Here is a 57671-nt window from a genome sequence, read left to right on the forward strand (position 1 = left end):
ACAGAAATTTTAATATTTGAACTCACAATAATTTCCTTTGCATTGAATTAGATCTAGGATTTAATATGCAAAGAATAGTGTACATGATCATATGAGGATCAATAGCGCCAAAGACGACGCTGCTGGCCTTCAGATCGCCGATCGTCTGACCAGCCAGATTAATGGCCTTAACCAAGGCAACCGCAACGCATCAGACGGTATCGCTTTAGCTCAGACAGCTGAGGCAGGCATGGACGAAATCACTGGCATGCTTCAGAAGATCCGTACGCTCGCTGTTCAGGCTAACAACGGTACTAACACTTTAGACGACCGTAAGGCTCTTGCTAAGGAAGCATCTTCTTTAGCAACTGAGATCAGCCGTATTGCAATGCAGACTACATTTGCAGGCAAAACCATCTTAAACGGTAAGCAAGCTAATTCTATTGATCCAGCAGCTGGTGGTGGTGGTGCTAATCCTGGTCAGGGCGTAGGTGATCCACAAAGCATTACTTTACAAGTTGGTTCCAACAAGGGTGATACTATTGCCTTCAATCTAGTGAACCTGCAGTTCTCAGCTGCGGCAAAAGGTGCTGGTATTGCGGAAGCTGAATTTGTTGCAAATGCAAGTGATAAGTCTTTCGTGAAAGGAACAGGCGGTGCTATCACTGTAAACTTTAGCACTGCTGCATCCGTCAATAATATTATTGGATTCATGGATCAGATGATTGGTTACGTTGATGGTCAGCGTGCCGATTTGGGCGCGATCCAGAACCGTCTTGAGAGCTCTATCCGCAACCAGTCTAATGTTGCTGCTAATGAGGCTGATGCTCGCTCACGTATTCGTGATGCTGACTTTGCTGAAGAGTCTGCTAACTTATCTCAGCAGTCCATTATTCAGCAAGCAGCTGCTTCCATGCTGATGCAAGCCAATACCCGTCCACAGCTGGGCTTAAGCCTGCTTGGCTAAAACAGTTTTGTTGTTTTATCATTAAAAAAGGCTCTGGTGCTGTTTAGCGCCAGGGCCTTTTTTATGTCGTTTTGCTAACTTTGTTTTGGCATTAGCGGCAATAGCCGATGGGGTATCGGCTATGTGCAGTTAATTTGTTTTTTTTGGTTATGCGTTGTCGACAGAGGTTGGGATTGGGGTGTCGGCAGCGTTAGCTGCAGCAAGTACAGCTTGTGTTGCGGCCTCGTCGGTGGTGTCCATGGCCTCACGACGCTTCTTGAGCTCTTGCATCTCGGCTCGCTGCTCTTTGGAGTAGTATTCTAAGCGGCGGCCATCACGCATGGATACAGGACGTCCTTTACGCATCTCAAGGTAAACTTTGAGCTTGGAGTAGTTTTCCTTACGCATGGCGTCTTTGTAAGCCTGCATACGTACGTCAGCACGCTCAATACAGGCGTGAAGGGTATCATTTTCTACTTCACCCATGGTTGAGCAACCGTAGCCTACGAAGGTAGGCATCATGCCGAAGTTCTTGTTATGTTCATCCATAAATTGCTTGAGCTTCTCGCATAGCTCTTCACACTCGCTAGCCTCGCAATTTGGCAGGATAGCTAAGAACTCATCGCCTGCAAGACGCATGATGTCACTTGGACGGGTAATGATAGTGTTTAAAGCCTCAGCTACGGTCAGAAGTAAAATATCGCCATCGGCATGACCAAGCACGTCGTTGATGATCTTAAGACCAGTTACGTCACCGTAAATAACAGAGATTGGATGCTGTGATTCATCTTGCCAACGAGATAAGTTATGCTGGAAGAATGAGCGATTCTTAAGACCAGTTAAGGTATCGGTATAGAGCATCTGTTTGATATTCTCAAAGTTATCCTGCACAAGGTTAACATCTGAGAAAGTACCAATCATAGAAGTGGCTCTACCATTAGCATCACGATGTACTACTAAACCACGTCCAATAGTCCAAACGTAACTACCTGATTTGTGCTTAAGGCGTAAACAGAACTCAAAGCTATCGCCATAAGATGCTGAGTTGATGATATGGTGCTCAATATCCATGATGTCGCGATCATCTGGATGCACGATATCATTCCACTCTACCCAGTTTTGAGGGAACTCGCTCTCTTTGTAGCCTAGTAAGCGGCAGTATGATGATGAGAAACGCAGAATGCCAGTTTTACCATCCCAGCTAAAGAAGTCATCACCAGCGATCTCTCGGGCAATAAAGTCAGAAAATGAGCTACGGGCACAAGCGATATAGCCAGTGGCACGGCACACCTTGCCATCATGGAATCGTGAGAGCACAGAGCCGTTGATTACATACTTTTTGTGGGCATTAGCGCCTCGAGTAATCATGACATCTTCAAAGACAATACCGCCTGTGTCAGTGCTTTCTATGACACGGAAGTAGCGCTCAATGTTCTCCACAGTTAAGCAAGAAAGTACGCGGTTTTCAGGCACCCACTGATTCACTTCAGTAATGCTAAAGATCTCAGCACAGTTGCGATCTAACATGAAACGTCGCTCTTGGCCATCATAGATCCAAAAGCCAATAGCCTCACCGCCATTATGTAAGTTCGACATATCGCTCATAATAGTGCCCTCAACCTTATTTGTAACGAAACATATAACTGTCGTTACAAAAGTATCTGTGCTCTGCCTCAGGCTTGCCATCTTAAGTCACTAGTAGTTTTATCTAGTGCGGCGCTAGTTTTGGCTAGTGCTGCGCTAGTGTATTTTGGCTAGTGCTGCGCTAGCTTTTTGGCTAGTGCGGCGCTAGGCTTGGCTAGCGTAAATGGCTTTATGTGTGCACTGAGGTATGATGCTAGTTGCAGCTAACTATGCTAAACATCGTTGCTATAGTGTTAATGCTCGACAGTTTGCCCCGTAGGATACTGTCTATTTGTGTTGCTAAATATAGATTCACACTACGCTGTAGTAGAACAACGTAGTCCTTGCTTAAGCGAGGATAATTAACGAAAGAGTTAGCTGCTCGCTCTCGTTAAGTTGCATTAATGGCATTGAGGATGTAGAGATTTAAGGTTAGACCTCGTGACTCTTCATTCCTCTAAATGCACACTTGTTTGCATGTGTGAAGTTCAGCTTTCGGTGCAGTTACTGCACTGAATTATTTATTTTTGTCTTTGTAAGCCTCTACTAGCTTACTGGCATTATCAGAAAGTTCTTGTTGCTCATTAAACTCTGATAAAGCACGGCGATACTCAGCTACATCGTCGGTTTCTTCAACCTGTTTCTCTATAGTAGTCAGACTATCTTTTTGAGTGCCGTTATCTTCGGCACGATTTGGATTTGCAAAGGATCGTCTTGAGAAAATTGCACCTTGAGCAGATCGTGCACTAGCCTTAAGGGCGGAGTTGAGCTCACGTATGGTGTCTTGCGATGACTGCACTGCAACTTCGTGAGCATCAGAAATACCAATGGTTAAGCTAAACTCTTCCTTTTGATCATCTGTAGAGTTGGACTCTTCGTTTTTGCCAAATAAGTCATCTGCTAAAGAATGTCTCTTTGTATCTTCTTTTAATACGGTCCCTTGCGACGTACAACTGGGAAGCTCCTTATGCAGATCATCAATTCTTGCACCGTTTGGAGTTTCAATAGTTGATGAATCGTCTCTATCATCTAAGTATTCAAGACGACGGTTGTCAGTAAGATCAATTGGATGACCTAAAGCATTTTCGATGTATACACGCAGATTAGCGTAAATACGTTCACGATGAATGGTCTTATACTCTTGCAATCTTGCATCAGCTCTAGCCTCGCAACGCATGAAGGTATCGCCATCATCAATCTCGCCTAAAGTTGCCACACCAAAGCCAAAGTAGATTGGCAGTGGGAACTCTAAGTTACGATTACGCTCATCAAGATTGCATGCAAACTTGTTCATACACAGCTTGCACTCAATGTCAGAGCAGTTAGTGAAAATCAACAAGAACTCATCGCCAGATAGACGAATGACTTCATGATCTAAATGCACGTCATCTTTGAGTAAAGTTGCAGAAATCTTTACTAAATCGTCACCTTTGGCGTGACCTAAGTAGTCATTAATTACCTTAAGACCAGAGATGTCGACATAGCATAGAGTCAGAGGCTGACTCTCTTCCATGGTGAAGTATTTATAACGTGTATTCAGGTACAGACGGTTATGTAAACCGGTAAGCGGATCTTGGTAGATAGAACGCTTTAAACGTTCAAAGTTAGAACGCACCACGTCAATATTAGTGGTAGTGCCAATAATACGAGATGCCTTGCCAGAGCGCTTACGCTCTACTACTAAGCCACGGTCAATTACCCACAGATAAAAACCACCTGAGTGCTTAACACGGTAGATGCTCTCGTAGTAATCGCCATTGTTAACAGTATTGATAACCTCGTTTTGCTTTTTGTAGACCACCAAATCTTCTGGGTGTACGTACTGCTTTATGTACTCTTGTACTGTAGATGGCAAAGGCTCATCCACGCCAAGACCCAAGAGCTCTTGATAGCCGTAACCAAAGCTTATAGTGCCTGCATAAGTATCGATGTCATAAGAGGCACAATGGTTAACAATGCGGTACAGATACTCCATGAAATTGCTTTGAATTTGGCAGAAGTATCCTGAGAGCATGGTAGCAATACCTGTCTCATCTCGTTGTACGACAGATGCAGTAATATAAAGACGCTCGCCCTGATGCTGACCTTGATTAATGCGCACATGAGCAGTAATGCTATTGCCCTCAATATCATTAAAGAGGGTAGAAAACACCTTCTCACTATCGAGCAAGGTGAGCTGATTGCGCACCACATCAGCAGGAATCCATTCACCAGTATAGGTAAGCCCCATTAAACGACAGCTACCGGCGTCAGCCAAGAACTTATCTGCCACATGGTCAAATAAGAAGAAACAAGGCATGTACAGATTGCGAGAATGGAATGGATTTTTGGTATTAACGCGATTGTATGAAAGACCACCAAGCGTATCTAGGCTTGCATGAGTCATCTGAGGCACAGCGTCATGATCAGCATCAAACTGGGTGCTCTCAAGAGCATTACGCTCTAAACGTGACTGCTTTTCATCCTCAGATTCGCCTTCAGTAATACCGCTCTTACCAGGCTGAATTGGGCCGTCGAAGACATAAACCTCAGCAGGCAGAGAAGATGACTTAGCCGCATCAACACCACCTTGTGCCCAGTATGCAGGATCCTCGTGATGAACATCGCTTTCGTTTTTATCTTCTTCAAACTTAGAGCGCTGTACATCTTGAGACTTGTCGCCGCTCACAGATGCATTGTCCGGTGTATTTGGGCAAGAACCGTTGTCACGACCTGGATTTAAGGCTTGAATATTATCAATGCACTCTTTAGCACGGCCATCATGGTCACCACCAAAGGCATCGTCATATGCAGACTTTGGAACGCCAACTTCACTATTTGGCTTGCTTCTCGGCTCCTTGCCTACTACTACAGAGCAAGTTGGGGACTGACTTTGGTCACAAGAGGCAAAATAAGCAATTGGCTCATTATCTTCACGATCATTGTCTTGTGATACTGAGCTTTTCACACTAGCATCAGAAATCCCCATAGAGCCATGAGCACCAAAGGCACTTGAGCTAGTATCAATGGCAGCTAAGAGCTTGGAGTTTAAGCCAGACTTCAATGCTGCAGCTGCTAACTCTTTAGCGCGGCTTAAGATATCAGCATTACGACGTTCATCATTGGCCTGATCCTCACCATCTTGCTCCGAGCGTTCTACTTGCTCGTGTCTTAAGATGGCTAATTTTCTTGCTTTGGCAATGATCTCGTTATACTCATCGTCGGTATGATAGGCAAAGGAGTCAAAAGCTTTGAGATCGCTTTGAAGTTGTTCAATACGATCGGCATCACTACTTGCCTGCTCGTGAGGATGCAGACGTGACAAGCCGGCAACATTGCGTCGCACATTAAAAACCTGTACCGGCTGAGCCATGTGAGCTGCATGCGCTGCACTACCTAAAGCAGCATCATGAGCTTCTTGCTCAGAGGTCTTGGCTCTATCTGTAGCTTGAACAGGCTCACTTGTCTTGCTCTTCCATGCAGTAGCATACTGCAAGGCACCTTGAGCCGCAGGTCTTATTCCTACAGGTGGACGCTGAGATTGAGGCATAGCAGACCCCCTGACACCGACTGGTGGCATATGGTTGTGAGTAGCACTAGGGTTTTGTGAACTTGTTGCTGCACTATCTACTTGATTCGATAACGAAGCGTCGTTGACGTGTTGATGATTTTCTTTAGATGATTTATCTAAAGAACTTAAAGATTGGCTTGTCTCTTGTGGCTGCGCACCTGCTGCATGTGAGGCTGTGGTTTGTTTAGATGCAACAAGCCCACTACCAGATGCTAACGCGCTCTGGCACGACTGTTCTTGAGTGTTCAAGTCGTTATGAGCAGTCATGTCAAATCACCAAATCTGAGCAATCCTTATGTACGTTAATCCCTTGTTTGTGAGGATAGAAACGAGGAGAGCAGCACAAACAAACAAACAAAAGATGCCACTTTTGAGCATCTTAAACATCATTACACGCCTGAATGCATAAATTCTTGCTGTGACCTAAAAGCCTTCTACGCAAGTAGCAAAACATCATGAGCACATTCACACTATGCTCATTGCGGCAATGCTTACTAATAAGCTTTACGCGTCTTTTGTAAAAACGCTAGATACCACATCGATATCTTTACAACCTAAATTATAACAAGTGTTAGAAACACAAAACGGTAGCAACCTCATATTTTCAAACTGAAATTACACATTTTGTCAAAAAAGCTCAGGCCATAATTAACACTTTTGGTAGATGTAGCTATCATGTCGCATTTGCATCACCTTCTAAGCCTTCGCTTTTAGACATCCTTATGCTAGTTGTAGGGCATTTTTATCTTACGTACACAACGCATCAAACATATTGAATATTTAACACCCACAGCGCGCTAAACGTATTGCCAATTTGCTTGAGCTTTGTACGATCTTTTAACTCAACTTTTGCTAGCGCATAATGCTTCATTAGTCTGCTCGAGTACTTAATTTTTTTGCTATCCTTTTTGCTACTGTGCTTTTATTGCACACTTGCCGCACCAATATGGCATTGGGGCTTATAATACGCACGATTTGAACTGCACGAGATTAGAGGTGTTTTAGGCGGAGACTTACTATGTGTAAGTTGCTTGGCTAAGGCTTCAATCAGGCACTTGCATTCATTATGGGACGGAACCATGGATTATTTAGATCCAGCAACTCATCGCTTTGAGCAGGTATACCTGCTAGTAGACTGCAATAACTTCTTTTGCAGTTGCGAGAGATTGTTTCGTCCAGATCTTGATGGCAGACCGCTATTAGTTCTCTCTAACAATGACGGCTGCGTGATTGCGCGATCTTATGAGTCAAAAGCCTTGGGCATTCCTATGGGTATTGCCGTGTTTAAGATTCGTCGACTCATCGAGCGCCACAAGATCGTCTGCTTCTCCTCAAACTTTTCCTTGTATTTGGACATCTCTAAACGGGTAATGAGTGTCTTAGAGCATTTGTGCGATCACACTGAGGTGTACTCAGTGGATGAGGCTTTTTTATGCTTTCACAATATCACCGAAAAGGAAGCCATTGAGCAGGCGGTAAAAGTACGTAATGCTGTTTCTTCCATGGTCGGCATTCAAGTGGGTGTTGGTATTGCGCGTACCAAAACTTTAGCCAAACTTGCCAACCACCATGCCAAAAGTAATCGTAACGAAACCTATGGTGTTTACTCGGTGCTGCAAGACTTTGATCGTATGGAGCTTTTACGTAACAACACCATTGATGAGATCTGGGGTGTTGGCCATCGGCTCAATGACAAATTGCAAGCTGAAGGAATTAAGACTGCATGGCAATTGTCCATGCAAAACCCGGCAGATATCAAAAAGCGCTATAACATAGTGCTGATGCGTACAGTCAACGAGCTCAACAACATTGCTTGCGTACCTGATGAGGCCAATACCAATGACAGTCTGCAGATCATGTGGTCACGATCCTTTACTAACCGCTTAACTACACTTGAAGAGCTTGAGCAGGCCTTAACCAATTTTGTGGCTGCAGCAAGTCATAAGCTTCGTGCCCAAAACAAATACGCCCGTCGTATCACTGTCTTTATCCGCACCTCATACTTTGGCAATGATCCTAAGTATGGAGCTGACCGCAGTGCTGAGCTAAAGATCCCCACCTCTGATACCCGTGACATCAACTCAGTTGCACAGTACTTGTTAAAGCTTATTTTTGTACCAGGCTACAAGTACAACAAGGCTGGCGTGCTCTTATCTGATCTACGCACTAATCGCAATTTCCAAACCGATCTACTCTCTGAAACTCCTGATATGGACGAAAGACAGAGATCAGATAATCTGATGGAAGCCATTGACCGCATCAATCATGGCGGCCACTCGCGTAACATTTTCTTTGCCTCACAAGGCATTGAGAAAGACAAAACTTTCTCGAATAAAAACTCCCTCTCCCCTTGCTATACCACCGATTGGGACGATGTTCCGGTAATTGAGTAGCACAGACAATCATCAACTGCTCATAACAACACTACTAACGCCTATTGGCTTTAATTAATTGCACAAAGATGGATGGCGCTAAGCTAAGGCTATTTTTTGAGGCGTAGACTTGCAACTTTAGTGATAAGCGCATAGCTGCTTTGCTTGTAACTGTTAGTCATAACTTACTGACCAAGTAATGTGCGCTAGCTAAAAAGACTGAGAACATTATGTGTTACAGGCCGCTTTTTTGCGGCATAATAAAAAACTGACTGCTCAAAAAGTGCATACTTGCGGGCATTATTTTGCACTTGCACACTATGCAAGACTCATCATGCTAGATGGCCGATAAGATCGACTCATGATCTTTTTATACTTTGGCCCATCACAAGCTTTATTAAGAATATAACTTGGAACTAATATGCTAGCTAAGATCCTGGATTTCATTCCTGCTCTGGCCTTCTTCATAACTTACCGCGTAACTGGCGATCTCATTTTGGCCACTGGTGTAATCATCGCTGGCTGTACTATGTCATTTGTGCTGCAGTATATTCTGTGGAAGAGAAAGTCCCGCATCGGTATATTCATGCTAGCTGCCGTACTGATTTTTGGACTTCCAACTATCTTCTTGCAAGATCCAGCCTACATTAAGCTTAAAGTAACCGTAGTTAACTGGGTATTAGCCTGCACTCTATTTGTCTTCCAATATGTGCTGCACAAAAATCCACTGTCATACCTTTTTGGCCAAGAGATGCCAATTCCTGAGCATATCTTCTCTAAACTGGCCACAGCATTCATGTTCTATTTTATGTTCATGGGTGCATTAAACCTCACTATCGCTTTCTTCTTACCAACTCTCTTTGGTATTGAGGAAAAGGTTGCAGAGTCATATTGGGTTAGCTACAAGACCTTTGGTAGCATCTTAATCAACTGTACCTTCACAGGCATTCTGTTCTTTGTCATGATGCGTCGTTATCCTGAAATGCTCGATGCATTCAAGGAGACCGCTAAGGCCAAGATGTCTTCTGGCCGCACTGAACCAAAGAACGACGCTACCGATTCTGAGTTTGAGTCTGAGCGTAACAGCTAAAGTATTCGCCCCCACTCATCCATTCTTCCTTAAGCCGAGCAGCTATGCTGCTCGCGCTTATCTTACAAGCCACAAGCTCTGTTAATTGCTCCTAATCCTACCTCTTCCTTGCTCAAAGCTCTTGCTCTTACATTCGCTATCTAGCCTCGCACTTACATTGCATATTGATCTGCGAACCACTTTTTCACATCAATCATCATAGATGACATATCTCTGTGGATGCTTTCTATAACTCATCATCAAGTGCGTTGTGACTAAACAAACCCTGTCTTTATAGGCCATAGCATGATCTTGTTTAATGCGCTTGGCTATTGCTCTTAATGATGTGAGCTTAACTTAGTTATGCGTTTGGCTCTTGCAATTGGTTGGTCTGAGCTTGTTTATCCGCTGGGTTTCTGAGTGCGAGATGATGAGATTTTAGGTAGTTATAAATAGGCTTTGTCGCTTTATCTTACACAGAATGTCTCTTAGTCGTTTTAGTATGGCATAATGAATCAATCATAATTTTACAAGGATGCTCCTATGCCAGACATGAACTACGGCAACATCAAGTATGCCATCATCCCCGTCGCTGGATTAGGTACTCGCCTGCTTCCTGCTACTAAGGCTATTCCAAAGGAAATGCTGCCATTAGTAGATCGCCCATTGATTCAATTTGTGGTCAATGAGGCTGTAGCTGCCGGTATCAAGAACATTGTTCTGGTAACACACTCCTCTAAGAATGCTATTGAAAACCACTTCGATACCTCATTTGAGCTCGAGGCTACCTTAGAAAAGCGTGTTAAGCGTCAGCTCTTATCTGAAGTGCAGAACATCATTCCAAAAGATGTCACCATCATGCACGTGCGCCAAGGTGAGGCAAAAGGCTTAGCCCATGCCATCATGTGCGCTCATCCAATTGTGGGCAAAAACCCATTTGCGGTGCTGCTGCCTGATGTGATCTTAGATAGCCACTTAAGTGACTTAAGCTCTGAAAACTTAGCAGCTATGGTTAAGCGCTTTGAAGAGAGCGGTATTGCACAAATCATGGTGGAGAAAGTGCCCCACGAGGAAGTATCTTCCTACGGTATTATTGATATCGGCGGTGCTGAGCTCAAGCCAGGTCAAGACGTGCCGATTAAGAGCATGATTGAAAAGCCTGCCATTGATGAGGCTCCATCTGACTATGCCTCTGTTGGCCGTTATGTGCTACCAGCTGAGATCTGGCCTTTATTTAGACGTACTCCATTGGGCGCTGGTGGTGAATTCCAGCTTACCGACACTATCGATCTGTTAATGAATATCGAGACAGTCAATGCCTATGCTGCAGTTGGCAGAAGCCATGATTGCGGTAATAAGACTGGCTATGTTGAAACTTTCATTGAAGTAGCTTTGCGCCATCCAGATATTGGTCCAGCTATTAAGAGCTACATTAAGAAAATTGCAGCTGATCTCTAAGAGACAATGCTCTGGCACTTAAACACAGTGTCTCAAGCGGCTCAAAATTAAGTGAGCCTTGAATAATAGGCTCACTATGAATACCTGGAACTTGAAAAAATTACGCCCACACACGCTTAAAAGTTTCTTAGTTCACATCAAAACAAAGCACAGCAGGCTTTTGAATCATTGTAGTTGTTTGCTTATGCATCTTGTTTAGTAGTACAAAGTGCACATATGTCCTGTGCTATTGATGTATATTTTTACGCCCATACAGTGTGTTAGAACAAGAGGTGCTCTTGCGTCCTTGTTGTTATGGTAAATCACCAATTAGCTTGGGTTTGCATAATTTGGATTGTAGTTTTTTATGACAGCATCCACGAATAAGACAAACTTTGCGCAAAATTTAGATGCGTCTAAAGTATCAGCCTCATCAAAAACTACTGATAAGCCTCGAGTCTTTAGTAACATCACCCGTTTGATTGCACATAAGATTGGATGTGAAAGAACAAGTGATGATAATAGCTCTTGCCTTGATCATTTGGGCTTAGTCATCAATGATACTGCCTCAAGTTATGGCATGTTCATTAACAACGGCTACAACCAAAATCTGCACGGTACACGAGGCTACGCAAACCAAGGCGATGAAATCTCTTCAGCATCTAAGCTTAAGGGCTATGTTGCTATTTGCATTAATGCTCTGCCACAAGAGTTCCACGAGAGCGCTTATGAAAAAACTGTTTTAGATGGCGCTATTACCCTTAAAGACAAGTGCATTGCTCCACTTTTGCACACCTTGCTGCTACCTTTTGATGAGCTTGATGGCATCACCATTTCACCCGAGGCACGTAAGCTCATTAATGATCGCAATATCGATGTGCCATTAAAGATTCAGCTCATCGACAAAAAGACACAGCGCCCGCTCAATAATGTCCTGCACAACCTAGCACTTAGCAAGCTTGATAATGAGCATGATGATGGCCATGCCCACTCCAACTGCAATACATCGTCTCATGGCAACACCACTGCAAAAGAAAATGCCATTGCCATTGATGAAGGCCGTAGCGACGCATCTAATGAGCACTGTCGTACTGTCGATGATCTTGCTATTAGTAGCATTGATGTATTGGATCTATCTAAAAGTGGGCATCTAGCAATATATTTTGACTACTCAATCTTTGGTCAAGAGCAACGCATTGGCTATCGACATGCTCGTCGTGGTTCATCTTTAGTTCCTGAGATCGCTACTTTAGATGAGCATGACACTACCCATCTTTCTTATTTTGATGAGCATGTGCATGACCATCAATCCATCTTTGATGAGCTTTTGCACGTTGAGCATCATGATTTTGCATCTGATGAGATTTACAGCCGCTATATCGACATAGTGCGCTCGCTCATGGCTGATGAAAAGATGCATTTTGCTAATGAGGCACGTCGTAATCAATCTCAGCGTGAACAAGATAAAAACAGCGGCTATACAAGCAAACTACTAAAGCTTTCTCTTGGCAATCATAATCCTAGCAGCATTGATAGCACTTTTAAGTACTTTAGCGAGCTCGGCTACTTCTTAACTGCCATCCCTGAAAAGCTGCGTATTTATGCAGGCAACAGCCTCACAGAGCAACACTTGCATGTGACGGATTTTGGTATTGATTGCAATGATAGATATACCGATCATTTAGTACTTGATAGCTATATTAGAACACCACTGTATCACTACACAGAGCTGTTTTATCGCAAGGCTATTGTCGAGCAAACTGAGTCACAGCGTATGTGTGACTTTTACTTCCGCCTACACTCGGATATTGGAAATATTTTCAGCCCACAAGAGCATGCGTCAGCATTAGCAGTTAAGCGCCTCTTAAAGCTTCATAGAGATACTGACTATGTTGCTCTAAAATCCGGCGCAATAAAATCACAAAACTTTGCTTTAGATGCATACATCTCTGTCTACACTCAAGTAGCTACTCAGATGATGTATGAGTACATCTTCAAGCACATGCACAAGAACACCGCTACACATAGCGAAGATGAGACTATCGATTGCTCACTACAAGCAAAGATCGCCATTAGCTCCTCCTCTGCTAATCATGGTAAGAGCTACATTACTCCTTTGTGCGCACCAAGCTTACTTGATGATGAGCAATGCTGCTTAGTACTTGGCAAGAGTACTGTACTCGTGCTTGAAAAGATGCAGACTGAGTATGCAAGCTCCTTATGTTTTGATGCGCAAAAACGCCGCGCAGGACTAGAGCTTTTATGTAATCTTCTTTTTACTGGCTGCAGCTGCGGTCATCTAATCTTTATGCTCTCTGTCTTTTCTGTATCTCATGTGCACTCTACTTTAGATACAGGTATTTATAGAGGTGCCTTTGAAGGCAGTCTGTTCTTTAAAAAAGAGTACGCCTCATTGTGTCTCTTGCAAGTCCTATTGCAAAGCGGCTTTAACTTGATGAGAGCCCATCCTTTCCTGGTTAACTTCTTACTTAAGGACGCATATAAGGATCCTCATACTCCTGTAAATCCATTCCATGCAACTACCAAGCTTAGATGCATGGAAGCATTGGTTAAACGTAGCCATGCTCATGATGATGAGGTCATTAAACAATATGCCTATGAACTCAATGCTCAAGGACAGGCGTATAAAGACTACTTTTGTGCCGACAGAGAAGTGGCCATTGCATGTGAGTACCAGCTTGAGGGTTTAAATGAGGCAGAACTTTTAGAGTTAAAGACTCTTGATGAGAGCGATGATCTGTATGCCATGACTTTTGGCATTGCTGCCACCAAGTTTTTCTCATACCGTAATAAGCCTATCTACGATCTTACTGAGCTTACTGAGAAGAACGAGCTTAAAAGCTATATTCAAACAGAGGTAGTACGTCGTTCTCTTATCGACAAGAGTAACTATGCACGCTACTACATGTCTAAAGAGCTGCATCGTCATCAAGCCCTGTATGCGCTGCAAAGACAAGGCTATGAGTGTGATATTGAAGACGGTGCATTTTTGGACATCAACTCAACTGAATTTGACAGACTTGAGAAACTAAAGTGCCAAGCTCTCACCTGCTCGATTGATCTCATTACACGACTCTTGTCTTTCACTGGCGATATGCGCTTTTTAAGCGGACTTAAAGATCGTCACCGCCTCGTTGTAATTAGAAATTATCTAGCTTTAAAACAAAACACTTATATACACTACGATGTTAACCATGTAAGTGTTTTAAGCTGCTTTGCCGAAGAATTAGAAAGTCGTAAGTTTACGGACTCTCTATATAAGTCCTTAGACAAGTACGCCTCAAGCAAAACAAATTCTGACTTTGATATGCATCCGCTACTTCATCCAGCTATTGAAAGGCTTGATGAGTTTATGATGCTTGCTCTCAAACGAGAAAAGATTCTTGCCAAAGGCAATCTAGGAGAGATAATTAAGCAGTCGCTCAAGCTGTACGAGAAAAACCACGCGACCTATCGTAACGTATTAGCGCTCATAGCTAAATTTGTGGTGCTTGATAAACGCTTGATGCGTTACCGCATTATCAAAGAAGGCACCTTAGCGCTATTAATGCCACATAGCTTCTCAGATTTAAGAGAGCTTTTAGATAGCTCTGTAGGCTATTTCAATCGACCAAAAAGCGACGCAGAACAAAATGATGGCGACACTCAGTATGGTTGCTATCGTGGCGATCTACCGCTCTATCCATATAACGCTAAGGCCCGTGCGTCTTCATTTGCCTACTATGCAGATGAGTTTGAGTATATCTACAAACCTCCGATGCATTGCAAGCTGAGCTTGTCGTATATTAAATCCGTAGACCGTCTACTCTATGTGATTGGCTGCGACTTTATCTACAGACACGGTGTTTTCTCAGAGTCTTTGATCCACTCTGACTTAGCCTTTAAGACCGCCATGCTGTTGTGCAATATCAGCTGGGCAACCCCTCTTGCCTGTATGGCTGGTGAGCTTAACGAACGTCAAAAATCATTGCGCCTGGCGCAAAGACGTATCCTCACTGATGTCTTTGATATTTACAAAGATCGTTTACGCGGCTTAGATATTGCCAACATTATGCTCGCTTGTGACGATCGTGATACCGTCAAGTTACTCAAAGAAGATAATATCCACGAGTACCTTGACTCTCTTTGCTATTACTATGGTGCAAGCAGCCGCAATCAAGGTTCATCAGCTCAAAGCGACTTTGCTAACAAGCAATCTCATAAAGAAGAGCTGCACATTGCCTACAAAAAGCCGCCAGAGCTCGTCACTAGCTCAAGTAACGAGCAAGACAACAGTAGCTCAAGCAAAACCACCAGCGCAAAACCTCAAGCTCAAGACACAGCTTCAGGCACAAACACAGCCCAGAGCGCCAAAGCTGCTGCCACAAAATCACAGAGTGAGTTTAGCTATACCACTAAGAACATTGACTCATACTTTAACTATGAAGATCCACTCTCAGGTTCATTTGATTCAAGTTCAAATAGCTTTAGCTCTACTCTATCTTTAGGACCAACGCTGACCTTAGGCACCCACGAGCAGCACAATAGCCAAGAGCAAGAGACAAAAGCTAAGGACAAAGAACCATCAAGCTTACTTAGCTCTGATGAAGGCTCCACACTGAACCTAACTCCTGTTAGCAGCCTCACTCTTGAGCCAGTCTCCACTGAGATCAATAAGTCAGTTAAGCCACTAACAGAGCGTTTTAAAGATCACAATCCGTTTAAGTATCTACCTGACGACGATGAGGAAGATAACAGCGAGCTTGTTGACGCCACAGAACAAAGCACCACTGAGCCATCATCTATCAAAGAAAGTGATGCCGCTAAGTCAGATTCATTAGATGCACAGACAGCTATCGAAACTAAAGTAGCAGCTGATACTGATTACACAGTCGAAGTAGAACAAGACACAGCCACCGACGAGATCGCTACTGATGCTGATACTGCTAATGACGCTGCTGATGTAGATGCAACTGAAGTTGATACCTCGAATGATGTCTCTTATGAGACTGAACTCGATACTGCAGTTGAAGCAGAAGCAGATGCCTCTGATGAGACTGAACTTGATGCGGCAGTTGAGACTGAAGAAGATGACTCTGAAGAGACTGAACTCGATTCTACAGTTGAAGCTGAAGTAGATGACTCTGAAGAGACTGAACTTGATGCGGCAGTTGAAGCTGAAGTAGATGACTCTAAAGAGACTGAACTCGATTCTACAGTTGAAGCTGAAGTAGATGACTCTGAAGAGACTGAACTTGATTCTACAGTTGAAACTGAAGCAGATGACTCTGAAGAGACTGAACTTGATGCGGCAGTTGAAGCTGAAGTAGATGACTCTGAAGAGACTGAACTTGATGCGGCAGTTGAAGCTGAAGTAGATGCCTCTGATGAGACTGAACTTGATGCTGCAGTTGAAGATCTAGCTAATGACGATGACGCTGTCGAAGCTGAGTTGGATATTGCTGTTGAAGTTAATTGTGCAGATGACAATGCCTCCATTGAGGATGAGTTCACTGTAGCTGAAGCTGATGTTGAGGCTGACGATACTGCTGATGACGTCTCTAGTGTTGAGACTAGATTAGATGAAGCTGAGGACGATGCAAAGTTTGAAGCTGAGGCTCCTTTCATAGAGGACTTAGATGACTCTCAAAGCTTTGCTGATGAGGATCATGAGCTCTTTAATGATGCGGATGAGGAAGCTGATGAGAGCTTAGATCTCAGCGCTAGCGATGAGACGTTTGATGATTCTGAGGATGAACTTGATGATGTAGATGCTGAAGATGAGCTTGAGGATGAGGAAGACTTTGCTACTTTAGCTGAGCAATACTTAATCAAGTTTAGTAAGCAGCGCTATAAGAAGGCCATTATCTTAACAGTCTTAGGCTTTGATGCCTTCTTTAAGTTCTATAAGTACAGAAGACGTTTTGCAACTGAAGAAGACTCTATTAAGCTTTGCGCTACAGCATGCTCGCATTTGATCAATAACGAGCTTGAGTACTTGCATGAGCTGTTAACCGTGCAGCTTAACGAAACTCCTGATCTTGGCTTGGACATCACTTTCTTCAAATCAAATGATGATGAGTCATATGAAGAGAGTAATGATGCAGCTGCTGATGCTGATGCTGATTTAGCTAAACTTTCAGCTAAGCTTGATGAGGAGCCTAAAAAAGCTTCAAAGAATAAGAAAGCTAAAAATCCTGCTGAAAGAGGTCATAGAGACATCATGTTCTATGACTACGACAACAATGACTTTGCTCTGCTACAAAGAGACTTTAGGTTCTTCTTTGATGTCTTAGTTGAACAGACCTCTAAGTATCTGAGCAAAAAAGACCTCATTAGCTACTACTCGCTTACTGAGCAAGAAAATAAGCTCAAGCAATACCTTACGGATCAATCTGACTTACAAGAGATTTTTAATAGCTTAATGCCTAGTCAGATTACTTATATCCTAAAGACAGTAGCTAACAGCTAATTGCGCGTTGCTAGCTTGTGTCGCTAGAGTTTCAAGCTCTGACTTATACTTGCTAGCTTATCGATCACAAGCTTGGTATTGCGCTGATAATTGATCACAAGATCGAGGCTTGTGATCAAGTGTCACAATGCATAAGGTTGGCTGTTAATAGGCTTTACAGCCTTGCGCAGCTGACCTTCTTCGCTTTGGCTTACCATGCTTAGCTGATCTTCTTTGCTTTGTTCTTGCTCTGCTTAGCTGTTTTCTTCGCTTTGTGCTTGCTCTGCTTTCTGATGGCACTCTTTTTAGGTCATGGACGCTGATCTAAATGGCTTAGATATCATCAGAACTGTTAATTTTCCCCAAAGCCATGCATACACCTTATGTTCGGGTTATGATCTAAGGATAATCATCGTAATCTAAGGAAAGCTATGGCATCAGAGTCATCTCTCATTCTTGCAACCTTAGCGGTTAAAGATAATGAGGTAGTTAAGCAAGTATTGATCTCTTGTGATCCAAAGTCACAGGAACTCATTGCTGCTAACTTTGACTCTATGGTCGCAAGCGTCATTAACGCTAATCCTCAGACTACCTGCCCTGATCAGCTAAAAAACATCTCCGCTGAGCGACTATTATTCTTATTTACCTGTGCAAGCAAACTCTTTTTTAAAGGATGTAGAGAGCAAAAGTTTACAGCTACCCGCTTTAAACATTATGGCCGCTTTGTAAGATCCATTACAACCTTTTGCCTTGCTAAGAGTGAGCTTTTAGATGAGGTACTAGACCTCATTACCGATAAAACCATTAGCTCCCAAGATGCAATTAACTTCTTAAGCTGCTTACAGCATGCTTCACTAACCTCACAGAGCTCTGACTATACTGAGGAAAATGCTGAGGCAACTAAGCTGCATGCAAAGTTGCTTGCCAAACTTAGCCCACAGCAACATGATAAGCTCAAGCACATACAGCATGATCTGCTTTTAGATAAAGAGCTAGATATTGAGCACTTGAGTGCAGATAAACTCGAGTCCTTACTATCAGGCCTAAGCACTACAGAGCAAATTGAGTACTCACTTAAGCTTAACTCTAGCGATCTCTATCTTAAGTACGTACCTGAACATATCATGCAGGTACTTAAGGTTCATAATCTTGTCCATCTGAGCATCAGCGCCCAAGATAAGTCTCTTAAGCTACCTCAGGATGATGACGTTTTAAACTTAGTCATCAGCTTTAACGCCCTTGAGAACCGAGAGCAAGCAACCTCATACGCAAGCACTGACACAGTAAGCTCAAATACACCCGCACAGCGTTCACTTTGGGCAACGCAGCAGAGCGTACTAGCAAAAGATCTCAGCTCGCTGCCTAAACTGCAGTCACAGTGCCTAGTCTATGGACGCAATCTAGCTACCTTTGATAGCCGCATTAATCGTGACATTTGCTATCTTGATTTAGACGAGCTTGAGACTGTTCTCTTTGAGCAGCATAAAACTCTCTTTAGTGCAGTCACAACCCTCTCAAATAAGCTTGCTGAGCACTTTCCTCGAGAGATGCCACATGCTGCGCGACTCGATACTGCACGACTATTCGTAATCTCCAGCTTGCTTAGCTCTAATGACCTTTCACAACTGCAACTAGAGCTCAGCGAGGGTATTAGTCGTAAGCTAAACGAGCATCAGCTGCTTAAGGCATGCACCGATGCTAATAGCTCCATCTTTTCAAGCCGCATCATAGCCGATTTAAAAGAACTTTTAAGCTCAATCTTACCAGCATCTCAAGACGCATATAAAATGCGTGACATCGCTGCAGTTAAGGGTGCTGCCTGTGCTGCCAAAGCCCATGCAGATGCCGATGACGACGCAAGCACTAAAAGCGATGCATTAGTTGAGGATGATAAAGCCAATGATGAAGCCAATACTGATGATGCTTCTGATGGCGCAGTTGCTGATAAGGGCAAGGCTGCTGATGGCAAGGCTGCTGATTCGCTGGCTGATAATGCAGCGGCGGCTGATGTGGTGGCTGCAGGCACATGCGCGTTTGATGATGGTGGGGACTTTGCCTCACAGCTGATGCGCTCGTTTATGCGCACGCTTAAGGTTGAAAGCTTTGCTAAGCTCTTAGGCAAGATCGAAAACTCACTCATCTTGGCACCACAATGCTTATTTGAAGCGCTCAATACTTATCTAAAAGTAGACTTTGCTTTTGCAGATGAGAGCCATCAGCTTATAAGCCCTGAAAAGTTAAGATCTCAGCCGCTTGCTAATGCCTGCCTTAATGACTACCTCATAAGAGTAAGTAGCCAAGGCAACTTACGCGCCGCATTCTTGCCTGACTGCGTGAAGGTGGGTGTAAGTGCACCACGCTCCTTGTTCTATTGTTCTCGATCAAGCTTAAGTCAGTTTATGCACTCTAAAGAGAATGTCGCTGAGCGCTGCTATGAGTTATTAAGCTCTTATGTACAGAGCTTTGATATCGATAATGACAAGAGCATTATTTGTTGCGACATTGATACTTTGGCTAAGCAAAGCTCTGTTACTGCAGATTTGCTCGTAAAAGATCGTATCTATCTTTTAGGCTATGAGCGCGACTTACTCAACCACAGCTTCTATTTAAAGGCATTAAACGAATGCTATAGCCTTAAGTCTATTGCTATCGTGGAGCCTACTTTAGCGCTTAAACTCAACTCTCTAGAGAGTAAGTACACTCTTATCTCGGGTGCTATGAGTGAAGAGCTCTTAAAGTTCACAACTAATGAGAGCTCTGAGAATAATAGCGAAGATAAAAATGCCTCTACTGACAGCGCCCGCGCTAATAATCTTAAGCAAAAGCCAAAGGCAGAAAATCATCAAGCTCGCGCTACTAAAGGCGCTGCAAATGATGAAAGTGAGCTTGGTTCTTCTATCGCATCTGATGATGGCCATATTGCAGCGCATGAGAGTGATAACAGCGCTGCAAGCATGGCTGATGGTGGTGGTGCTAGCCTCGATGAGATGGCATCAAACGACATCGAGGGTTCTGTAGATCATGCTAATAGCTACTCTGATAGCGATGAAGAGTTAGTCTCTGAGCGTATTGAGCAAGACATCGAGGTGCTTGATAGCGAGAGCGTAAGCAGCACTGCCTCAGGTGATGATGAGCAGTCGCTACTTGCCTCAGATTTTATTGATGAAAAGAACACTCTGATCATCAAAAAGCTCGCTACCCCAAAAGATCGTGAGGCCATTGCAATCTATCGTGCTGAGCGTAATCAAGTCTTAGAGCAATTACTCTATGTCTATGATGAACTCATATGCCATATTCCGCTGCCTAACTGCCAAGGACGGGGCTTACCAACTTCATCTCACGATGCGGCCTCTGCATCTAAGGCTAAAGGTACAGCAGCTAGTTTAAAGGCTGATGCAGCCAATAATATTGCTGCGACTAACGCTCAAGATAAAGAGACTAGCAAGGAGGAGATCAATCTCGCTCCATCTTGCCTAAACCTTCAGCTGCACTTTGTAAAAAGCAGCTCAACTAGCTATGCTGATGATGGCACTGAGCTTATCGATAACAAAGACAAAATAAGCGCCATCTTAAAACAGCCGCAGTTAAACACACGTGATCGCTACAGCGAGCGTATGCTTGCCTACTATCTAAGTGAGCAGCTGCAGCTTATTACAAAGCTTTTAGATAAACTTGCTACAAGCGACACTAATAAGAGCGGTCGTAGTGAGGGTGCAGATAGCTGTGTACAGGCACTCTATGTTATTGCCTATACCAAGGATATTAAGCCTACAGCCCTCATTAGCAAGGCTTTAAAGCTCAATCTAGAAATCATCAGTCTTGAGGATATGCTTAATGGCAGAGTAAATCTGCAAAGCGTCTATGAGAGCTTGTGTTTACAAGCTCAAGTTAGCTCAATTCCTATCATTATCGATAATGTCTGCCTAGAAGAGTTTAGTGCTTTAGAGCCACTGTGCGAGGTGCTTGGTGGTGTAAGTACTGATAATGACTCACAAGCTGCCATTACTAAGAGTGCATCTCTCTATCCGCATTTAAGCGCCTTAGGCTTACATATCTTAAAGAGCAAGCAGCGCCTTAAATCTTTAGCTCAGAACGATGAGAAGAGCTTAGATCCATATTACTCAGGTGAGCAGTCTTTAAGCGCGATGATTGAGGGCGTGATAGCACTCATTAAATCCTCTATCACTAACTTAGTAGGCACACTTGATCTTTACTGTATCGATGCCAATCTAACCTTACTCTCTGCGCTTGAAGATCATGCCCGCTTAAGCCATAAGCAGGCATATAAAGATGCCTTTATCGAGCTGCCATTATTTAGCTCCACACAAGAGCGTAATCATTTACTCTCGCTCGTAAAGTCCTTTATCAGCAACGAAGTATCCTTTGATACTAAGCAGGCTTTAGGCAAATTAGACCTACTCTTACATCAGACTGGCTTTAACGATCCTAATGGCGCTACTCACGCTATAGCAGGAGTCTCCCCGGCCGTGGATGGTCCTAACGCTGCCGGAGCTACTGGCGGTGATGGTGCTGAGCCATATAGTGGGCCGTACGAAGATCAATATGGCCGCGATCCATATGGCGGTGATCCATATAACGATGCGCCATTTGATGATGGCTATAGCGCTGCACCTCGCTTTGATACAGGTCGTGATGACGACTTTAATGCTGGGGCTCATTGGCATGGCGATGCACATGGAGAGAGTAGCTTTGGTAATGAGCATCACTATGGCATGGATGGCCAGGGTAAAGGCGATTTTGATGCTCTCAGTCAGCGCCGTGCTGATCGGGTTGCGCTTACTGCCTTTGAGAGTGATAGCCGAAAGAGACATGAGCTTGATGACTTAGTCGATGAAGGTCAAAAGGGGCAGCAAGCTATCAAGCGAGCTATGGGCGTTATCTCCAAACTTTTTATTGGAGGACATGAGTGGCGCTCGTATCAAGCTCAGGCCTTGCCGCATATTCTAAGCAAGCGTAATGACTATTTAATTAGCATTCCAACAGGCGGTGGTAAGTCAGTACTGTTCCAAGGACCAGCACTGTATCGCTCTAACTTTTCTAAGCGACTTTCCATCGTTGTATGCCCGCTTAAAGCTTTGATTCTTGACCAAGTAATTGAGCTGAGAAACAAAGGCTTTACTAACGCCGATTATTTATCCTCTGACCGTGGCTATCGCGATATTCAGGAGAGTTATGCCAATATTATCTCTGGCAAAACCAATCTTCTGTACGTAACTCCTGAGCGCTTTAGATCCCGTCACTTCTTTGAGACTATTTGTGCTCGCTTTGAGCGCGATGGTGGCGGTGAATATTTGGTCTTTGATGAGGCCCACTGTATCTCACAATGGGGCAAGGAATTTAGACCTGACTATCTTAATGCGGCCAAGATTTGTCGTGTTTTGCGTCAGTGTTTTGATCTGGCCATTATCATGTGCTCTGCCACTATGACCACACAGGTCTCTACTGAGCTCATGAGCTACCTCAACAATCCACTGCGTTTAGGCGAGAGTAGTGACAATTACAATCCTATTCGTGAGCACATCAAAATTCAGATGCGACAAGTATCTGAAGACTTTGAAAGCCGCATTAGCGCGATATTAAATTTCATCAATGAAGAGAACATCGACTTTGATCAAAGCCGCATGATCATCTTCTGTCAAACACGCAAGCTCTGTGAGAAGGTCTCACAAGCTTTAGAATCGGCAGCATACACCTTTATTGCAGAGAAAAGTATTGACCGCACTGTAGAGCACGGTAGGCTTAATCTTGCCCACTTAGGTCCAATTGCCAAGATCGCTGGCCATGTGGATTTCTTTCACGCTGGCCTTTCTGCTACAGCGCGTAAGAATCTCTTTGAGCGCTATAAAGACGATGATGCTCAAACACAAGACAGCACCTCACAAGATACTGTCGATGATGTTTTGTCATCAGAGCAGCATAAAAATTTAGATAAGCCTATCTATGTCCTATGCGCCACAAAAGCCTTTGGTATGGGCATGGATATTCCAAATATCCACTATGTAGTGCACTTTAGCCCACCTGCGGTCTTTGAAGATTACTTACAAGAAGTCGGTCGTGCTGGCCGTGATATGCAAGCCTACTTTAAGGCTTTTCCAAACGGTACCAAGATCCCAGCTTTATGTCTGTACTGCCAGAGTGATTTTGAAAAGGCTAATGAAAAGATCAACAGCCAGCTTATAAGCTGGAATCAGCTCATTGATGCAGATAAGTCGCTGCGCTCATATATTAAGCACTTTAGATCACTTGAAGAGGCCAAGAAAACTCCGGTACTAACGCCTATTGATGTCGTTAGCCGTAGTCGCAATAAGATCTTAGTCCCAAGCTCTAATGAGACTAATACCCATAACCGTATCATCTTAAGCTACCTTGAGGAGCTAGGACGCATTTGCACGCAGTTTAATGGCCTGTGTCCGCTGCCAGTTCGTATCGACTACGACAAGCTCAAGAGGCACTTAAGCACGATTAAGATTGCCCAAAACTATCTTATCTCTGAAGATGCAGCTAAATCTGATCTCTTTAGCTCCACAGATGATGATACTCCGCGTATCACCATCTCAAGCAAGATGAGCTCAGATCCTATCTCCAAACTTGCAGCTGCTGCTTTAGGCCTAACTAGCAATGAAAGCGAGGACAACAGTGCTAGTGACCATAGCTATCAGGATAAGACACATCAAGATAGTGACGCCTTTATTGTGCGTGATCGCGATATCCTCGATCATGAATCGCGATCACTGAGCGAGTTTTTAATTGGTTCAGCCCTGCTCAAGCTCGTTGATCAAGCTAAAAGCGCCAGACTAGAACGTAAGGCCAAAGCTCAGCAAGCTAAAGATGCAGAAAAAGCAGCTGCGCTTGTAGATGCTAAGAAAGCTACTGCGGCTGAAGATGATGAGCAAGCAGCTGAGCTTGTAGATGCTAAGGATGATGCAGCTAAAGATGCTAATGACTCAGCACTAGAGGCTGCTGCTGATCTCATTGCAGCTGATGTACAGGCAAATGCTCAAAGCATTGACAATGATGATGATAGCGCCGATGAAACTAAGAGTGCTAAGAACGCTCATAATTCTGAAAGCTCAGATAGCCCTGAGAGCTTAGATAGTTCTGATCTCGCTAAGAGCACTGATAGTGCTATTGCAACGGTGCTTGATGAAGATCTTGATGAAGACAAAGATTTAAGCGACCATGTACTGATTGCATCTGATGTAGATCAGCTTGTTGATGTAGCTAAGCTTTCTCGTGAGTGCAAGCTCTCGAATGCACAGGTTATCAATGCGTTAATTGAGCTAATGCAGCGCAATACTCTGGAAATTGCAGCACCATTTAGCATCGACTTTTTGGAGCATCGTCGCCATGAGGTCGGCTATTTCTTTAATCCAAATGACGTGGCATATAGACAATATGAGCAGTATATTGCCACGCATCTACCAACCATCTCAATTGCGATACAAGTGCTACGCTCTGTCTTTTCTGATGGATACTCTACATATCTAAGAGCCCTTAAGATCGAAGCTGAGCGCTATGAGGAAGATAGCCTATTCTTTAAACGCCATGGTCATAACCAACGTACCTTCAAGCACAATGGACGCACATCTGACATTGATGGGCATTCATTAGATGGCTTTGAGCAAGTTCAGTATCAAAACTCTGATCAAGAGTCGATTGAACAAGCCAAGAAGGCTTTCAATGTTATTGATAGTGAGGAGTACTCACTGTCAGCTGCATCTTCTAGTAATGCTGATGGCTCTTCTAATCCTCAAGGGATGCAATCACAGGAGCATAAGTCCTATCGCAATATCTTATTCACCCGCAAAAAGTGCTTTAACTTAGTACAAGAGTTTATGGATCCTTTATTGCCTGATTGTAAGCTCTATGAGGTCAAGAAAGTTATCAAGAGCACTAAGAGCGATCCTAATAAAAATGGACTGGTGGATACTTCAGAGGAAGTTATCACTAATGTATTTCAGTTCATGCCTTGGTTTGAGAAGGAAAATCACTCGAGCCATTTGCGGGTAGAGGTTTATGCAGAGAAAGTTGCTACCTCTATCTTTAGGTTGCTTGCTAATACTGCCTCATATTTACCAGGCATTAAAGTAAGCTACGATAAGCAACGCTACCATGATGTGGCTTCAGCCGATGCTTTATTGCTTGAAGTAAGCAACAATGCCTACGAGCTCTTTTTGGATGTGATGTATGAAGATCTCCTCATGATCATCGAGTTTTTACAATCACGCAATTTACAAAGCACTCAAAGCTCTAACAATGTCCATCAAGACCTGCTCCATAACTATCAGCAAAATCCAGCATTAGCTAATGCCGCACAGAGCACGAGTGATACTAAAGAAGAGCAAGCAAGCCTTGCAAATAGCTATACTTGGCATGATAACTGGTGTGCCGTGATCAATATGCTCGGCCTCATGCACAGGGACTCGATCAATCTTAGGAATAAATACGAGCTTAAGCACTCACGCAATAATGCATATGATGCTTACAATAAGCTCTCTGAACAAATCTACGGCTATAACTACTTTAGATTTATTCTCGATGCTTTAGGCACCTTAAACTTCATTAAGAGCTCATCTTTAATGAGCTTTGGTATTGAGATCTTTACCTTAGATGGCTGCAAGAGTGATATCGATGCGGCCGATACTGAACAATCGAAGTTTTACAATAAGCGTAGAGAGTTTGAGCTTATAGAGCAATTTAGACGTCTGCGTATTAGCATCATGCAGCTGTTCTGTGAACAAGTGCCTGAGAGTATGCGCAACTCGTTTATTCAGAGCATCTTCCAGTCTAAAAACTCCGATGACTTTGTTAACAATATTGCTAAGTTCTCTAACAAGAACAGCATGCTACTGCAGCAGCTGCAGGCGCATGCTTTAGAACTTGAAGAGAGCAAGCTAGTTGATAATGAAGAGCAATGGCAGATCTATAACGCTCCGCTTAATCAAAATATCAATGTTATGGCAGGACCTGGCTCTGGTAAGACTCACATCTTAACCATGAGAGCAGCACGTTTAGTGTATCGCGAGCACGTCGCTCCTGAGTCAATCTTAGTACTTGCCTATAACCGCGCTGTAGTTATCGAGCTTAAAAACCGCCTCAGCACACTCTTTAGTGAGCTTGGTATGCCGCGTCTTGGTCGTCGCATCAAGGTCTTTACCTTCCATGGTTTAGCCAAACGCTGTTTGCAAGGTAAACTCAACGATATCGAAACTTCCTCATGGGAGCTAGCTCTTGCAAGTTACCTGCAGCTTGAGCCGCAGCTCTTTACAAGCCTATTCCCACGTCTTGAGTACCTCATGATCGATGAGTTCCAAGACATTACTGCTACTCGTCTACAGGTGCTCAATCTCATCGTCAGTCAGTATCAGGATTTACGCTTGTTTACCATTGGCGATATTAATCAGAGTATCTACGGATTCGATCGCATCAATAATCATGGCAGCAATCAGCGTATTAGTGTGCAAGAGTATGCAGCTAAGCTTTGTCCTGAGCCATATTATTACTACTTGCAGCAGCGCTTTAAGCCTGTCACCATGACTTTATGCCGCAATTACCGCTCTTATCCAGACATCCTCAAACTCGCCTCCGAGTTTTTAAAGGATAAGACTTACTTGCCAGTTAGCGATCCTAAAATCGCCAGCTTTGCGCCTAAGCATGAGTACGCCCGCGTCTACGATCTTACCGAGAATCCTAACAACTTATGGTACGAGCTCTTTAAGAAAACCTTTGAGTTTGCTCGTAAGAAAAACCGCGAGTCTATCGAGCTCATTAAACAAGGCGAGGAGCTCCTTAAGAGTACGCTACAAGAGTTTGACTTAAAGCTAAATGCCAATGACCATCAAGCTAAGCCTCTAGCCATTGAGCAAAAGAATCCTACAGTAGCGAGCGCAGATGCCAAAGATACCGATGATGATTCTGCCGATGCTGCTGAAGAGTTTGTAGCCACAGGCCTTGAAAGCACCGACTCTGCTGACAAGGGCATAAATACGCTGAGCAAGCTCATAAGCGATGATGACGACGATGAGCTGCCTGACTTTATTGAAGATGACCATCCTCAGGATGATGACAGTGCTTCTGCTAATGACAAGGTAAGAGCCAAGCAATCAGCTGAGGCTGATGCTAAGGCCAAGGCAAAAGCCAAGGCTGAGGCTAAACTACAAGCCAGGGCTGAGGCCAGAGCAAAACAAGAAGAGCTGGTGTTGCGCAGGCAAATTTCTGAGTCTAAAAAGGATGTCGACCTTAAGCACATCATGGATGAGGTTAGCGCCGAGATTGAGCTTAATAACCGCAAGCAACAGGCATACGATCTCATCAAAGAAGGTGAACGTCGCTCGATTAAGACTATTGCACTGCTCTTTAGAACCAATAACGATGTTTATCGCGGCTTAAGCAAGATCAAGAACAGCATTCCAGACTATGTGCATTTGCATATTCAGGGTGGTAGCTCACTTGCGTGGTTTAGAGAACGTGAACTCTATGAGATCGCCAACTATATCTATCAAAATAGAGAGCGTGTCTGCATTAGCGATGATCTAATTGTAACTTCTGAGGACAGCTCACTTGAGCAAAACAAGAGTACAGCTCAAGAGATTAAGGAGCTATGCATATATTTAATGCAAATGTTCCCGCTGTGGGATAAGGTGCTGCTCGACATTGCTTATTGCACAGTACTTAGCTTCATGGACTCGCTTGATGAGCAAGATGGCAAAGTACACTTTGAAGATCTCTATGAGTACTATGTAGATATCTTAGGCAGTGATGATGGTGGTCAGATCTTCAAACTCTATGAGCGCTATGGTTCTAAGCGTATTTTAGGACACGATAGTGGTCAAGATGAGAGTTTGCAGGTCGTAATGACCACTATGCACAAGGTTAAGGGCTTAGAGTTCGACTTAGTAATGGTCGTACCTACCTTTGCACCGCTGCCTCTGAGTGAGCATATGAACGTCTCTAATTTGCATGGCTTTAAGCGCTCAAACTATAAAGATGCAGCTAGTGCCGCACACGCTGCGAAAACTATTCCGCTCTTTGATGATGAGCTTGCTGACTTTGAAGAAGAGCGTCGTCTGTACTATGTGGCATACACCCGTGCTCGCAAGTACTTACGCGCCTTTAAGGCCGATCGTGAAAAAGCTTTAGATGAAAACCGTCGCTATATCTACGAGCGCGAACAAGTCTCACAATTTAGCGAAAAACAACCGCAACTAGATCACTATTTCATAAGCTTTACAGCGCAAGCTAGTAACTTTGGCATCAACGATTACATCCGCAATTTCGTGAAGCGCAATGACAGTGTGATGCTGCAATTAGTCCGCGTTAACAATGGCATCAATGGCTATAGCCCACGCACCTTCCAAGAACAGTTTGTGTGCTATATCCTCCATCAAAAAGATGAACAATCAAGCCCATGCATCATTGGTCGTTTGTCGCAAAAGAATCCAATCTTCAATGCCATGATTAAATACAATGTGGAGTTAGTTGATGGCTTGTTTATTAGTAATATTGCCACTTGGACATACCAAGACACCTTAAACTCTGATGAGCGCCGCGCCAATGAGGCCTTAGCTAACCATCAAAAGGAGCCATTTGCTTACTCTAAGCTCTGGTGCAATGAGGCTAAACGCGCAGGCTTTGTCTATGTCATCATGCTCGCTGGCTACGGTCATCCATATTCGCCAAAGGCTTAACCTTGGACGTAGCCTTGAGCTTGAGGTGGAGTTTGGCTCCGGCTATGCTCTGGAGCTTGAGATGTAACTTAAGCTTGAGCTGGAACTTGGGCTTGGCCTTGAGCAGTAACTTGAGCCTGAGCTGAAACTTGGGCTGTAGATTGGATTGCACTGCCACTTGTTTTGAGGCGATGATGAGCCATTGACTGCACGAGGTGATGGCTAAAAGATGTGGATAGCTGCTTGTGCAAATTAGGCAAACTTTGTTAAGTTTTTGCCGATTATTGTTAAATAATTGCACAATTGATGTGCTTTTGCGTGTTCTTTTTGGCATAATTGCGCAGTCTCTAGGCGATGGCGGTAAGGAGTTTATTTACGACGCCACGTGTTTAGGGGCTAGCTTCATGCCCTTGCGGTACAGGGTTTGAGCTTGTTGTGAAGCTATAGACGTGTTATTGCCTTGAGCTAAGAGGCGGGCGATAACTAGGGGAGGTGCCGCTAACTAAAGGCTAAGTGAACGAGCGACCACTTACCTTAGACGATATGCTCTATCGTCGATCTAGGCAAAATAAGGGATTCTTATGCGCCGAAATGATATTCTCAAGAGCAATGCCTCTGATGTTGCACATCAAGGCGCATTCGATCTTGAGCAATACGCTTCTCAAATGAAGCAGCTAGATTCTGAAGCCCTCTACACTTTTATTGCAGCTGTAGTGGTAACTTTGGTGTTCTGGCTGTCTATCTTCTTCACCCACGACTCTTCAGTCACTCTCTTGCATCTACCTTTGTGGTTTGTTCTAAGCTGCCTTGGAGGTTATGCTTTCTCTGTTATAGCCGTTATCTTCTTAGTAAAAGTTTGCTTAAAGTCCATGGCTCTAAAAGTGCCATCCTATAAGCACTCTGATGATGGCTTAACTGTAGCTAATAACAAGAATAATTCTATCTAAAGGTAGCTTACAAGACATGACTAACGTTCTTCCTTTGCTGCCAATAGGTATTTTCTTTGCCGTTCTTTTAACTATTGGCTACATCACTTCATATCGAGCTAATCGTGCAGCTCACTTTAAAAAAGAGTATTTCTTAGGTTCGCAAAACTTAGGCGGCATCGTTTTAGCGATGACCTTAGTTGCAACCTATGGCTCTGTATCTTCATTCATCTCAGGACCAGGTGTTGCTTGGAATCTCGGTCTTGGTTGGGTGGTCTTTGCCGCACCTCAGATCATTACTGCATTCTTGATCTTAGGTATGCTCGGCAAAAGAATGACTATCCTTGCTCACCGCACTGATAGTCTTACTGTTATCGACCTCTTATTTGAGCGCTTTAAGTCTCGCACTGTATCTTTCATCTTAGCGGTGATGATGGTGCTGTTCTTTACTGCCATGATCGTCGGTCAGTTCATTGGCGGCGCTCAGATCTTTGCAGGTCTTACTGGTATTGATTACAGCTTTGGTCTCATTATCTTTGCCCTGGTGACAGTTTTATACTCATCAGGAGGCTTTAGAGCTGTGGCAATTACTGATGCTGTCTGTGCCTTTTTAATGTTACTAGGCATGTTTATCTTAGCTTACGTCATCATCTCTGAAGGTGGTGGCATTGCTGCTATTATGGACACTCTTTCTAAGGTAAACATTGATGAGGCTACTGGCATTAGCCGTAATCTTGAGTTTAACGCTGGCGGCAATCTTTCTTTAGGCTTACTGTTCTCATCATGGGTCTTAGTAGGTTTTGCCACTGTTGGTCTACCACAGAGCTTAGTGCGTTGCATGGGATATAAGTCATCTCATGATCTGCACAAGTCCATGATCATCGCTACCGTAGTTTGTGGTGCACTGATGATCGGTATGACCATGCTCGGCGTACTCTCACGTGCGGTTATTACTGAGATGCCAAAGGCAGGTACCGATGCGGTGATACCAACTCTGCTTGCAACTAAGATGCACCCAATCATTGCCGGTGTAACTATCTTAGGCCCATTAGCAGCAACCATGAGTACTGTAAGCTCACTGTTAATTGCTGCAGCTTCGGCCATCATTCGTGATTTATTTAAGTCACTCCACCGCGATAGCTCCACTGCATCTGCAAGCAAGGCATCTGCAGCTGCTGCCGCCGATAGCACTGCAGCAGAAGCTAATGCAGCTGATAGTACTGCAACAGCTATTAAGAGCGCATCAAATGAGGAGCACGAACTCATTAAAGATGCCTCAAGCAGCTCCATTAGCTATCATGAGAAACTCATTGCCCGTGGTACCACCATGGTGATGGGTGTGGTAGCAATTACCCTTGCTCTTTTCCCAATGGATATTGTGGTATGGGTAAATCTGTTTGCGTTTGGTGGTCTTGAAAGTGCCTTTGTATGGCCAATTATTTTGGGCATGTTCTGGAGACGTTTTAACACCTGTGGTTTATTAACCTCCATTGCACTGTCACTTTCAGTCTATGCCATCTTCATGATCTTTAAACTGCCATTCTTTGGTTGCCATAGCATTGTTCCTGCAATGTTAGCTGGCCTTATCGGTGCTTTTATTGGTACCTATATTGGCAGCGCGATCTTAGGACAACGTATGAGCAAGGAGACCCATATGATCTTCTTCCCTCACAAACCAATGCTCGACTAGTCCTAACAAGAATGCTCTACTAAGTCCAAAAAGTACGAGCGGCACTAGCTTAAACCAAGCAATAAGCTATAGCCAAATACTACAAAGGCCGGTGAAACATGCTTAGGCATGAGCTCACTGGCCTTTTTAGTTATGAATAACGCACTTACAAGCGCCTATTCATCATTATCTACATCATCTTTATACAGATTGAAGCCTTGCGGCAATCCATATGAGTAGCCTGCATCCTTAAACTTCTCAGTGGCTCGCTCATAAGATGAAACACCCTTAGGTCTATACCCACCGCCATTTTGCGCACCACCATAAGCATTGCCGCCATGTGCAGTGCCACCATTTTGAGTGCCACCATAAGCATTGCTAACAGGTGCTGCACCTCGGCCCTGCCCCATCGCTCTTGGATCTACTCTGCGCTGACCTTGCTGTGCATAAGCTCCATCACCATCTGCTGCGTTTGTAGCAGCATAAATATCTTGTGTAGCTTCATTAGCATATGGCTCAGAGTTATTGGCTCTTGGTGCACGTGCTCTAGAGTATGCTCTTTGATTGTCTGCAGCAGTCTTACGTTTGCCTACTTGCTCACTTTGGTTAGATTCCAAGCAATTTAAGAACTGAGATACGCTCATGGAGCCATTCTCATCTTCCTCTTCGGCAAAAGGATTATCTCCAAATGGAGAATCACTTTCTTTAGCAAAAGGCGAGCGTGCTGATTCATAAGATGAATATGGCTCACTTGGCACAGAGCCATGATCCTCATCCTCGAATGCTTCTGTCTCAGCCGCATAATGCTCTGAGTTAGTACCATCAGCGCTATGGTTCTGATACTGCTCCTGGCCATAGCCGTTTGCAGACGGGCTATACCCGTTCTCTGCTGGCATGCCATAACCACTTTCTGCTGGCATTCCATAGCCGTTATCTTGGCCATAGCATGGTTCTTGGTTATAACCATAGCCGTAGCCTTGAGGTGGTACTGGGCTATTTGCTTGTAATTGGCCATAGGCTTGTGCTGGGATATGGGATTGTGCTGGGCTTGGCTGATTTGCAAAGCCTGAGGTTATAGCCTGGGTTGGGGCCTGCGATGCGGCTAGTTGTCGGCGTGGGGCGATAACTTGAGGGATAGCTTTGGCTTTGGCCTCTTTACCGCTCAGACGCTCGATCTTGGATGAGTGTGAGAATGATAAGGTGCGCTGCTTGTTAAGCTTCTCGTACCAAACGACATACTCGCCTTCAACTACTCTAACTTCGAGTACATGACCATAGCCTAAGATCTTGTGATGGAAGCGCTCACCGACCTTAAGTAGATCAGGATTGTAACTTGAGTGAGTAACAGCCTGCTGCTTGATAACCTTCTCTGGGGCCTTACCAATACTGATAAAGTCTTGATCTTTTAGCTCACCGATAAAACGAGATGGCTCACGAGTGTATCTTTCTTTCTTAGCACGGTTTAAGAGCTCACCACCGGCCTCAACTAAGAATAGCTGCTTACAGGCACGGGTCATAGCCACGTACATGAGGCGGCGTTCTTCAGCAACATTTTGCTCGTTAATGGAGTTCTTAGTTGGGAAGATGGACTCATTAAGACTAATCACAAAGACGTAATCAAACTCTAGGCCCTTAGCGTTGTGCACGGTCATCAGGCTCACTGGAGAAATGCCTTGATTAGCATCGAGCGAGTTCATGAGAGCAATCTGTCCGATAAAGTCGGCTAGATTTACATCATCGTCATGATTCTTCTTAAAGTCGCTTAAATAGGTTCTTAAGCTAGCAAGCTTTTCTAAACGCTCGTCTTCACCAGATTGCTTTAAAAACTCATCATAGCCAGAGTCATTTAAGATGATCTCTAAATCATCACTTGGGCTACGGAATGGAGCTGAGGCGAGCTTGTTCATCATCTCGATGAACTTGCTCATATTATTGCCTGGGTTTAAGAAAGGATCATCAATGGCCATGCTCAAAGCACGGTATAAAGAGCAACGATGATTACGCGCAATCTCTTCTAAGCGCTCCATACGCTTCTTACCAAAGCGACGTGGCGGCACATTAGCAATACGTCTAAAGGCTACATCATCATCAAGATTTACTCTCAGACGTACATAAGCAATAACATCACGAATTTCTTTGCGATCAAAGAAGCTCAGATCGCCCACCATATTGTAGACAATCTTACGTGCCGCGAGCTCTTGCTCTAAGATGAGAGCAATAAAGTGCGAGCGGTATAAGACTGCAATGCTAGCCTCAGGATTGTGTCTTTGAATATCCTTAATCGTTCTGCCAACAAACTTTGCCTCAATAAAGCTATTGCCAGCATGAGCCACGATTGGCTTGAGTGTATGCACACTCTTAGGCTTATTTTTCTTATAGTAATTGTCTCTTTCTTGCTGCGCACCATAGCGTCCACGTGCTTTAGTGGTAGCTGTACCAATTGGCGGAAAGTAGCGCTCGGTCTGATGGGCATTATGCTCTTGATCTTGGCTGCCAAGGTTAGCAAAGGAGGCGTTAGCAAGATCAGTATTGTTGCCATCGAAGTTGCCTGCAGATGCATAACTTGACTCATCATTAGCATCGAAGTTGATGCCAACACGACGCAGCTTATTTTCTTTTTTGTAGCCGACGGTTTTCTTGAGCCTATCGTACATAGGCTTGCCCACCTGAGTACTAAACTCCTCAGGTATGACCTCATCGCAATCGTCTTCAAAAATAGAGCTAAAGTCATCATCACCAAATGGTGACTCGTAGCTCTCATCTTGAGTTGGATCGTAATAGAGAGTTTGCTCAGGCTGAGCTAAAGCTGCAGGTACATTACGATTCGCAGCGTTGCCTAAATAGGACTTATTTTGAATCTCTCTGGCTACTTCCTTACTTAACTCTTCATCAGGCTCATAATTTGGATCAATTACGCTGACCATATCGTCTAAGGTAATATCACCACGCATTGGCTCTAAAGGCAGGCGCTCAGGATCTAAATTATTTGAGATCACCGAGTAGGCTGCCTGCAGAATATTGCCTTGAGAGCGATAGTTCTTAGTCAGATGTAATTGCACGCCATCTTCGTCAGCATGAGCGTCAACAAAGCCTTTAAAGTACTCAACGCGAGCACCTCTAAAGGAGTAGATGGTCTGATCAGGATCGCCCACGATAAAGAGGTTTTGATTAAAACCTGCCAAGATCTCCACTAACTCATACTGATCTCTATCGATATCCTGAAACTCGTCTACCAAGATATATTCAAGACGCTCTTGCCAACGCTGTCTTACCTCAGGGAAGTTCTTTAAAATGTGCAGCGTGAGTAAGATGAGATCATCAAAGTCGAGAGTATATGTACTTCTTTGGGCAAAGAGATAGCGCCAATAAAGCTTTAAAGTATCTTCTGTGGCACTGCTAGAGCGAGCAAGCAAGATTGAAGAGTCATCACCAACAAAATCAGGGATGTAGTCTTTTGTCTCTTTAGTAGAGTCAATAAACTCCCAAGCCTTACGTAAGTTGAGCTCCTTACCATTGATGTCGCACTCTTTGTACAGAGGTCTTAAGATCTCTTTAACATCGTTAACATCAGCAATGGTAAAAGTCTTAGGCCAGCCTAAAACACTGATCTCTTCACGCAAAAAGCTAGCGCAAAAGCCGTGGAAAGTAGTGATAAATGGATTGCCAATAGCATTGCCGCACAGAGCCTTCACACGCTCCTTCATTTCGGCTGCAGCTTTGTTAGTGAAGGTTACGCACCACACAGATCGTGGTGAGATACCGTATTCACTAATTAAATAGGCATAGCGATAGGTCAGAGTCTTGGTTTTACCAGTACCTGCACCCGCGTGAAGACACACATAACCCTCGGTGATTTCCACCGCAGTACGTTGTTCTTCGTTGAGTACATCTAACCACTCAGACATGTTGTCCCCACTAATTGATCACTAATTTGCGTAGCTACTGATCATATCAGCATTATCGCCTACTCCCAAATTAAGGAGCGCACTCATACACGCTAAGCCATGTATGAAAAATTACGAGCAGTACTTATGCACAGTTCTTTAAGTTAAGCGCGACCTTGCCAAGAATACGCAGGCTATTAGCTGCACAGTCTAAATACTCAGCGGCATCGAAACATAAGTCAGATAAGCTTAGCGCACTTAAATCTGTAGTAGCACTTTCATCAAAGTTATTGAGCATTAGTGCGCACTCTTCAAGCGCCTCAAGATCAATACCTGCAGCGACTATGGCATCAGCGCTACCATACTTAGATTGTGCAAGATAAATAAGCTCATGTCCTAGATAGTTGAGGCCATTAACAATGGAGTACATATTCTTAGTTACCATTTGCACGAATGCATCAGGTAGCACAAAGAGCTCCATGAACAGATTGTTATTTAGTCCTGCAGCAAGCTCATCTTGTGCAAAAACTGGCATGTCCGCATCAGAGCCATCAACTAAGATCCAATCTTGTAGCATCTGATGGGCAATAAGACGTGATTGTCCTAAAGTTGCTCGAATCGCACTAGCCCTTGCCTCCATACTCATATGAGCAGCACATTGTGGCTCATCATCACATGCATCATCTGATGTAAGAGCAGAATCATCACAAGAGCAATCCTCATCTTCAAATGACTCTTGAGTACCCTCTAATTCCTTGAGGCGCTCATCAAGCTCGTCTAGAGAGATTTTGCGGGCAGCAAACTCTGAAATTGCATGAGCAGTAATGTCTACAATACATTCTTTGAGCGAGACCAAATTCTCTAAAGTCTCATTAGGATTCTTGGCACTGTCCTTATCAAAAAAGCTCTTATCGTATAGCGGCATAGCAATAAACTCCTCATCTAGCCTAAATATTATAGAGGCTATTGCTCATGGTGAGTTTACTGTTTTTCTCAACAGCAGCCTGAAGACACAAAAGTAAATAAATGGCGATGCAGATTCACCCATGAACTGCGATCTCAAGACGTAGCTATGACAATAGCTTAGTATGTACACTCTAAGATCTTAGGCAACGAGAATTACGACAAGCTGATTGTAGGAAGGATGCTTTAGCCACTGCGGCGGCAAAAGATGGGCTTTACGGTTAAATGATAGCAGCAAGGAGGGGCCATATTGGCTTAAGCCTATGCGCCGTGTCGGCACATAGGCTTTTGTCGGTTTAGAAGCTGTTGCTACTTAACCTTTGGACCATCTGAGATCTTGGTAAAGTCAAAGAGGTTACGATCTAAGAGGTGGGATGGAACGACGTTCTTGAGCGCCTTAAAGATGATGTCTGGACGCTTTGGATATTCCTTTTCCCAAGCGCGAATCATGCGCAGCATGGCAGCACGCTCTTCGTTTTCACCATAGCCACATAAGCCCTTTGGCAGGATTGGGTACTCCTTGAGCTTAGATAAGGTGGTGAGATCTTTTTCCTTACAGTACACCAGTGGGCGAATCACAGTGAGATCGTCGTTATCATTACGAAGAATTGGCGGCATGGTCTTCATAATGCCTGAGTAGAACAGGTTTAAAAAGAAAGTCGCTAAGACATCATCACGATGGTGGCCTAAAGCAAGTTTGTTAGCACCAATCTCACGAGCGATGGAGTATAAGAAACCGCGACGCATACGTGAGCAAATAGAGCACAGGCGAGTGCCCTCTGCAGTCTTGGCCTTGGAGATTTCATAAACTGGCTTCTTTAAGCAGAAGAAATCTAAACCTACTTTACGTAAGTGCCCCTCTACCACGCCCTCAGGAGAACCTGGGAAGCCTGGATCAATATGTACAGGAACTAAGGTAAATGGAATTGGAGCAGAGCGCTTGATGGACAGCAGCAGATCAAGCATGGCATAGGAGTCTTTACCACCTGAAATACATACCATGATCTTATCGCCTGGCTCAATCATGCCGTAATCACCAATGGCATGACCTACCTTACGACGCAGACGCTTAAAGAGCTTATCTGCCTTGTACTTAGCCTCTTTGTCCTCGATATTGAAATAAGGACTTACCTTACGGCCATATTCATCTGCTTTAGATGGCAGATCGTTGTCATCACGCACTTGTTTTTCCTCTCATGGCGCTGCACTTGAAAAGCGTAAGTACCCATCTTGATGATATAAGTACTTGTGCTTTTCGGCGTCTTACTAATCCGATCTCAGGCTGACTTGAGAGCCTGTCTTGTTAATCGCAATACATGCGACTCAAGGGGGATCGGCAAAAAAATCGGGCCATAAGTTTAGCACATGGAAGGCAAAAACATCAGCAAAGTGAGAATCAAAAACTAGAGCGCACAAACAACAAAGGCAGCTACAAGCATTTTATGCTTGTTAAAGCTGCCTTATCTTAGTTTTACTAGGCCTTCATGAGGCCTTGGCTTGATAATCTTATTTATCTATTCAGTTACAGCTTCAGAGCTTACTGGAATACGCTCAATTACTGCCTTTGGAGTAATCACAGCGCAATCGCAATCGAGCTCATCTACTACGCGCTCACAGATGTTGCCTGCTAAAGCTACTGCAATACCCTTACGTGCAGAAGTACCAATAAACAGAGCAGTTGGGTTGAGCTCAGCGCATAAGGTTGGGATTACATCATCTGGCTGACCTTCGCGAATATGACAATACTCAGCTGGAATCTTATGACGTGCAGCAAATGACAGCACTGCCTTGCAGCCTTCTTTTAATGCAGCATCGCCTAAAAGATCAGGGGCAAAGCCTGGCAGGTCAATAGCTGCTGGCGGCAGGATTGGAGGAATAGCATTGAGAATATGAATCTTGCAATGCATGATACGAGATACCTCTTGAGCCTCACGCAACAGACGTACGTTGAGCATCTTAAGCTCGGTATCTTCTGGGTCAGAAAGATCAAGTGCAATTGCAATAATGCCAGTTGGATGCCAGATATGATCTTTGGCAATGAGCACTGGAACAGGCGCATGACGGAGCAGCTGCCAATCGAGTGGAGTGAATAACACGCTATCAAACATGCCGTGCACTTCATGAGCCTTGATGAGAAGATCTACAGCTTCATCCCGGGCCATCTGAGTAATTTGCTTACCCACATTCTTGGAGCTGATGATACGAGTCTCAACGTCATATCCCATAGCATGTATAGACAGATATGACTTAAGCCACTTTTCACTCTTGGCAGTTACATCAGCGTTGATATCTTCTTTAGACTCTACAGAAAGCACTGATGGAATACCAGGAGTCATCTCAGAAACTGGCATAACAGCGATGATCTTACGTCTATCTTTGCCAGCTGCCTGTGCTAAAGCCATAGCGCGCTCTAAAGCTACTTGGCGCATTTGCTTTGGCTCAATGACCACTAAAATCTTCTTAAGTTTTCGCACCTTAAGTCTCCGTTTTCCTTTTCAGGCTGTTTGTATGCCTCTATCTTATTGCCTATCTTGAGCGTTTTTCAAAGCTTATGATGACAAAGAAAAAGCACAGAGCGTGACGCTTTAAACTAGCGCCTCAGCTATGACGGCCTTAAGTACATACATGGTATGTGAGTTTAGCTCAACAACTAAAGGACGTGTAAATGCCCGATCCTTTAGCCTGACGGCTTTATATTTTAGCATGCTCATAACAAAACGGCTTAATACATGAGCAACAACGATCACTTAGCCATGTTCTTATTGCGATTGAACCATACTTACACTCTGAGCAGTTTACGTTTTGCACCAAACCCATCTATCGAAAGCAAGGATAGGAAATACACCAACAATACATCTAAGCCATTTGCTCTTTTCATTTTGGAGCAGAAAGGTGATCATCAGAACCAAGTAGTGGTAAACGGCTCTATTAGCTGATCTTAAGAAAAAAACTTGTGCAGGCTCATAGCTGCAGCGCTTGAGTTATTCACGAGAGGAAGGTCTTGAGATGCTTTAATCTCTAGCCTTTTTGTTATGCCGAAACGACAAAGATGCTTTTGATTATGAGGCTTTGCTCTATGGGCCTTGGCTGTATGGGGAGGAACCTTGGCTGTGTGGGGATGAACCTTGGCTGTATGGGGATGAACCTTGGCTTGTGGAGCCAAGGTCATTATTGAATGGGATGGGATTGCGTGAGATTACTTATCGTCTTCGATGCAGTAGTCGTAAGTGGTGTTCACTAAAGTTGCCCAGGCATTACGGATGCGCTCGACATAGCGGTCATGCACGGCTTTATTCACACTATAGTGGAAGTGATAGTTACCCACACCTGTCCAAATATTACCGCCGGCCTTTTCAATTTCACGGCGCACTAAGTAGCCCATTGCCCAAATGTTGTGGCAAGGCTTTGACTTAATGACGCTCTTGTTGAGATTAAACTGCTTTAACTCACTAATACGTACATCATTAATCTGTGCAGGACCACAATCTTGAGTGCCGTTTCTATTTGTACCGCATTTGCCATTGAGCGGGCCGCGCTCAACATACAAAATTGAGTACAAGAGCTCTTCTGGCAAATCAAACTGATAGGCTGTCCAAGCAATACATGACTTTAAAGACTCGTAACGATCCATTGGTGCTTTCTTATAAGCTACATCGCGCCAGTGGCCTTGCACATCACAAGACATCTTGGCTGCCATTGCATTTGAGGTAAACATGCTCAGGCTTAGCACAAGGCTAGCAATCATGATTTGCATCAGTCTCATAAGCATTCCTTACTCAATAGACACTAACTTTAGAGGTCTTAAGATGGTTTAGATACGAGTCATCAGCACAACTAAGCAACTCATTTTGAGCGCTGCTGTTGTGCTCTTATGAAGCCTCAATAAGATGAGGTTAAAGCTATATCAGCACATTCCGATAGCTCTACTTACCTGTAAAGGATCTGCGCATGCCGACTGCTCTACTTGCCTGAAAAGCCATATCAGCTTGGTGCTATTTGCTTTAATCGAGCGTAGGCTATTTGCGCTGCTCTTTGACGATCTCGTTTAAGACTTTGCGGGCCTTTTCTTCTTCGCCTTTGCTAAGAGGCATCACCACAGCTGCAGCCTCAATCATGTCCATGGTGAGGTGCTCTTGGTTGACCTTGTCAAAATTGATGGCCTTGGCATTTGGATTAGGCTGGTCAAACTTGACTGGTTCAGGCTGAATATAGACATTACCCTCGACATAGAAAGGTACTGTCATAGAAGTAATTAAGGTACGCACTGATTGAGTTTGGTTAACTAAGGTTAAAGGCTTTAAGGTAAAGATAAAGTTACGATTAATGCCCTTAAGCTTGGCTTGCAAAATAGTAGTGGACGCACCTTGGAACTGTCTAATCATCAGCTCAGATGGAGATGCAGTGGTCTCAGCAGTAAAGCCCTGGTTCTCAAGGCGGGTTGAGACAACCTCCATTGGATAACCATTGAGGTCATAGAATCGAATGATGGAAGTACCGTTGCGAGGTACAGCAATCTCATACTGCGCCTGATAGTTAGCGCTCATACGCATAACTTTAGACTCAAGGTCACCAGGCACGGTTGGAATATTCAATGAGTTTTCTGGATCTGCTTTACCTTCGATGTAGATTTGCTCATTGATCTGTTCTTTGGTTCTAAAGTCAGTCAAAGTATCAGAAAGCTCTGGTGGAGCCATTGGAGCAATTACATCGGCATGAGCTGTACTAATGAGCGAAAAACTAGGAGCTCCACTCTTAGTGTTAGCTTTTTCAAGCGCAACAAAAGCGGCACTCTTAGCGCTGTTGGTCGCGCTAGAGTTATTCTCGGTTACAGATTGCGGAATATTTACATATGAAAGCGCAATTGCACCGCAAACAACTGGGCTTATGTATCTTAATAAAGGCTTCATGGGCGTGATTATATCATCACTCACGCGCTTGCTTAGTGAACGCCCCACCGCAAAACAACACAGCTCACACATATGCCCTCCACTGCAAAGCAAGCTGCTTACACAAATGTCTCCCTGAGCTAAACAAGACAGCGCACGCATATACCCACATAGCAAAGCAAGCAGTGCATACATATATGCCACCACTGCAAAGCAGGCGGGCGCACATATGCATCTAAGCGCTGTATTTTGGCTGCTGTTAAGAGCTTTTGCGCACTTGTATACTAGCAAAGTCTCTTATACATCGGCTCTATGAGTATTTTTTGCAAACGCTAATACTCATCATAAGTACTTTGCTAAAATTTCCATTTCTGACGATTGCACCTTAGTCTTGTGCTAAAATTGCATAGATTTCAGGGAAGCCGTGTAAATCTTGTGAATGTATAAGTGGCAAAGCCCCCTTACAAATTCAAATGTGACTTTAAGTAGTCAGCTTGTGTTCAAGTGCGAAATACGCGCTTTTTATTTGTGGGAGCTAAAGGATCTGTCATGATGTTTTCATCAAGTATCCTTATTTGCGCTTAACGGCTGCACCTGTGCTCAGAGAATTATTCTTGTTCAATAGAGGATACACATGACCGCTTTAGTTTTAGGCCACAAGAACCCTGATACCGATTCCATCGTTTCTGCTTTATCCGCTGCTAACTTATATCGCGGTCGCGGTATTGATGTTAAGACCGGTGCCCAGGGCAAGCCTGCTCCTGAGACTGCTTTTGTTCTTGAGCGCTTCGGCCTTACCGCTCCTGAGGTTGTAACTTCAGTTGCTGGCGAAGAGGTTTACTTAGTAGATTACTCTGATCTGGCTCAGGCTCCTGATGACTTTGCAAAGTGCAAGCTTCTCGGCATTATTGACCACCACAAGTTAGGTGACGTAACCTCTGACTCTCCAGTTGAGGTTTTCATCAAGCCAGTTGGCTGCTCCAACACTGTAATTAAGGAGCTGCACGACATCTACGGCGTTTCCATCGATCCTAAGCTTGCTGGTGCCATGATGTGCGCCATTCTGTCAGATACCGTCTTATTCAAGAGCCCAACCTGCACTGAGGCTGACAAGAAGGCTGTTGCTGACTTAGCTAAGATCGCTGGCGTAGACAATCCATTAGATATTGGTATGGAAATGTTCAAGGCTAAGAGCAACTTAGCTGGCGCAAGTGCACGTGACCTTATCTTCCGTGACTTCAAGGACTTCGATATGTCCGGCAACAAGGTTGGCATCGGTCAGCTCGAGCTCGTTTCCTTATCCTTAATCACTCCAGAGTTAAAAGCTCAGTTACAGGACGAGTTAAACAAGGTTAAGGCAGAAGGTCGTCACTCTGCAGTTTTAGTTATCACTGACATCATGAAGGAAGGTTCCGAGCTCATGATGTGCTCTGACAACGGTGAACTCATTGCCAAGGCATTAAACACTCAGGTTTCTGATGAGATGTGGATGCCAGGTGTTATGAGCCGTAAGAAGCAGGTTGTTCCTAACTTAGAGCAGGCTTTCAAGGCCTAATAACTCTCTAAAGGCTACTGCCTTTTAGCAAGGCCATCTTATGTATGGCTTTGCTTTATGCATGAAAACATGCATCGCAACACAGGCACCTTTAGTGGTGCCTTGTTTTTGTTCACGCCTAAGTGAACAAATCGCCTTTAGTACTACTTGCTAGTACCTCCACTTTATAGCGCTGCTGCGCACAAACACTTTAATGGGCAGAACATGCTGCATTTTTAGAGTCTTTGTGCGCATCAGTGCCTCCATGTGCTTTTGCTTGATAGCTAGTCATATGAGCTAGGCAAATTAGGCGTTTGCTTGATAGCTAGTCCTTTGAGCTAGCCAAATTAGGCTTTGGCATTATTTCAGGAAGTTCAATTTTCATGACAGGATCTCGCTCCAATCATATCCCTCGCATTGGCGTTGTCTCTTTGGGTTGTCCAAAGAACTTAGTTGATTCTCAGCGCCTCATCTCAGTACTCCTTGCCAAAGGCTATCGTTTAGAGAACGACTTTAACGAAGCTGACGTAGTGGTAATCAACACTTGCGGCTTTATTGAGCCAGCAGTTCAGGAGTCCTTTGAGGCAATTTACGATGCTAAGCAGCAATGCTCTCAAGTTATCGTAATGGGCTGCATGGGTGCTAATAAAGAGAAAGTATTAGAGCAATATCCTGATGTAGCTGACGTTATCGGCCCAGGCCGTCGTGCTGCTGTGCTGCGCTCCATTGAAAAGCTCGTAGGAGAGCCTCCTGCAATTGCACGTCAGTCTGTACCAACCTCTGGTGTACTCCTTACTCCAAAGCATTACAGCTACTTAAAGATCTCCGAGGGCTGTCGTCACCACTGTTCTTTCTGCATTATTCCTGACTTACGTGGCACCTTAAGATCCCGTCCAATTCCAAACATCCTCTACGAGGCAAATGATTTAGCTGCTCGTGGTGTACGTGAAATTATGATCATTTCACAAGACACTTCTGACTACGGTAGCGATCTTAAGGATGGCAGCAATATCTTAACTTTATGCGATGGTTTATCTAAGGTAAATCCACGTCCTTGGTTCCGTCTGCACTACGTTTACCCAGGCAAGATCGTTGATCAGCTCATCCCATACATGCGCGATGGCATCATCCTTCCATACTTAGACGTACCGCTGCAGCACGCCTCAGCACCGGTGCTAAAGAGAATGAAGCGTCCAGGCAATATTGAGCGCACCTTAGAGCGTATCAATGAGTGGCGTGAGATCTGCCCTGACTTAACTATCCGCTCTAACATCATTACTGGCTTCCCTGGTGAAACAGAGCAGGACTTTGAAAACCTCATTGACTTCATCAAAAAAGCACGTCTTGATCGCGTCGGCACATTCCCATACTCAGATGTTGAAGGTGCTCAGGCTAATGATTACGATGGCGTAGTTCCAGTTGAAGTTCGTCAAGAACGTGCTCGTTTAGTCATGGAAGCTCAGGCTGAAGTATCAGCTCAGAAGCTCCGTGAGCGTGTGGGTAAGTCATTTGACATGATCGTCGACACCATCACCGATGAGGGTGTAATGATCTGCCGTACTAAGTACGAGGCTCCGGATATCGACGGTGTAGTAACTATCGAGAACACTCCAAAGGATGCCATCGTTAAGGAAGGCGACTTCATCCGCGCTAAGATCACCGATAGTGATGAGCATGATATGTGGGCTGACTTCGAGGCTAATATCACTCCAAACACCCACATTCCATTCCGCATCAAGCTTTCCTAAAATCCATTTAGGATTGCCATAAAAAAATGCCAGCTTTATGCTGGCATTTTTGTCTCTGTACATGCAGCGCCATGAAGAGCTCGTCTCAAAGAGATTAATGGCAGCAGTTGAGGCGCTTAAAGGTACAGGATATTTGTGTAAGCTTTTAGTAGTTGTGCTTGCAGTACTTAGCAACTACGCACTTAGCACAGTGATCTTCAAACTTACGTGCGGTGCAGTTATAGCGGCCGTGAAGCAGTAAGTAGTGATGAGCCTCTTTCATGAAGCGCTCATCAATAAGAGGAGGAATCTTATTCTCTACATCACCAGGGCAGTGGCCTAAGCACAGACCAATGCGGCTGCACACACGGAATACGTGAGTATCTACAGCTAAGTATGGCTTACCAAAAGCAACATTTAAAACTACCTTGGCAGTCTTAGAGCCCACACCTGGCAGAGCAATTAGCTCCTCCATGGTCTCAGGAACCTTGCCATCATACTTCTCATCGAGCTCTTTGGAGAGCTTTTCTAAGAACTTAGCCTTATTCTTCCACAGACCAATGCTCTGAATATATGGAGCAATGCCATCAGCGCCTAATGCAGCCATGCTCTTGGCATCTGGAGCTGCCTTAAAGAGTGCTGGTGTAGCCTTGTTTACTGACTCATCAGTTGCTTGAGCAGATAACACTACTGCACATAAAAGCTCAAAAGAGTTATTGAAGTTAAGTTCACTCTTTGGATTTGGGTTTTGCTCTTCTAAAAGACGCATTACCTCAAAACGCTCTTCCTTGTTTAACAGAGTGATATCGGCAAATTCCTTCTCAACTCCCTTGCTTGGCTCAGCCTTGCGCACAATCTCGCGCTTGCTATCAACAGGAGCCAACATCTTACGATTGATCTTCTTTGCATCAGCCATCGATGCTTTAACCACAACTTTCTCCTCAGCTTTAGCCTTTGATCCACTTGCTGCCTTCTTAGCAGCAGATTTGGTAGTGGATGTCTTTGTTGTACTATTTTTTGCTTTAGCAGCCTTCGATGAAGCTATTGTAGCTTTATTCTTAGTTTCCTTGGTATCTTTAGAGGCACTTGCCTTTGCTTTAACAGCCTTTTCCTTAGTTTCCTTAGCCGCACTTGCCTTTACAGCATTCACTTTTGGAGCACTAGCTTTAGCACTCTTAGCTACCTTGCTAGCCTCTGCCTTAACTGCTTTTGACTTAGCAGCACTCTTAGCTGCAGTGCTCTTAGTTGCAGTAGCCTTAGTGGCCGTAGCTTTTGCCTTAGTTGCAGTGCTCTTGGTATCAGCCTTAGTTGCTGTAGCCTTTGTCTTAGTTGCAGTGCTCTTGGTATCAGCCTTAGTTGCTGTAGCCTTTGCCTTGGCTGCAGTGCTCTTGGTATCCACCTTAGTGGCCGTAGCTTTTGGCTTGGCTGCAGTGCTCTTAGTAGCAGACTTAGTGGCCGTAGCTTTTGCCTTGGTTGCAGTGCTCTTGGTAGCCGCCTTAGTGGCAGTAGCTTTTGCCTTGGTTGCAGTGCTCTTAGTAGCCGCCTTAGTGGCAGTAGCTTTTGTCTTGGCTGCAGTGCTCTTAGTAGCCGCCTTAGTGGCAGTAGCTTTTGCCTTGGTTGCAGTGCTCTTGGTTGATGTAGCTTTTGCCTTGGCTGCAGTGCTCTTGGCTGCTGTAGCTTTTGTTTTGCTTGCTTTGCTATCTGCAGCCTTTGCCTTAGCGCTAGTAGCCTTGGTTGCTTTTGACTTAGTCTCTTTAGCCTCTGAAGCTTTGGCTTTAGCTTTTGTACTTGTAGCGGTGGCTGCTTTTGGAGCTGCTTTAGCTTTTGGAGTTACTTTAGCCTTTGAAGTTGCGGCAGCCTTTTCGGCTGTGGCCTTTGGCTTGGAGCTCTTGCTTGATTTTGCAACTTCAGTTTTAGCAACTGAGGCTTTGCTCTTGGAGGCAGTCTTTACCTTGGTAGCAACAACTTTTTCTGATGCCTCAGTTTTAGCCTTGCTCATGCAAGCTGAGCTCTTTGACTTGCAGGCACTCTTGCTAGCTGTCTTGCTAGCTGTCTTGGTAGCGACCTTGGTCTTTACTTCCATTGCTTGATCTTTAGGCTTTTTGTCTGCAGCGCTTGCTGCTTTACGACAACAACCACGTTTAGCAGGCTTCTTACCATCCTGCTCTTTAACCTTTGATTCTTTCTTAGCTGATGCTGCCATGTGATTCTCTTGCTAATTAGCTGTAATCAATCGAAACCTGATAGTTTCATTATCACCAACCTAATTAGCGGCGCAAGCGCTCTATTGAAGTTATGCGGCATTTTTTCACACTAAAACTCCATATTTATAAGGGCGTCACAATGCACGTGAAAGTAAGCACTATATCTTTGCTATTTATGCCTCTAAAAGAGGCTTATTTGACATACTTTGGTCACGCTGTGCACTACTTTGAACTAGGTTAATAAACCAGATAGTATGGCCGCGAGGAGCTATTATTTTTTTGATGCCTCTTCGTTTTGCTCAAGCAATGATTGCTGCCTTACCTTTTTTAGTAAGTCTGTGCAAATGTACTGACGTTTTTGATTGTTTCTGATGCAACGTAATTGATAAGAGAATTGACTTACTTTCAAATGATAATTTATGCCCAATTGGCTGTGCTTTTATGGAGCTGCTTTGTATGTCAGTTACCGTCAACTAATGCGATATGTATCGCTTTAGTTTCCCTATCCTAACCATCTTGTATGGTGGGCAAAAGCTCATAGCTTAGGCCTTTTTCTATTGCATAAAATACGCAACAGAATGACCTCGATTAGTCAAAACAAAGTCTTTGCAGTAAAATGAGGCGATTTTGAGTCCGAGTAGGATCAAGATCAAGTTTACACTAAGCAATGGTTGATTCAATCTAAGCCATTGTTTTGTAAGCTCTCGATGCAATGAGTGCCTCATTTTAAATGGTCTCATGACTTGCATCTATGCATAGCTACGTATCACTAAAAGTACAACGCAAAGGCATGTTTTAGCCCATAGCTTCATTGCTAAGCCTATTTAGGCGTTTGGGGGCATTTTTTTTGATGCCATTGCTTGTTTTAAAGTGCGCTCTTTATTAACGCGTAGCTTTAATTAAGAAGAACAAAACCTATGGTCGATGCTTTAATTCTCTTTTTCAGCGCTGCCATCGTGAATAACTTTGTGCTGGTTCGCTTCTTAGGTATTTGCCCATTTATTGGCGTATCTAATCAGCTTTCTGCAGCCTTAGGCATGGGCGGAGCAACTACTTTTGTGCTCGTACTTTCTGCGCTGATCTGTAATCTTGCGTTCAACTTTGTGCTGATCCCATTAGGCCTAACCTCTTTAGACCTGATTGTCGACATCATCATTATTGCTGTTGCAGTACAGCTAGTAGAGATTGTCATTCGCAAGACCTCATATAGCCTGTATCAGGCATTAGGCATCTATCTGCCTTTGATTACTACTAACTGCATCGTATTAGGTCTAGTGCTTCTTAATAGCTCTTTAAAGCACACCTTAGTTAACTCTATGGTCTATGCCTTAGGCGCTGGTGCTGGTTTTACTCTGGTGTTACTGCTGTTTGCAGCTATGCGTGAACGTCTTGCTATTAACGATGTACCAACACCGTTTAAAGGTACTGCCATTGCCCTCATTAGCGCTGGACTTATGTCATTAGCTTTCATGGGCTTTGCAGGCTTTACTGGCTCTGTAATGTAATACGAGCTTATAGCCTTCAAATCGTATCTTACTCATTGATAGTAAGTTATTTGTTCTTGCTCTTTGGTGTTTGTTTTAAGGCACCAACGCCACTTAATGATGTGGCAGCAGTCTTGATTCTAAAGACAGCTTTGGTTTAAAAAATTAAGATACCGTGTTGTTTTATGGGCGGTGTTTTTTTTTGTGGTTGGCTGGCTTTCTTTAGTTTTTTTTAATAGAGAGTATCGTTCAATGATTGGTGATAACGAATTAAGCTTTTTGCTATACGGTGCAGGAGCATTGTTCTTGCTCGGCATCGTACTGTCATACTTGGCTCGTTCAAAAGGTTCTTCAGGTGACGATACTGCTCAGAAGCTTGAAAAGGCTCTACCAGGTGCTCAATGCGCCCAATGTGGCTACCCTGGTTGCCGCGCCTACGCTGAGGCCATGGCCAACGGCACCGCACCATGTAACAAGTGCACCCCAGGAGGTCAGGACACCGTCGACACTCTTGCTGAGATCTTAGGTGTATCTGTTCCTACTGATGAATCTGATGATGCTATCTTTACCCCACGTACAGTAGCCATCATCCACGAGAGCTTATGTACTGGTTGTACTAAGTGTGCTCGTCACTGCCCTGTTGATGCGATTAAGGGAAAAGCTAAAGTGGTTCACTCCATCATTGAAAACGAATGCATTGGCTGCGCAGAATGCGTCAACAAATGCCCTGTTGACTGTATCGAAATGGTCCGTCTTGAGCCTACTACCGCCAACTTCAATTGGGAGTTGGAATCCATACGCTTCAAAGGAAATTAGTCATGCCTTTTTCTAAGCAATTAGACAAAATCCTGCGTGGTAAGCTCTGGAGCTTCTTCGGCGGAATTAAAACCAATGAGCGTAAATCAACCTCTGATTGCGCCATTGAAGAGATCGATATCCCATCCTTAATTACCTTGCCTTTAGAGCGTCACTTAGGCGAGGGCGGTGAGATCTTGGTTAAAACTGGCGATCACGTTAAAGCTGGTCAGCCATTAACTCGTCCAGGTGGCAATCGTAATGTGCCACTGCATGCATCTACCTCAGGTGAGATCACCAGTATCTCCATGCAGGTATTGCCACACCCTTCAGGTTTTGCCGGTCGTTGCATTACCATCAAGCCAGACGGCTTAGATGAGAAAGTACCAGACGAGCCAATGTTAGATTGGGAAAACAAGACTCCACAAGAGCTTTTAGAGCGCATTCGCTCTTTTGGCGTTGAGGGTCTTGGTGGTGCTCAATTCCAAACTGCAGCCAAGATCGGTGCAGCGGTTGAGGATGCAAAGGGCGATTGCAATATCTTTATCGTCAATGGTGCTGAGTGCGAACCAGTAGCCACATGCGACGATCGTCTGATGCAAGAAAAGGCTGCCGATATTGCCAAGGGTATCGAGGTAGTTCGTAAGATCCTCAATCCTAAGGTCACCATTGTCGCTATTGAGGACAATAAGCCTAAGGCCATTGATGCTATGAAGGCAGCTGTTGCCGATGACGTTATGGTAAGAGTTATTCCAACCCTCTATCCATCTGGCGCAGCCCGTAACTTAATTAAGATCTGTACTGGCATTGAGATCCCATACTCTGAACACACCTCAGAGTGCGGTATTGTGGTTGATAACGTTGAGACTGTTTATGCGATTAAGCAGGCCGTTATCGACGGTGTGCCACTCATTAAGCGCGTGATTACCGTTGATGGCAAGACTTTAGGCCGTACTGGTAATGCTTTAGTGCGCTTAGGCACCTCAGTTAGATTTGTGCTCAACGCCTATAAGCTCAACCCTGAAAGAAGACAGCGTATCATCTTGGGTGGTCCACTGATGGGCTTTACTCTCCCATCTATCGACGTACCAATTACTAAGAGTGCTACCTGCGTCTTTGTACCTTCAGTTAAAGAAATTGAAGAGCAGCCTGAGGCCATGAACTGCATTCGTTGTGGTCGTTGTGCTCGTGTGTGCCCAAGCCGTCTTACTCCATACCATCTGTATGCCTTATCTCGTGCTGGTCAACATAAGAAGATCAAGAGCTGTGGCATGCTCGATTGTACCGAGTGCGGTTGCTGCTCTTATGTTTGCCCATCACGCATTCCTTTAACTGCTCAATTCCGTAAGGAAATGGCAATCCTGCACTTGCTCGATGATAACCAAAAGCGTAATCAGCGTGCCCAAGAGCGTATTGCAGTACGTAATGAGCGTATTGCCAAGGAAGAAGAGCAACGTCGTAAGCGTCGTGAGGCTGCTTTAGCTCGTGCTGCTGCACAAAAGGATAATGACGCTAATGCAAGTGATGATGAGATCGCACAAAAGCGTGCTGCCGCCGTAGCTGCTGCCCGTGAAAGAGCCGCTGCAAAGAGAGCTGCAGCAGCTGCAAACAATGCAACTAATCCATATCTGAACAATCAGAGCACTGCATCTGACGAAAGTCAGTCTAAGCATGTAGTAAACCCAGTTACTACCTTAGCTACTAACAGTATTGATAGCAGCGCAGCTCCAGCGCTTAAGATTAGCTCCATTAAGTCACCAATTGAGGTTACTAAGACCGACAAGAGTGACAAGAGCTCAACTAAAGATAGCTTAAACATCAGCTTGACTAAGAGTGCAGTTGATAATAACAAGAGCACTACAGATAGCGACTCTGTTCAAAGTGGCAAGGCTAAGGCCAGTGCCATGATGAGTCAGACTAAGGATGGCATGCTCTACGCTGCCATGATGGCACAAGATACTGCAGCATCACGTTCTGATAGCGGTCGTTCTTCACAAAGACTGTCTGATGAATCAGTAACCATTGCAAACGCCTCAACCTCTGTCTTAAGTAAGCTTAGCCGCAATGACAAGGAAGAGGCTGAAGCTGACGTTGAGGTTGCTAAAGAAGCACCTCAAATCGATCAAGATAAGGTAGTACCGTTTGCTATCCGTCGTGCTGCTGTTACTAAGCATGCTGAGCCTCTTATTCACTACCCTGCTCCTGAAAATCAGGATCCTGACGTACGTAAGGTTGAAAACCCTCCTGCAGAAGGTGTTTACATCCCAGAGAGCCGTCCACGTGCTAAGAAGTACTTGACCGCACCTGAGGAGCGAAAGCAAGAGGAGATGAAGATTCCAACTGCTCTGCGTCGTAAGGATTTACCACCACCTGACAGTGAGCAATCTTCAGAAGATAACAGCTCTAAGGACTAGTAAGTACTAGCCTTAATTTGCAAGAGAGCAAGTCTTGGTATAAAAGAGGCTTGCTTGATTAGATAAGCACAGTGTAGCGATGTGAACAAAGATAGTTGCCTTGTAAGGAATGTAGCTATCTTAATTAACTCAAGCTATACGCAGTTCCCTGAAAACAGGATTAACCAATGCAAATTTCTGTTCAAAGTGCGAAGCAAAACTTAGGCATCGAGCCTGCACCGCACTTGCACTGCCAAATGAGCACCACCCGCATCATGATGACTGTGATTGTGTCACTGATTCCTGCGGTGGGTGTTATGACCTACTTCTTTGGCAGCGGTACGCTTATTCAATTCATTATCGCCAGCATCACAGCAATTGCTTGCCAGGTGCTGACAGCTCTCATGCGTAACCGCCGAATTAAGCATGTATTTAGAGATCCATCAGGTGTTGTAACTGCACTTTTACTGGCGCTTACACTGCCACCACTGCTGCCTTGGTACTTTACTGTTATGGCAACTGCTTTTGCTATGTTGCTAGTACGTGAGTGCTTTGGTGGTCTGGGCATGAACATCTTCAATCCAGCCATGTCTGGATTTATCTTCTTGGTGATCTCTGCCCCTGGCATCTTCTACAGCACTTGGGTTTCCCCAACCCCTGGCGCTATGTATGTAGCCACTCCATCGCGTACTTTAGATGTGGTCTTTGCTGGTGCTGATCCTCAGGTACTGATTAAAGAGATCAAAGATCTCAACCGCCAAAACGAGTACGAAGTTTCGCACTCTATGGCCCAGATCTCTCAAGACCTTGCTCAAGCTGAAGAACAAAAGCAAAAAGAAACAGCCGCAGCCGCATCTGATGCCTATGCCGATAAGATCGCCGCACCACATTCTAACGGTCACGACTCTACCGAGCCAAACAACGAAAACACCTCACTTGCAGATGAAGCAACTGCCGCAGCCGACACTGACTCAACTGAGGCTAATGTAGAGACCACTGCCGACACTGAGTCAACTGAGGCAGATGTGACCACCACTGCAGATGAAGCTGCTACTACAGAAGACACAGCCACTGCAAATGACGTTGCTGCTTCTCAAGAAACTGCCGCCCCTGTACAAGAGGCAGCTACAGAAGATAACGCTGCATCTGATGAAACAGTAAGCACTCACGATGAAGCTGCTAACGATGCAGCCGTGGATGCTAGCGCAGCTGAGGGCAATGAGACTGCAAAGGATGAGTCAAAGTTAGAGGCAACTAGCGCTGAAGTTCAGATCGCTAAAGCTAATGATGTTGCTAAGGACGTTGCTACAGCCAAGAACGAAAACGCCGCTAAGGTTGGTCAATCTGTGCACATGCAAGATGAGATCATTGCTAACGCCCATGACACTAGCAATGAGCTGATGATTCGTGAGCAAGAGCGTCTGCAAGAGCAAGCTACTATTGCCATTGAAGGCCGCTTTACTGCTGATGCACTCACTGGCGCTACCTTCTTAGAGAGCATCAAGACTTCACGAAAGGCAGAAACTGTTGAGAGCGTACCTCACGTTGACTTTACCGGCCCTAGCTTCATGGCTTATGCCTGGCTTGGTGGTGCCTACGTTCTTGGTGGCCTTATCTTAATTTTCACTGGCTGTATCCGCTTCCAAGTGCCTTTAGCCTTCTTGGGCGCAGTGGCAGCAACTGCCGCTATTTGGCATCACTATGATCCAGCCTTATCTATTACTACTGTAGAACACTTACTCATGGGCGGTACCATGTTAGGTGCTTTCTACATCATCACTGATCCAGTTACTACCTGTGGCACCTTTAAAGGACGCATTATTCTCTCTGCATTTATTGGTGTCTTAGCTGTAATCATGCGTATCAATGGTAGCTACTCAGACTCTATTGCCTTTGCTGTTATGCTGGGCAACTGTTTAGCCCCACTCATGGATGTTATGACCAAGCGTCGTCCATTTGGTATTGGATATCGCACAGGAGGTCTTGATTAACCATGTTTAACTCACAACCAAACGCCCGCGCCATCTTCTCCGGCATTAGCTTAGCGGTAATTGCCGTGTTATGTACCGCTGGTGTGCTCTATGTTCAGGCTGATACTGAAGAACATATCCAAGCTAATCGCGTACGCTATGAGCAAGAGTTAGTTAACAAGATGCTGCCTAATGCTCAGAAAGAGGCAACAGGCAAGATCACTTACCGTTGCAAGCTTATTTCTGACAAGCTCATTGGTAAGAACATGCGTGCTTATATTGCGCAAGATGAAACTGGCAAGGTACTTGGCTATATCTCCAACTACTCCACCAATCGTGGATACTCTAATCCACTCATCATGATTGGCGCTGTAGATAGCAATATGCGCATTAGCAAAATTGACTTTATGGTCTCCAAAGAGACCCCTGGTATTGGTGACAAGCTTGATCGCAAGAAAGGAACCTACCTTGATATGTATGACAATCTAAGCATCGATGATGCAAAGTGGGACGTGAAAAAGTTTGGTGGTGATTTTGACTACATCACCGGCGCTACAGTTACCTCGAGAGCGGTTGCTTTAGCCACTCACGATTTTCTCAAGGCCATGCAAAAGATTGACTTTGAGTCACTCAAAGATTGCAAGCCAAGCAATTAATCATATTTGCCAAAGAATTAAAGCTTCAGGCACCGTCAACACGGTGCCTCAACAAAAGAGACCATATGAATACAAGTAGCTACAAATAGCTGCTAGCAACAGTCTCTAAGAGATTCAAACTATGAAAGATCACATTGAAGTTGAAGGCAAATTACAGCCTGATGCCCCAGTGCAAAAGCAAATCTCGCTGTGGGAGATCTTTATCAAAGGAATTTGGAAAGATAACCCAGGTCTTTGCCAGCTTTTAGGTATGTGCCCACTGCTTGCTGTAACCACCTCAGCTGCTAATGCCTTAGGCTTAGGTATAGCTACTATCTTAGTTATGGTACTAAGCTCTATGGTTATCTCCATCATCCGTAAGGTAGTGGTACAAGAGATTCGTATCCCAATCTATGTAGTGGTGATCGCCTCTTTAGTAACTGCAGTTCGCTTTGAGATTGAGGCCCACTTCCCTGAGCTTTATCAGCAGCTTGGCATCTACTTAGCCCTGATTGTTACTAACTGTATCATCATGGGTCGCGCTGAGGCCTTTGCTGGCAAGAATAATCTCTTACGCTCCACCGTTGATGCCATTGCTTGCGGTATCGGCTTTACCTTAGTTCTTTTTGCGCTTGGTGCTATTCGTGAGATCTTAGGTAGCGGCACCCTCTTTGTTGGTGCGGCTGACTTACTTGGTCCATGGGCAAAAGATCTTGAAGTACACCTTTACAACCAAGACTTCTCAGTGCTGATCGCTATTTTGCCTCCTGGTGGCTTTTTTGTTTTAGCTTTCTTAATTGCTGGCAAGAACTACCTTGACACCAGATCAGAGCGTATTGCTAAAAAGAAGGCACGCATCAGATCAGTCAACATCTAATACCTTGGCATTAATGCATAGTATCTAATGCGTTGGTACCCAACTTAGCATCTAATGTGTTGGGACCTTGCTTAGCATCTAATGCGTTGGCACCCACCTTAGCATATAAGGTTGCCACATAAACACTCTTCTAAATGCCGCTTTAATAGCGGCATTTTGCTATCCACACCACTAAGACCAACATAATCTAATCTTTTCCTCACCATAGTCTTAGCAACAGCATGCTCTTGGCACTAAGCTCATATCAAATACAAAATCTAACAAACACTGATTTAAAAGTGTTGTCATACAATTACAAAAAAGTTAACAAAACTATCAACTACCGCAAAAACCCATAGCGTGCTTACTAATGAGAGTTGTTGTGGCAAAAACCATCACATTTGCAGAAAGTCTTTTTGCACTCGATAATCATTATCATTTTATTTTCGTACAATGTGCACACGATCAAACTTTGATAGTTTAATCGCAGTGGCAAAAATGGTATGTCATACAAATAGCATATTCTTGTAGATAGTATGGTTAGCAACAGCTAATCATATTCATTCAAACCATCTACGTGCCATTAAAGTACCGATCTAAACTACTGATCCCGAAACATATGGCGCTGCTTTTACCATCGGGTTTTCAGGCTGGAGAATACCATTATATGGTTCAGACAAAGACTCTTATCGGCTCGCTATTAGTACTCCTTGCTCTGGGTACTGTATACGCTTGGTCATTATTCAACCTACCTCTTAGTCAAAAGTACAACCTTGATATCGACGTAATCGCATTTACTTTCGGTATCATGACCCTCTTTCTCGCCGTAGGCTCCCTGTGCTCTGGCTTCTTAAAGCTGCGCATTGGTATGACCAACGTAGTTGCATTAAGTGCAGTGTGCTGTGGTCTTGGTTTACTCGGTGCTGCTTTTGCTCCAAACGTTATCGTTCTATATGTTTGCGCAGGTGCACTGCTTGGCTTTGGTGATGGCCTTGGCTATATGCTGGTGTTAACTAACTGCGTTAAGTTTTTCCCAAAGCATAAGGGTTTAGTATCAGCCCTGTGTATCGGTGCTTATGGTTTAGGCTCTCTGCTCTTTAAGACCATTGATAGCTACATGCTCACTAACTACACTCTTGAGACTGCCGTTCTTAACTGGGGCGTCATCATGACTGCAGTAGTAACCTTAGGTGCTATCTTAATATACGATGCCATGAAGTATATTAACACCTCCTCTTCTGCAGCATCTAAGCGTGAATACGACCTGCATTCAGCTATCAGAACTCTGCCATACTGGCTCTTATCAATCATGTTCTTTATTGACTGCATGGTAGGCCTGTACATCATTGGTGTGGCCTCAAACTTAGGTACTGCACTGCTTGATATGAGCTTATCTGACGCAGCCACTGCAGTTTCAGTAGTTGCCATTTCTAACATTGCTGGCCGTCTTATCATGGGCGCACTTTCTGACAAGATGCCACGTATCCGCCTGATTACCTTTGATCAGATCTTGTCATTAGTTGCTACCGTAATGTTAGTAGCTATTCCTTTAAACTCTACTCTGTTCTTTACCGCAATCGCTCTGATCGCCTTCTCATTTGGCGGTACTTTAACTATCTACCCATCTATCATTAGCGATTACTTCGGTATTAGAAATCTTGCTAAGAACTATGGCCTGCTCTATTTAGGCTTCGGTATCGGCTCTCTCTTTGGTTACGTTGTTGCCTACATCTTCGGTTCATACAATATGACCTTCATTCTGATGTCAGGCATGATCATCGTAGCTATCGTTGCCTCTTTAATGGTTAAGCTACCTGCTGAGCTTGCCGAGAGCCACAAGGAACTCGTAAGAACCAATAAGATTCGTACCGCAGAGGAAGCCGCATCTGCAGCTGCTGCCGCTTGGAAGATCGCCTCTAATGCCTTTGAGGCTCCATCCTGCCCTGTTACCTTAGGTAAGGGCCACTCATCCAATCCAGCCGATGCAAAGGAAGATAGCAAGACTGCAGCTACTCCAGCAGAGACTACAGCCGCTCAAGAGACCAAAGCTGCAAGCTCTGAAAGCAAGACCGACGATCTCACCGTAGAGTCTTTAAACAATTCAAACACTCAGGCAGCAGAGAACACTACCTCTTCAAAGCCTGCATCTAAGATCTAAAGAAACACATACTATTAGATAACCCCATTTGAAAGGCAGCTTCGGCTGCCTTTTTCATATCCCACGATCCTCCCTCACGCTCTCATCTCGCGATCTCAACCAACGTTCTCACCAAGTGCACTCAACAAACGATCCCACCTCAAGATCTCATCTTTCGTTCTCAACCCATGATCCCTAGCCCTGATCTTTACTTACAAACCACCAAAAAATAACAGCCATTTAAACAACTTTTGATCGCTCATAAAGCCTTATACAACAAGGCTTGCCGCTAATTTAACCTCTCAAAATTTTCTTTGCCCAGGCGGCAAAAAACGGCCAAGAACTCTATACACTACACAATCAAATTTTCACATCATAGGCTATTACAAACTCCTTTGTACACCAGACTTAACAGTAATGCCATAAATAAAACCGCATTTACAAGCCAACCATAAACAAAACCTAATTAATTCTTAATAAATATTTTCTGTAAA

27 protein-coding genes are annotated in these 57671 nt (G+C 44.3%); 18 read left to right on the forward strand and 9 right to left on the reverse strand.

Annotated features, from left to right (window positions below):
* Window positions 1-91: 91 nt before the first annotated feature.
* On the forward strand, window positions 92-946 hold the full coding sequence (locus RDO37_RS05755) for a flagellin (RefSeq protein ID WP_308498411.1): 855 nt from the start codon (window positions 92-94) through the stop codon (window positions 944-946).
* A gap of 147 nt (window positions 947-1093) precedes the next feature.
* Here RDO37_RS05755 and RDO37_RS05760 read toward each other — a convergent pair whose 3' ends face one another.
* Together RDO37_RS05760 and RDO37_RS05765 are read right to left on the reverse strand one after the other, a co-directional pair.
* A complete protein-coding gene (locus RDO37_RS05760; RefSeq protein ID WP_308498412.1) occupies window positions 1094-2530 on the reverse strand; it encodes a diguanylate cyclase domain-containing protein in 1437 nt (478 codons plus the stop codon).
* A gap of 535 nt (window positions 2531-3065) precedes the next feature.
* Window positions 3066-6365, reverse strand: coding sequence for a sensor domain-containing diguanylate cyclase (locus RDO37_RS05765; RefSeq protein ID WP_308498413.1), 3300 nt, complete (start codon window positions 6363-6365; stop codon window positions 3066-3068).
* A gap of 812 nt (window positions 6366-7177) precedes the next feature.
* Here RDO37_RS05765 and RDO37_RS05770 point away from each other — a divergent pair.
* The 7 genes from RDO37_RS05770 (at window position 7178) to panF (ending at window position 31730) form a co-directional block, all read left to right on the forward strand.
* Complete coding sequence (locus tag RDO37_RS05770; RefSeq protein WP_281709758.1) at window positions 7178-8491, forward strand: Y-family DNA polymerase; 1314 nt, start codon at window positions 7178-7180, stop codon at window positions 8489-8491.
* Between the two features lie 400 nt (window positions 8492-8891).
* Complete coding sequence (locus RDO37_RS05775; RefSeq protein WP_281709759.1) at window positions 8892-9560, forward strand: inner membrane-spanning protein YciB; 669 nt, start codon at window positions 8892-8894, stop codon at window positions 9558-9560.
* 522 nt (window positions 9561-10082) lie between these two features.
* Window positions 10083-10997 carry a UTP--glucose-1-phosphate uridylyltransferase GalU gene (galU, locus tag RDO37_RS05780; RefSeq protein WP_308498414.1) on the forward strand — a complete coding sequence of 305 codons (915 nt, stop codon included), beginning with the start codon at window positions 10083-10085 and terminating at the stop codon, window positions 10995-10997.
* Window positions 10998-11343: 346 nt separating this feature from the next.
* On the forward strand, window positions 11344-17448 hold the full coding sequence (locus RDO37_RS05785) for a hypothetical protein (RefSeq protein WP_308498415.1): 6105 nt from the start codon (window positions 11344-11346) through the stop codon (window positions 17446-17448).
* Between the two features lie 410 nt (window positions 17449-17858).
* Window positions 17859-29135, forward strand: a complete 11277-nt coding sequence (locus RDO37_RS05790) for a DEAD/DEAH box helicase (protein WP_308498416.1) — start codon at window positions 17859-17861, stop codon at window positions 29133-29135.
* Between the two features lie 560 nt (window positions 29136-29695).
* On the forward strand, window positions 29696-30061 hold the full coding sequence (locus tag RDO37_RS05795; RefSeq protein WP_308498417.1) for a YhdT family protein: 366 nt from the start codon (window positions 29696-29698) through the stop codon (window positions 30059-30061).
* 16 nt (window positions 30062-30077) lie between these two features.
* Window positions 30078-31730: a sodium/pantothenate symporter gene (gene panF, locus RDO37_RS05800; RefSeq protein ID WP_308498418.1), complete on the forward strand. Its 1653-nt coding sequence runs from the start codon at window positions 30078-30080 to the stop codon at window positions 31728-31730.
* Window positions 31731-31885: 155 nt separating this feature from the next.
* On the opposite strand, the gene RDO37_RS05805 is transcribed toward panF, so the two are convergent.
* The 4 genes from RDO37_RS05805 to RDO37_RS05820 form a co-directional block, all read right to left on the reverse strand.
* The gene (locus RDO37_RS05805; protein ID WP_308498419.1) at window positions 31886-35614 is read right to left on the reverse strand and encodes an ATP-dependent helicase; all 3729 of its coding nucleotides are present in this window, start codon (window positions 35612-35614) and stop codon (window positions 31886-31888) included.
* A gap of 124 nt (window positions 35615-35738) precedes the next feature.
* Window positions 35739-36518, reverse strand: coding sequence for a hypothetical protein (locus RDO37_RS05810; RefSeq protein ID WP_308498420.1), 780 nt, complete (start codon window positions 36516-36518; stop codon window positions 35739-35741).
* A gap of 347 nt (window positions 36519-36865) precedes the next feature.
* The gene (gene ttcA / locus RDO37_RS05815) at window positions 36866-37738 is read right to left on the reverse strand and encodes a tRNA 2-thiocytidine(32) synthetase TtcA (protein WP_052338834.1); all 873 of its coding nucleotides are present in this window, start codon (window positions 37736-37738) and stop codon (window positions 36866-36868) included.
* Between the two features lie 332 nt (window positions 37739-38070).
* Entirely contained in the window at window positions 38071-39030 is a 960-nt protein-coding gene (locus RDO37_RS05820; RefSeq protein ID WP_281709518.1) for a universal stress protein, read from the reverse strand.
* Between the two features lie 255 nt (window positions 39031-39285).
* On the opposite strand from RDO37_RS05820, the gene RDO37_RS05825 reads away from it, so the two are divergent.
* Window positions 39286-39492 (forward strand): hypothetical protein, encoded by a 207-nt coding sequence (locus RDO37_RS05825; protein WP_308498421.1) that lies wholly within the window; start codon window positions 39286-39288, stop codon window positions 39490-39492.
* Window positions 39493-39752: 260 nt separating this feature from the next.
* Here RDO37_RS05825 and RDO37_RS05830 read toward each other — a convergent pair whose 3' ends face one another.
* Together RDO37_RS05830 and RDO37_RS05835 are read right to left on the reverse strand one after the other, a co-directional pair.
* The gene (locus RDO37_RS05830) at window positions 39753-40319 is read right to left on the reverse strand and encodes a lytic transglycosylase domain-containing protein (protein ID WP_308498422.1); all 567 of its coding nucleotides are present in this window, start codon (window positions 40317-40319) and stop codon (window positions 39753-39755) included.
* Between the two features lie 253 nt (window positions 40320-40572).
* Window positions 40573-41463, reverse strand: a complete 891-nt coding sequence (locus RDO37_RS05835; RefSeq protein WP_308498423.1) for a hypothetical protein — start codon at window positions 41461-41463, stop codon at window positions 40573-40575.
* Between the two features lie 613 nt (window positions 41464-42076).
* On the opposite strand from RDO37_RS05835, the gene RDO37_RS05840 reads away from it, so the two are divergent.
* Both RDO37_RS05840 and rimO read left to right on the forward strand, forming a co-directional pair.
* Complete coding sequence (locus RDO37_RS05840; RefSeq protein WP_027938949.1) at window positions 42077-42997, forward strand: manganese-dependent inorganic pyrophosphatase; 921 nt, start codon at window positions 42077-42079, stop codon at window positions 42995-42997.
* Window positions 42998-43359: 362 nt separating this feature from the next.
* Entirely contained in the window at window positions 43360-44724 is a 1365-nt protein-coding gene (rimO, locus tag RDO37_RS05845) for a 30S ribosomal protein S12 methylthiotransferase RimO (RefSeq protein WP_281709520.1), read from the forward strand.
* 145 nt (window positions 44725-44869) lie between these two features.
* On the opposite strand, the gene nth is transcribed toward rimO, so the two are convergent.
* Window positions 44870-46906 (reverse strand): endonuclease III, encoded by a 2037-nt coding sequence (gene nth, locus RDO37_RS05850; RefSeq protein ID WP_308498424.1) that lies wholly within the window; start codon window positions 46904-46906, stop codon window positions 44870-44872.
* Between the two features lie 918 nt (window positions 46907-47824).
* On the opposite strand from nth, the gene rsxA reads away from it, so the two are divergent.
* The 7 genes from rsxA (at window position 47825) to RDO37_RS05885 (ending at window position 57198) form a co-directional block, all read left to right on the forward strand.
* Window positions 47825-48412, forward strand: a complete 588-nt coding sequence (gene rsxA / locus RDO37_RS05855; protein ID WP_027940259.1) for an electron transport complex subunit RsxA — start codon at window positions 47825-47827, stop codon at window positions 48410-48412.
* A gap of 285 nt (window positions 48413-48697) precedes the next feature.
* Window positions 48698-49207 carry an RnfABCDGE type electron transport complex subunit B gene (locus RDO37_RS05860; protein WP_169726153.1) on the forward strand — a complete coding sequence of 170 codons (510 nt, stop codon included), beginning with the start codon at window positions 48698-48700 and terminating at the stop codon, window positions 49205-49207.
* A 2-nt stretch (window positions 49208-49209) separates the two neighbouring features.
* The gene (rsxC, locus tag RDO37_RS05865) at window positions 49210-51600 is read left to right on the forward strand and encodes an electron transport complex subunit RsxC (RefSeq protein WP_308498425.1); all 2391 of its coding nucleotides are present in this window, start codon (window positions 49210-49212) and stop codon (window positions 51598-51600) included.
* A gap of 167 nt (window positions 51601-51767) precedes the next feature.
* Entirely contained in the window at window positions 51768-53570 is a 1803-nt protein-coding gene (locus tag RDO37_RS05870) for an RnfABCDGE type electron transport complex subunit D (protein ID WP_308498426.1), read from the forward strand.
* 2 nt (window positions 53571-53572) lie between these two features.
* On the forward strand, window positions 53573-54205 hold the full coding sequence (locus RDO37_RS05875; protein ID WP_027940262.1) for an RnfABCDGE type electron transport complex subunit G: 633 nt from the start codon (window positions 53573-53575) through the stop codon (window positions 54203-54205).
* Window positions 54206-54326: 121 nt separating this feature from the next.
* Window positions 54327-55061 carry an electron transport complex subunit E gene (locus RDO37_RS05880; protein WP_281709524.1) on the forward strand — a complete coding sequence of 245 codons (735 nt, stop codon included), beginning with the start codon at window positions 54327-54329 and terminating at the stop codon, window positions 55059-55061.
* Window positions 55062-55707: 646 nt separating this feature from the next.
* On the forward strand, window positions 55708-57198 hold the full coding sequence (locus tag RDO37_RS05885; protein ID WP_308498427.1) for an OFA family MFS transporter: 1491 nt from the start codon (window positions 55708-55710) through the stop codon (window positions 57196-57198).
* Window positions 57199-57671 lie beyond the last annotated feature (473 nt).

Source organism: uncultured Anaerobiospirillum sp., from assembly GCF_902485895.1.
Lineage (GTDB): Bacteria > Pseudomonadota > Gammaproteobacteria > Enterobacterales > Succinivibrionaceae > Anaerobiospirillum > Anaerobiospirillum succiniciproducens.

What these genes read in the sequence shown, in the direction of transcription:
- RDO37_RS05885 (WP_308498427.1), top strand. Translation starts at nt 55,708, where the DNA reads ATGGTTCAGACAAAGACTCTTATCGGCTCGCTATTAGTACTCCTTGCT.
- rsxC (WP_308498425.1), top strand. Translation starts at nt 49,210, where the DNA reads ATGCCTTTTTCTAAGCAATTAGACAAAATCCTGCGTGGTAAGCTCTGG.
- RDO37_RS05825 (WP_308498421.1), top strand. Translation starts at nt 39,286, where the DNA reads ATGAGCAACAACGATCACTTAGCCATGTTCTTATTGCGATTGAACCAT.
- galU (WP_308498414.1), top strand. Translation starts at nt 10,083, where the DNA reads ATGCCAGACATGAACTACGGCAACATCAAGTATGCCATCATCCCCGTC.
- rimO (WP_281709520.1), top strand. Translation starts at nt 43,360, where the DNA reads ATGACAGGATCTCGCTCCAATCATATCCCTCGCATTGGCGTTGTCTCT.
- RDO37_RS05785 (WP_308498415.1), top strand. Translation starts at nt 11,344, where the DNA reads ATGACAGCATCCACGAATAAGACAAACTTTGCGCAAAATTTAGATGCG.
- RDO37_RS05870 (WP_308498426.1), top strand. Translation starts at nt 51,768, where the DNA reads ATGCAAATTTCTGTTCAAAGTGCGAAGCAAAACTTAGGCATCGAGCCT.
- RDO37_RS05755 (WP_308498411.1), top strand. Translation starts at nt 92, where the DNA reads ATGAGGATCAATAGCGCCAAAGACGACGCTGCTGGCCTTCAGATCGCC.
- RDO37_RS05835 (WP_308498423.1), bottom strand. Translation starts at nt 41,463, where the DNA reads ATGAAGCCTTTATTAAGATACATAAGCCCAGTTGTTTGCGGTGCAATT.
- RDO37_RS05765 (WP_308498413.1), bottom strand. Translation starts at nt 6,365, where the DNA reads ATGACTGCTCATAACGACTTGAACACTCAAGAACAGTCGTGCCAGAGC.
- RDO37_RS05805 (WP_308498419.1), bottom strand. Translation starts at nt 35,614, where the DNA reads ATGTCTGAGTGGTTAGATGTACTCAACGAAGAACAACGTACTGCGGTG.
- RDO37_RS05840 (WP_027938949.1), top strand. Translation starts at nt 42,077, where the DNA reads ATGACCGCTTTAGTTTTAGGCCACAAGAACCCTGATACCGATTCCATC.
- RDO37_RS05760 (WP_308498412.1), bottom strand. Translation starts at nt 2,530, where the DNA reads ATGAGCGATATGTCGAACTTACATAATGGCGGTGAGGCTATTGGCTTT.
- nth (WP_308498424.1), bottom strand. Translation starts at nt 46,906, where the DNA reads ATGGCAGCATCAGCTAAGAAAGAATCAAAGGTTAAAGAGCAGGATGGT.
- RDO37_RS05770 (WP_281709758.1), top strand. Translation starts at nt 7,178, where the DNA reads ATGGATTATTTAGATCCAGCAACTCATCGCTTTGAGCAGGTATACCTG.
- RDO37_RS05775 (WP_281709759.1), top strand. Translation starts at nt 8,892, where the DNA reads ATGCTAGCTAAGATCCTGGATTTCATTCCTGCTCTGGCCTTCTTCATA.
- RDO37_RS05790 (WP_308498416.1), top strand. Translation starts at nt 17,859, where the DNA reads ATGGCATCAGAGTCATCTCTCATTCTTGCAACCTTAGCGGTTAAAGAT.
- RDO37_RS05810 (WP_308498420.1), bottom strand. Translation starts at nt 36,518, where the DNA reads ATGCCGCTATACGATAAGAGCTTTTTTGATAAGGACAGTGCCAAGAAT.
- RDO37_RS05875 (WP_027940262.1), top strand. Translation starts at nt 53,573, where the DNA reads ATGTTTAACTCACAACCAAACGCCCGCGCCATCTTCTCCGGCATTAGC.
- panF (WP_308498418.1), top strand. Translation starts at nt 30,078, where the DNA reads ATGACTAACGTTCTTCCTTTGCTGCCAATAGGTATTTTCTTTGCCGTT.
- RDO37_RS05880 (WP_281709524.1), top strand. Translation starts at nt 54,327, where the DNA reads ATGAAAGATCACATTGAAGTTGAAGGCAAATTACAGCCTGATGCCCCA.
- RDO37_RS05795 (WP_308498417.1), top strand. Translation starts at nt 29,696, where the DNA reads ATGCGCCGAAATGATATTCTCAAGAGCAATGCCTCTGATGTTGCACAT.
- RDO37_RS05830 (WP_308498422.1), bottom strand. Translation starts at nt 40,319, where the DNA reads ATGAGACTGATGCAAATCATGATTGCTAGCCTTGTGCTAAGCCTGAGC.
- rsxA (WP_027940259.1), top strand. Translation starts at nt 47,825, where the DNA reads ATGGTCGATGCTTTAATTCTCTTTTTCAGCGCTGCCATCGTGAATAAC.